General features: G+C 40.5%; 55 protein-coding genes and 1 rRNA gene (1 of these 56 running past the window's edge). 26 read left to right on the top strand and 30 right to left on the bottom strand.

Annotated features, from left to right (window positions below):
* From IEV39_RS16435 to wecB, 18 genes are all read right to left on the bottom strand, one after another.
* Positions 1-1,339, bottom strand: the 5' portion of a protein-coding gene (locus IEV39_RS16435) for a polysaccharide biosynthesis protein (protein WP_005281370.1). It extends 536 nt beyond the left edge of the window; the window shows 1,339 of its 1,875 coding nt (coding positions 1-1,339); it begins with the start codon at positions 1,337-1,339; the stop codon falls past the left edge of the window.
* A gap of 162 nt (positions 1,340-1,501) precedes the next feature.
* A complete protein-coding gene (locus IEV39_RS16430) occupies positions 1,502-2,029 on the bottom strand; it encodes a PglD-related sugar-binding protein (protein WP_005281372.1) in 528 nt (175 codons plus the stop codon).
* A complete protein-coding gene (locus IEV39_RS16425) occupies positions 2,022-3,029 on the bottom strand; it encodes an MraY family glycosyltransferase (protein ID WP_005281376.1) in 1,008 nt (335 codons plus the stop codon). Before IEV39_RS16425 ends, IEV39_RS16430 begins: the two co-directional genes overlap by 8 nt.
* 4 nt (positions 3,030-3,033) lie before the next feature.
* A complete protein-coding gene (locus IEV39_RS16420) occupies positions 3,034-3,981 on the bottom strand; it encodes an NAD-dependent epimerase/dehydratase family protein (protein ID WP_005281378.1) in 948 nt (315 codons plus the stop codon).
* A gap of 20 nt (positions 3,982-4,001) precedes the next feature.
* Positions 4,002-5,177 carry a glycosyltransferase family 4 protein gene (locus tag IEV39_RS16415; RefSeq protein WP_005281381.1) on the bottom strand — a complete coding sequence of 392 codons (1,176 nt, stop codon included), beginning with the start codon at positions 5,175-5,177 and terminating at the stop codon, positions 4,002-4,004.
* A 55-nt stretch (positions 5,178-5,232) separates the two neighbouring features.
* Positions 5,233-6,420 (bottom strand): lipopolysaccharide biosynthesis protein, encoded by a 1,188-nt coding sequence (locus tag IEV39_RS16410; protein WP_126687690.1) that lies wholly within the window; start codon positions 6,418-6,420, stop codon positions 5,233-5,235.
* Between the two features lie 37 nt (positions 6,421-6,457).
* Positions 6,458-6,946 carry an acyltransferase gene (locus IEV39_RS16405; protein WP_005281389.1) on the bottom strand — a complete coding sequence of 163 codons (489 nt, stop codon included), beginning with the start codon at positions 6,944-6,946 and terminating at the stop codon, positions 6,458-6,460.
* Positions 6,947-6,949: 3 nt separating this feature from the next.
* The gene (locus tag IEV39_RS16400) at positions 6,950-8,041 is read right to left on the bottom strand and encodes a hypothetical protein (protein ID WP_005281392.1); all 1,092 of its coding nucleotides are present in this window, start codon (positions 8,039-8,041) and stop codon (positions 6,950-6,952) included.
* 11 nt (positions 8,042-8,052) lie between these two features.
* A complete protein-coding gene (locus IEV39_RS16395; protein WP_005281395.1) occupies positions 8,053-8,943 on the bottom strand; it encodes a polysialyltransferase family glycosyltransferase in 891 nt (296 codons plus the stop codon).
* Positions 8,940-9,644: an acylneuraminate cytidylyltransferase family protein gene (locus IEV39_RS16390; protein WP_005281399.1), complete on the bottom strand. Its 705-nt coding sequence runs from the start codon at positions 9,642-9,644 to the stop codon at positions 8,940-8,942. The genes IEV39_RS16395 and IEV39_RS16390 overlap by 4 nt, the downstream gene beginning before the upstream one ends.
* The gene (locus tag IEV39_RS16385) at positions 9,644-10,705 is read right to left on the bottom strand and encodes a nucleotidyltransferase family protein (protein WP_005281403.1); all 1,062 of its coding nucleotides are present in this window, start codon (positions 10,703-10,705) and stop codon (positions 9,644-9,646) included. Before IEV39_RS16385 ends, IEV39_RS16390 begins: the two co-directional genes overlap by 1 nt.
* Positions 10,698-11,339, bottom strand: coding sequence for a PglD-related sugar-binding protein (locus IEV39_RS16380; protein WP_005281406.1), 642 nt, complete (start codon positions 11,337-11,339; stop codon positions 10,698-10,700). The genes IEV39_RS16385 and IEV39_RS16380 overlap by 8 nt, the downstream gene beginning before the upstream one ends.
* Positions 11,340-12,434 carry an N-acetylneuraminate synthase family protein gene (locus IEV39_RS16375; RefSeq protein WP_005281409.1) on the bottom strand — a complete coding sequence of 365 codons (1,095 nt, stop codon included), beginning with the start codon at positions 12,432-12,434 and terminating at the stop codon, positions 11,340-11,342.
* Positions 12,424-13,560 carry a UDP-N-acetylglucosamine 2-epimerase gene (gene neuC / locus IEV39_RS16370; protein ID WP_005281413.1) on the bottom strand — a complete coding sequence of 379 codons (1,137 nt, stop codon included), beginning with the start codon at positions 13,558-13,560 and terminating at the stop codon, positions 12,424-12,426. The genes IEV39_RS16375 and neuC overlap by 11 nt, the downstream gene beginning before the upstream one ends.
* A 5-nt stretch (positions 13,561-13,565) precedes the next feature.
* Complete coding sequence (locus IEV39_RS16365) at positions 13,566-14,714, bottom strand: LegC family aminotransferase (RefSeq protein WP_005281415.1); 1,149 nt, start codon at positions 14,712-14,714, stop codon at positions 13,566-13,568.
* The gene (locus tag IEV39_RS16360; RefSeq protein WP_005281418.1) at positions 14,714-15,904 is read right to left on the bottom strand and encodes a UDP-N-acetylglucosamine 4,6-dehydratase; all 1,191 of its coding nucleotides are present in this window, start codon (positions 15,902-15,904) and stop codon (positions 14,714-14,716) included. The genes IEV39_RS16365 and IEV39_RS16360 overlap by 1 nt, the downstream gene beginning before the upstream one ends.
* A gap of 15 nt (positions 15,905-15,919) precedes the next feature.
* Positions 15,920-17,176: a UDP-N-acetyl-D-mannosamine dehydrogenase gene (wecC, locus tag IEV39_RS16355; protein WP_005281421.1), complete on the bottom strand. Its 1,257-nt coding sequence runs from the start codon at positions 17,174-17,176 to the stop codon at positions 15,920-15,922.
* Positions 17,177-17,215: 39 nt separating this feature from the next.
* A complete protein-coding gene (wecB, locus tag IEV39_RS16350) occupies positions 17,216-18,340 on the bottom strand; it encodes a non-hydrolyzing UDP-N-acetylglucosamine 2-epimerase (protein ID WP_005281424.1) in 1,125 nt (374 codons plus the stop codon).
* A gap of 645 nt (positions 18,341-18,985) precedes the next feature.
* On the opposite strand from wecB, the gene IEV39_RS16345 reads away from it, so the two are divergent.
* The 5 genes from IEV39_RS16345 (at position 18,986) to bamJ (IEV39_RS16325) (ending at position 24,336) form a co-directional block, all read left to right on the top strand.
* Positions 18,986-20,086: a polysaccharide biosynthesis/export family protein gene (locus IEV39_RS16345; protein ID WP_005281428.1), complete on the top strand. Its 1,101-nt coding sequence runs from the start codon at positions 18,986-18,988 to the stop codon at positions 20,084-20,086.
* A 5-nt stretch (positions 20,087-20,091) separates the two neighbouring features.
* Positions 20,092-20,520 carry a low molecular weight protein-tyrosine-phosphatase gene (locus IEV39_RS16340; RefSeq protein ID WP_005281431.1) on the top strand — a complete coding sequence of 143 codons (429 nt, stop codon included), beginning with the start codon at positions 20,092-20,094 and terminating at the stop codon, positions 20,518-20,520.
* Positions 20,521-20,537: 17 nt separating this feature from the next.
* Positions 20,538-22,721 (top strand): polysaccharide biosynthesis tyrosine autokinase, encoded by a 2,184-nt coding sequence (locus IEV39_RS16335; RefSeq protein ID WP_005281435.1) that lies wholly within the window; start codon positions 20,538-20,540, stop codon positions 22,719-22,721.
* 176 nt (positions 22,722-22,897) lie between these two features.
* Positions 22,898-23,605, top strand: coding sequence for a BamJ family beta-barrel-assembly machinery protein (gene bamJ / locus IEV39_RS16330; RefSeq protein ID WP_005281438.1), 708 nt, complete (start codon positions 22,898-22,900; stop codon positions 23,603-23,605).
* Positions 23,606-23,652: 47 nt separating this feature from the next.
* The gene (bamJ, locus tag IEV39_RS16325; protein WP_005281440.1) at positions 23,653-24,336 is read left to right on the top strand and encodes a BamJ family beta-barrel-assembly machinery protein; all 684 of its coding nucleotides are present in this window, start codon (positions 23,653-23,655) and stop codon (positions 24,334-24,336) included.
* Positions 24,337-24,378: 42 nt separating this feature from the next.
* Here bamJ (IEV39_RS16325) and murJ read toward each other — a convergent pair whose 3' ends face one another.
* Both murJ and ampD read right to left on the bottom strand, forming a co-directional pair.
* The gene (murJ, locus tag IEV39_RS16320; protein WP_171062237.1) at positions 24,379-25,929 is read right to left on the bottom strand and encodes a murein biosynthesis integral membrane protein MurJ; all 1,551 of its coding nucleotides are present in this window, start codon (positions 25,927-25,929) and stop codon (positions 24,379-24,381) included.
* A 62-nt stretch (positions 25,930-25,991) separates the two neighbouring features.
* Positions 25,992-26,585 carry a 1,6-anhydro-N-acetylmuramyl-L-alanine amidase AmpD gene (gene ampD / locus IEV39_RS16315; RefSeq protein ID WP_005281445.1) on the bottom strand — a complete coding sequence of 198 codons (594 nt, stop codon included), beginning with the start codon at positions 26,583-26,585 and terminating at the stop codon, positions 25,992-25,994.
* A gap of 145 nt (positions 26,586-26,730) precedes the next feature.
* On the opposite strand from ampD, the gene nadC reads away from it, so the two are divergent.
* Complete coding sequence (nadC, locus tag IEV39_RS16310) at positions 26,731-27,576, top strand: carboxylating nicotinate-nucleotide diphosphorylase (RefSeq protein WP_005281447.1); 846 nt, start codon at positions 26,731-26,733, stop codon at positions 27,574-27,576.
* Here nadC and IEV39_RS16305 read toward each other — a convergent pair.
* The gene (locus tag IEV39_RS16305) at positions 27,573-27,761 is read right to left on the bottom strand and encodes an ABZJ_00068 family colistin stress protein (protein WP_004773394.1); all 189 of its coding nucleotides are present in this window, start codon (positions 27,759-27,761) and stop codon (positions 27,573-27,575) included. The two genes, nadC and IEV39_RS16305, sit on opposite strands and share 4 nt — an antisense overlap.
* A gap of 189 nt (positions 27,762-27,950) precedes the next feature.
* Between IEV39_RS16305 and IEV39_RS16300 the strand changes: the two genes are divergently transcribed.
* A complete protein-coding gene (locus IEV39_RS16300) occupies positions 27,951-28,190 on the top strand; it encodes a hypothetical protein (protein ID WP_005281450.1) in 240 nt (79 codons plus the stop codon).
* Positions 28,191-28,252: 62 nt separating this feature from the next.
* Here IEV39_RS16300 and IEV39_RS16295 read toward each other — a convergent pair whose 3' ends face one another.
* From IEV39_RS16295 to IEV39_RS16280, 4 genes are all read right to left on the bottom strand, one after another.
* Complete coding sequence (locus IEV39_RS16295) at positions 28,253-30,433, bottom strand: phosphocholine-specific phospholipase C (protein ID WP_005281454.1); 2,181 nt, start codon at positions 30,431-30,433, stop codon at positions 28,253-28,255.
* 315 nt (positions 30,434-30,748) lie between these two features.
* A complete protein-coding gene (rph, locus tag IEV39_RS16290) occupies positions 30,749-31,465 on the bottom strand; it encodes a ribonuclease PH (RefSeq protein WP_005228254.1) in 717 nt (238 codons plus the stop codon).
* A 97-nt stretch (positions 31,466-31,562) separates the two neighbouring features.
* Positions 31,563-32,705, bottom strand: coding sequence for a fatty acid desaturase family protein (locus IEV39_RS16285; RefSeq protein WP_171067866.1), 1,143 nt, complete (start codon positions 32,703-32,705; stop codon positions 31,563-31,565).
* A gap of 33 nt (positions 32,706-32,738) precedes the next feature.
* Positions 32,739-33,764: a flavin reductase family protein gene (locus IEV39_RS16280; protein ID WP_005281460.1), complete on the bottom strand. Its 1,026-nt coding sequence runs from the start codon at positions 33,762-33,764 to the stop codon at positions 32,739-32,741.
* Between the two features lie 312 nt (positions 33,765-34,076).
* Between IEV39_RS16280 and IEV39_RS16275 the strand changes: the two genes are divergently transcribed.
* Together IEV39_RS16275 and IEV39_RS16270 are read left to right on the top strand one after the other, a co-directional pair.
* Positions 34,077-34,727, top strand: a complete 651-nt coding sequence (locus IEV39_RS16275; RefSeq protein WP_005228248.1) for a TetR family transcriptional regulator — start codon at positions 34,077-34,079, stop codon at positions 34,725-34,727.
* Positions 34,728-34,834: 107 nt separating this feature from the next.
* Entirely contained in the window at positions 34,835-35,470 is a 636-nt protein-coding gene (locus tag IEV39_RS16270) for a TetR/AcrR family transcriptional regulator (protein ID WP_005228246.1), read from the top strand.
* A 53-nt stretch (positions 35,471-35,523) separates the two neighbouring features.
* Here IEV39_RS16270 and IEV39_RS16265 read toward each other — a convergent pair whose 3' ends face one another.
* Positions 35,524-36,144 carry a thiol:disulfide interchange protein DsbA/DsbL gene (locus tag IEV39_RS16265; RefSeq protein ID WP_005281463.1) on the bottom strand — a complete coding sequence of 207 codons (621 nt, stop codon included), beginning with the start codon at positions 36,142-36,144 and terminating at the stop codon, positions 35,524-35,526.
* A gap of 425 nt (positions 36,145-36,569) precedes the next feature.
* Between IEV39_RS16265 and ubiG the strand changes: the two genes are divergently transcribed.
* From ubiG to IEV39_RS16210, 11 genes are all read left to right on the top strand, one after another.
* The gene (gene ubiG / locus IEV39_RS16260) at positions 36,570-37,283 is read left to right on the top strand and encodes a bifunctional 2-polyprenyl-6-hydroxyphenol methylase/3-demethylubiquinol 3-O-methyltransferase UbiG (protein WP_005281465.1); all 714 of its coding nucleotides are present in this window, start codon (positions 36,570-36,572) and stop codon (positions 37,281-37,283) included.
* Positions 37,280-37,981, top strand: a complete 702-nt coding sequence (locus IEV39_RS16255) for an HAD family hydrolase (RefSeq protein ID WP_171067861.1) — start codon at positions 37,280-37,282, stop codon at positions 37,979-37,981. The genes ubiG and IEV39_RS16255 overlap by 4 nt, the downstream gene beginning before the upstream one ends.
* 30 nt (positions 37,982-38,011) lie before the next feature.
* Positions 38,012-38,758 carry a YciK family oxidoreductase gene (locus IEV39_RS16250; protein WP_005228239.1) on the top strand — a complete coding sequence of 249 codons (747 nt, stop codon included), beginning with the start codon at positions 38,012-38,014 and terminating at the stop codon, positions 38,756-38,758.
* Positions 38,759-38,938: 180 nt separating this feature from the next.
* The gene (locus IEV39_RS16245; protein WP_004773416.1) at positions 38,939-39,322 is read left to right on the top strand and encodes an RcnB family protein; all 384 of its coding nucleotides are present in this window, start codon (positions 38,939-38,941) and stop codon (positions 39,320-39,322) included.
* A gap of 112 nt (positions 39,323-39,434) precedes the next feature.
* Positions 39,435-40,790 (top strand): amino-acid N-acetyltransferase, encoded by a 1,356-nt coding sequence (gene argA, locus IEV39_RS16240; RefSeq protein WP_005281472.1) that lies wholly within the window; start codon positions 39,435-39,437, stop codon positions 40,788-40,790.
* Between the two features lie 312 nt (positions 40,791-41,102).
* Positions 41,103-42,095: a sulfonate ABC transporter substrate-binding protein gene (locus tag IEV39_RS16235; protein WP_005281474.1), complete on the top strand. Its 993-nt coding sequence runs from the start codon at positions 41,103-41,105 to the stop codon at positions 42,093-42,095.
* 12 nt (positions 42,096-42,107) lie between these two features.
* A complete protein-coding gene (locus IEV39_RS16230; RefSeq protein ID WP_005281477.1) occupies positions 42,108-43,094 on the top strand; it encodes an aliphatic sulfonate ABC transporter substrate-binding protein in 987 nt (328 codons plus the stop codon).
* 32 nt (positions 43,095-43,126) lie between these two features.
* The gene (gene ssuD / locus IEV39_RS16225; protein WP_005281480.1) at positions 43,127-44,302 is read left to right on the top strand and encodes an FMNH2-dependent alkanesulfonate monooxygenase; all 1,176 of its coding nucleotides are present in this window, start codon (positions 43,127-43,129) and stop codon (positions 44,300-44,302) included.
* Positions 44,299-45,102, top strand: coding sequence for an aliphatic sulfonate ABC transporter permease SsuC (ssuC, locus tag IEV39_RS16220; RefSeq protein ID WP_005281482.1), 804 nt, complete (start codon positions 44,299-44,301; stop codon positions 45,100-45,102). Before ssuD ends, ssuC begins: the two co-directional genes overlap by 4 nt.
* Positions 45,103-45,115: 13 nt before the next feature.
* Entirely contained in the window at positions 45,116-45,916 is an 801-nt protein-coding gene (locus IEV39_RS16215) for an ABC transporter ATP-binding protein (protein WP_005281485.1), read from the top strand.
* A gap of 242 nt (positions 45,917-46,158) precedes the next feature.
* Positions 46,159-46,770 carry a TetR/AcrR family transcriptional regulator gene (locus IEV39_RS16210; RefSeq protein ID WP_005228225.1) on the top strand — a complete coding sequence of 204 codons (612 nt, stop codon included), beginning with the start codon at positions 46,159-46,161 and terminating at the stop codon, positions 46,768-46,770.
* A gap of 139 nt (positions 46,771-46,909) precedes the next feature.
* Here IEV39_RS16210 and IEV39_RS16205 read toward each other — a convergent pair whose 3' ends face one another.
* The 3 genes from IEV39_RS16205 to IEV39_RS16195 form a co-directional block, all read right to left on the bottom strand.
* Positions 46,910-48,661: a hypothetical protein gene (locus IEV39_RS16205; RefSeq protein ID WP_005281488.1), complete on the bottom strand. Its 1,752-nt coding sequence runs from the start codon at positions 48,659-48,661 to the stop codon at positions 46,910-46,912.
* A gap of 211 nt (positions 48,662-48,872) precedes the next feature.
* Positions 48,873-49,439 (bottom strand): 5'-methylthioadenosine/S-adenosylhomocysteine nucleosidase family protein, encoded by a 567-nt coding sequence (locus IEV39_RS16200; protein WP_005281490.1) that lies wholly within the window; start codon positions 49,437-49,439, stop codon positions 48,873-48,875.
* 62 nt (positions 49,440-49,501) lie between these two features.
* Positions 49,502-50,635 (bottom strand): TDT family transporter, encoded by a 1,134-nt coding sequence (locus IEV39_RS16195; RefSeq protein ID WP_005281493.1) that lies wholly within the window; start codon positions 50,633-50,635, stop codon positions 49,502-49,504.
* A gap of 207 nt (positions 50,636-50,842) precedes the next feature.
* Here IEV39_RS16195 and ribF point away from each other — a divergent pair, with 207 nt between their 5' ends.
* From ribF to IEV39_RS16165, 6 genes are all read left to right on the top strand, one after another.
* Positions 50,843-51,844 (top strand): riboflavin biosynthesis protein RibF, encoded by a 1,002-nt coding sequence (gene ribF / locus IEV39_RS16190; protein WP_005281496.1) that lies wholly within the window; start codon positions 50,843-50,845, stop codon positions 51,842-51,844.
* Positions 51,845-51,906: 62 nt separating this feature from the next.
* Complete coding sequence (gene ileS, locus IEV39_RS16185) at positions 51,907-54,744, top strand: isoleucine--tRNA ligase (protein ID WP_005281499.1); 2,838 nt, start codon at positions 51,907-51,909, stop codon at positions 54,742-54,744.
* A 4-nt stretch (positions 54,745-54,748) separates the two neighbouring features.
* Positions 54,749-55,279 (top strand): signal peptidase II, encoded by a 531-nt coding sequence (gene lspA / locus IEV39_RS16180; RefSeq protein WP_126687689.1) that lies wholly within the window; start codon positions 54,749-54,751, stop codon positions 55,277-55,279.
* A gap of 1 nt (position 55,280) precedes the next feature.
* Positions 55,281-55,763 carry an FKBP-type peptidyl-prolyl cis-trans isomerase gene (locus IEV39_RS16175; protein ID WP_005228218.1) on the top strand — a complete coding sequence of 161 codons (483 nt, stop codon included), beginning with the start codon at positions 55,281-55,283 and terminating at the stop codon, positions 55,761-55,763.
* A gap of 104 nt (positions 55,764-55,867) precedes the next feature.
* Positions 55,868-56,410 carry an NADPH-dependent FMN reductase gene (locus IEV39_RS16170; protein ID WP_005228217.1) on the top strand — a complete coding sequence of 181 codons (543 nt, stop codon included), beginning with the start codon at positions 55,868-55,870 and terminating at the stop codon, positions 56,408-56,410.
* Positions 56,411-56,734: 324 nt separating this feature from the next.
* Positions 56,735-57,280, top strand: a complete 546-nt coding sequence (locus tag IEV39_RS16165) for a type 1 glutamine amidotransferase domain-containing protein (protein ID WP_005281506.1) — start codon at positions 56,735-56,737, stop codon at positions 57,278-57,280.
* A gap of 79 nt (positions 57,281-57,359) precedes the next feature.
* Here the strand turns inward: IEV39_RS16165 and rrf are convergent.
* Positions 57,360-57,474, bottom strand: a 5S ribosomal RNA gene (gene rrf / locus IEV39_RS16160).
* Positions 57,475-57,671 lie beyond the last annotated feature (197 nt).

Raw genomic sequence — 57,671 nt, 5'->3', positions numbered from 1 at the left:
CAAAACGAACAATACTGATTTGGGTAGCAGGTTTAGTTTCAGCCACGGCCTGACAATACAGCTCAGCCATACGCTTTGATGCCCCCATCACATTGGTCGGACGTACCGCTTTATCGGTTGAGATCAGCACAAAGGTTTCTACGCCTTTTTTCACGGCAGCATTTAAACTGTTTGCGGTACCAATGCTATTGTTCTTCAATCCCGCAATCGGGTTACATTCAACCAAAGGAACATGCTTATAGGCCGCAGCATGATAAACCGTCTGGATCTGGTATTGTTCAATAATCCGTTCAAGTTTTTGCTGGTCCTGTACCGTGCCCAAAATTGGAACAATTTCACAAGTGGCTGTTTGTCTTAACTCTTTATCAATGTCATATAACGCAAATTCTGTGAGCTCATATAGCACTAACATTTTAGGTTTATTTTTAATAATTTGACGGCATAGTTCAGAACCGATTGAACCACCCGCGCCTGTCACCATAACCACTTTATTCTGGATATTTTTGGCAATCAGATGTGAAATCGGTGGCACCGGATCACGCCCTAATAAATCGATAATATCCACTTCCTGGATATCTGAAACCTGAATTTCACCATCGACCAGACGGGTCAACCCAGGGAGTTCGGTAATTTTTAAACGCGCGCTTTCAAACTGATGGATTATTTCTGTTTTGCGTACCCGCCCTACTGAAGGCAACGCCAGTAAAATTTCATCGATACGGTCTTTCTTAAAGCGCTGTAAGGCTTTTTCAACCGAATAGACCTTTAAACCACCAACCGTCTGCCCTTGTAAAGAAGTATAATCATCAATAAAGAATACCGGTAAATGGTCATCTGAACGGTGCAATGCCGCAGCAATTTGCTGACCTGCATCACCGGCGCCATAAATCGCAATGCGTTTCCGCCCGATTTCGGAATAATAAGATGCCTTAATCATAAAGCGAATCACTGCACGGCTGAGCCATACCCAGGCAAACATCATAAAACCATACATAAATGGGATCGACATCGGGATATAGGCTGGCGTAATCACATTCAAGATGTACAAGGTAGCCATGGTTAAGGCAACGGCAATCGCCAGCTTAACAATAAAGACTTCGTTAAATGTCCGTACAATAAAATGATAAACGCCGGTGAGTGCCAAACTTAAGACCGTAATCAGACTGACCAGAATCATCCCGTGATCAATACCGGGAATAACATGGGCACCCAAATCAAATAAACGGATGACATAGCACAACCATAGAATCACGGGAAAAGCTAATGCATCCAGAAAAATCAGGAAAAATTGTTTATATAATCTTGGCGCTGAGGCAAATTGATGAATAATCTTTTTCACAGTGATCTTCTAATCATCCCACATTCAGTTCGATCTTTATACGCACTTCTAATGCAACTAGAAATAACTTTTACACATAAAGTACACAATGTTTAAAATACTAAGATACAGGTCACTTATCCTACTATTTTTTTGATTTAAATTTTAATATTAACAGTGCAGTTAATGAGCAAGGATTGAGCCAGCTTCTAAAAAAGTAAAAGGTTTTACCACTTTATTTCCAGTAATTTTAACTCCAACACTCAAGTGTGCAAACATGCCAATTTCGCTGTCATGATCAATTGCTGAACCTAGGTTAACAATTACACCATCTTCTATTTTGACATCTACACCAATGATGCATCCAGCCATGATACAAATACCCTCTCCTAATCTCGCAGTAGGGCTAATAATCGCAGATGGATGAATCACGGTAGCTAAAGGAATCTCTAAATTTTTTAATTTTTGGGACCAATCTTGCCTTAGCTGATTATTACCAACGGCAGGTATAGCTGCCGTAATCGTAGAAACGAGTGTTGAGACTCTCTCAATATTGGCTACGATAGGAAATCCTGCTACCTCGGTTTGTTGAGGCCAACTATCATCAGCAAATACAATTTTGCTCCATTGACCTGATAGTGATGCAGCCTCAGCGACAGATTTACCATGTCCACCAGCGCCCAGAATTAATAAAACATTTTGTTTAGCCATTTTCTGTTTTACCTGCACCAAAATACATAGCCAAAAGTACTAATGGAATATAGGCAATCAATATCAAGAGTTCAGGCATTAGAACGTGTTGAGATGCAAAGTATGCCATTGGAAAGAGCCATAAAACATTAATTGCCAGTACACTCAAGGTAACACGTGTATGGCTATTATATTTTCTAGATGCGTACTGATAGGCATGGCTTCGATGTGCATCATACATTTTGTGACCATTGATTACGCGACGAATCAGAGTAAAGGTGGCATCCACGATAAACACACCCAAACAGATTAACCATGCACAAAATAGGGCTACATCTTGTTTTAACGCAATTAAAGCAAGAATACCCAACACGAGTCCTAAGAAACCGCTACATGCATCTCCCATAAAAATACGAGCTTTGGGGAAGTTCCACAATAAAAAGCCAGCGGTACAAGCTGCCAGTAGAAAAAGTACCTGACTCGATAGATGAAAGCTAGATAAAAGATAAATACTACCAATACTTACAGTTGCTGTAATCGCTTCTATGCTAGCAATACCATTAATACCATCCATAAAATTATATAGATTTAATAACCAGACCAAGAAAAGTACAGCAATAATATTGGCAGCCCATCCCAACTGAAGCGTATTATTAAATAATTCAATTTCGGAGAATCCACCTAATGCGACTACTGCTCCAATTGCAACAATGAAATGGACTGCTAAACGGACTAAAGCATTAATATGTCCGTGATCATCCAAAAAACCCAATAATGCAATTGTAAAACTTGCTGCAATCAGAATTAAACCCGTCGATAGAGATAGATTTTCAAGATAAATAAGCAATGTCAGTCCTAAAAGGAAGCTAACAACAACTGCAACGCCTCCACCTCGTGGTGTTGGGATACTATGAGAGCTTCTCTCATTAGGATTATCAATAATATTTTTCTTGAGGGCATACATCCGCATGAGATAAGTCAGCACAAAAGAAAGAACAAAGAAAATTAACACATAGAACATAACTTTATCTCATTTCACTAAACATTTTAGCGAGGCTTTGCTCGGTCGAATAAGGAGCTTTCCAACCAAGGACTTGTGTGTTTTTGGATGTATTGACGACTAACTCGGAACATAAGCGAGATGCCATAGCAGAACGCCCCACAAGACTTGCCAATAAGAAAATTAAATTTTTAGGTACAGGTACTTTGATCAGTTTATTGTTTTGCAAAGATGCTAATTTCTCAAACAGCTGTTTCACGGAAATATCATCCTGATCACTAGCTAAAAAAGTGTGTCCAGAGGCATTCGGATGAGATAAACAAACTTCGATTAAATCAGCCAAATTATAAACACTGACCATACTACGTTTATTGTTTAAACATCCTACTGGCAAAGGGATCTTTTTGGATGCCAGAGAAATCATACTTTTAAAATTGGCTTTTACATTTGGTCCATAAATCAGCACGGGACGAATAATCACGACTTCTAAACCCGTTACCTGTGCTAACTGCTTTAGCGCTTGCTCTGCTTCATATTTGGATAAACCATAGGGATCATCTGTATTAATCGAGTCCTCGGCAGTAAATGGCTTCTGCTGAGTAGCCTCCTCACCGTTTACTTTAATACTGCTCAAATAAATAAACCGTCTTACACCACTTTGTACCGCTTTTTTAGCAAGATTTAATGTTCCTTCTACATTAATCTGGCGATATGCATCTAAAGGAGAAGCTGCCGTTTCATTCATCACATGTGCACGACCAGCACAATGTATAACGACCTGAACCCCTTCTAAATCCAATTCTTCCAAATTTTGATTTAAATCAAAATTAATATTTTCAATATTTGATTGGCTAAAAACTTGAGGTGTACGTGTATGCGCGATGACAGAATAATCTTTATTAGATAAATACTGACAAAGAAATTTACCGAGAAAACCATTACTACCAGTAATTAAAACTTTAGTTGATAACATAATTAACAGCCTTGTAAATATTAATTAATTTTATCCAATCTCACAATATCATTAGCCAAACTATCCATAATATTACTACGCGTATATTTATGGATAAACTTCTCACGTAAACTTACTGAATAGTCAATTTCACTAAACTTTTTAACTGCATCTTCTAGATCACATGGTCGAAACACATATGTGGAATCCAACTCTTCACCAATAAAGTCAACAACATATCCAGACAAACCACCCCAAATAGGTTTATTATAACAAGCATATTCAAATAATTTAGAGGGTATCACCTTTTTAAAAGCATCATAATCATTCAAATGAAGAAAAAGGATATCTGCATTGTCATAATACTGTAGTAACTCAGAACGATTCACAGGAGGAAGAATTTGTACGTTATTTACATTTAAATCATTCAATGTTTTTTCCAGCTCATTCTTCCGTCCACCATTACCAATTAACTGAAATACGGCTCGACCTTCAAGCTTCTTAGCTAACTGTGGAACAATTTTATGCAGACCTTGCCCATCACCAAAGTTACCAGCATAAACAATAACTACTGGATCATTAATTTTATACCCAATATTTTTATTACATTGATCCAAAAATATGGTATCAATTCCATTTGTAAAAAAACTATAGTTTTTATTTTTGTATTTACTTTCAAAATAGGGAAGAAATCCTTTTGAAACCATATTTACAATAGTGGCTTTATTAATCGTAAAATTTTCAATTACAGATAAAAATGGCAAAGCCAAGAAAGTCATTTTCTTGGGAAATACATCTTCTACAGTATCTATAAAAATATCTCGGATATCTAAATAGAGAGGCGCCTTTGTAAAAAAAGAAACCACAGCTCCTAGAAATGCTGTCATAAGGCGAGAAGATGTAGCATAAATAATATTATATTTTTTCCCTAAAATTACTTTCAAAGTAAAAATAAAGAATAGGAAAAAGCTTATAATTTGTCCTAATATTCCAGAAAACCTAGTGTTAACATCAGCTCTATATATAGTAATATTTCCATCGGATTCAATTTTTTTACAAGCTTCGGAATAATTACTATAACGATTTGGTAGCGTAGAAATTATATCTACTTTCGCATCTGGATAGTTTTTTTTTAAACTCTCAACTAATGCGGTTGTTCTAAAAGAACCTGCTGACAAATCAGGTTTGTAAAAAAAACTTATAACCAACAAGTTCACACTAGACTCCACTCAAGAATAAAATTTAAGATCCAACAAGGTTAAATAAAATTTTCTAACCTTCACTCAAAACCAAAGACTTTCTCAATAATAAAAAAATAAAAATAGCCATAATACTATATGTAACAAATGAAATAAAAGTAGCTATTGCTGCCCCATACCCTCCAACAACTGGAATAAGCAAGAAATTCAACAAAATACCTAACAGCATACTAATAAAAGATATTTTAGCAACCCAAGTAGTTTTATCATAAGCATTAATTAAAGGAGTTAAAATTTGGTAACCTATTCTAGAGATAAATGCAGAAACAATAATTAAACTGATAACAATCATCTGATTACTTATAAATTTAAATTCCAATTTAAAGTAAAAAGAAATATATGCTATACACAATACAATCAAACTAAAAATACATACACCTACTGAGCACAATATCAGCCTACTGGAAAAAACATTAATTAATTTCGTTCTATTTTTAATAACAAATGGCGTCCACAGAAGCATTAGACTATCAAGCAAAAGCCCCAAGGAAGAGCCAATTAAATAAGCTTTCCCATACAACCCAACCTCCTCGACTCCCATATAATGCTGTAAGATATATTTATCTGAAACATTATTAACTAAAGACATTATTTGCACAAAAAATAAAGGTGCAGTATAGATAATTATTATTTTAGTAGAAAAATAAACACTGCTTTCTTCTTCAATATTTTTATTAATTAGACTATCGTATTTCAAAATACATAAAAAAAATGATAAAAGACAAGAAAGCAACAAAGCAAACAAAAAAATAGAAACAATATCAAAATCCATATATATATATGCAATAGCCACAACAATCAAAAAAAATGGTCTAGTAAGCTCTGCCAGCATGTAAATATATAAATTATTATTTGCTCTTGAAAGCATAGAAACTATCAACAGCAACCCATTTATGTATCCAATAATAGGTAATAAAGAGAACCAAAAAAAACTACTATTTTCTAGAAATATAAATAAAAATATAAAAATAAAAATCGATAAAAAAAAGAGAAAGGTGATAATAGGCTTAATATGGCTAAAAATCTTTAACGTATTTTTCTCATAAAAATATCTAACAACGCCGCTAGAAAGGTTAAAACTTAGAAAGGTTATTGCCACAACGAGACTGGATTGAATTAAAGAAATATAACCAAACACTTCATTTGTTGCATGCATAGCTATAATATAGGTTGATAAAAGAGTTAAACTTTTAGATAACATCTGGACAGATGCATATCGAAAAACCTTATACCTTGCATTAATGAAACTTTTCACTTTTCTTTAATCCATAATAATGATTATGATCCCGTAGCTTAATTACATTTGCAGGATTCCCTCCAGCAATTGCCAAATCAGGGATATCTTTACTCACCACTGATCCAGCCTGAATAATGCAGCCTTCACCAATTTTTACGCCTGGCAAAATAATTACATTCATACCAACCCAGACATTATCACCAATTACAACTTTCTTCTTTATTACCGTATTATCATAAGGCAAGGCACTACCTTTCCAATTATGATTCTGAGTCAAGATAACCAACCCTTTTGCCGAATGAAAGTTATCTCCTATAACAATCCCCCCTTGACCTTGCAATTCAGCACCATTTAAGTGATTATTATTACCAAACTCTATTGATCCTATGAGTCTAACTCTCCCATTAATTTTGGGTTTATTTGTTTTTTTCAAAATATTTCTATAAGCTATATAATAAAACAAACAAACAAACTTCTTTAACGCCAGCATAGTTTAATCACCTTTAAAATTGAGCTTAATATAATTATATATTATTGCCGAAAAAATGATATCGTAGAATGACAATCCCCAAAGAAAACCATATTGAGACAAAGAAAAAAACAATATAGGAAGAACAATCAATAGCCCACGACCAAATAATACTAAAAATGCAATAAAAAAGAATAGTGTTATCAACAAGCCATTTGATGCGAGCAATTCCAAATAACTATTATGAGCATGCCAGATAGACCCTGAAGTATTCCACCAGAGTTTAGTACCAAAATTACCAAATAAAAGATTTTCGCTCCAAAAATTATAAAAGTAAGAAAATATTTGGTCCCTTCCTGAGAGATCTACAGTTCCTTTCCCTCTTGTTAATTGTTCATAAATTGACTCCCATTTATAAATTACTCCTCCAAATATTGGTATAGATATAAAGAAAAGTCTTCTAAGTGACATTCCAAATAGTATAAAAGCAGATATAATGATAGAAATAATTGCAGTCCTATTAAATGTGACAATTAGCCCCAGCAAAATAAATATTAAAAATAGCATTAGCTCTTTATTAATTTTTTTATTTAATTTAATTTGCATCATAGTTATTATTGCGAGATATACAACTTTAGCTGCCAAATTGCTTGAATTTGCACTAAAACCAAAAACACGCTTCTGATACAAAATATCAGTATCAGCCAACTCAGAAATAGGGGTTTTATTCATAAAGAAGGTTGGGACACCATGATAATACTCAAAACAACCAACAATAATCTCTATTAATATTAAATATTGTATTAACCTTAAGTCTTTTAAATTTAAAAACTTACCAATTATAAATGCAACTGGCAGCAATATAATATAGGGAATATTCCCCAAAATACTATTTTCCTGAACATTAGAAATTATAGCGCCGTAAAAGATATTTAAATAAACAACAACTATTGCAATAAAAAACATTGCGATATAAGCATAAACCTCTTTCTTATAAAAAACAATATTACTCTTATGAACAATAGTTTCCCTAATAAAAATAAATGGCACCAATAAAACTAATATCGCTATTGGGAAAAAAACAGTTGTTGAAAAGAATAAAATTAATGCCACCATGTTTAATAACCTTACAATTCGACCACACTAATATTATTCCTTAAAAAATATGCATACATGAAATCTATTTCATTTTTTATCATATATTTATTTTTTACAGCTGTTGCTTTTATCCCTAAAAACAAAACGGGTAAAGTAATCAATGCTGTGGAATAGCAAGAATAAATTTCTTTAGGAATAGAACCTTTATTTTCCAAAAAGTAAATTTCTATTGGAACTGTTGGTTTAACCACTTTAATATTAGGTATATTATTAATTAAATCTAAATTTTCAACCCTATGAGGTATATAGTAAAGAAATTCATTACTTTCACATCTACTTGCAATTTCACGAACACAACGCATATAATCTTCCAACGAGAAACCTTTCATAGCCGATACAGGTTGACCAATAAAATATTTCCCCTTATTAATATATTTTTTATTTTTTTCTTTAATTTTTTCGAAATTATGTTTTATCACATTTTGACCTCTCAAGGGTTCAATATTAAAAAAAGTAAACCAATTACAAACTTTTTTTTCTTTCATTGACATCTCTAATTGTGCTCTTAATGTAGCAGCACCATCATCAAGATATATAAGCTCTCGCCGCCTAATAAAATAACTTATAAAGTTTAATGCTGAAGAATAAAAACTTCCAAAATATACTTTCTCATAATATTTAAAATATAAAGAAGATAATAAAAATAAATTTCTTAACAAACCCACATATATACTTTCGGTATGTAAAACAAATATTTTATAATTTAATCCTAGTTTATTAGCACAGTTAATTAGATGCTTATCGTTCAACCCTCTTCCTGTTTGCCGTATAAGTAATTGATAAGGTGCATTTCTATTAACATGTATTGCTTCATATGCACAAAGTAATTGTAACGGTGACTCAACTATGTATAAATTCATTTTATTCTATCCTTAAAAATAGCCTCTGCAATTTTAAAATCTAAAGCTGTATCAATATCAACGGCTGTTTTTAAAGGTGTCTCAAACCCATACACACTTTCATCAAAAAATATTTTGGCTTGTTCTAACAAAGATAGAGTTTCATAAATATAGATTGAACCATTCAAACGGAAAAACTTAGGCAGGTCCTGACTTCTTTTCCCCTGTATCTCTGGACGAATAAAATTAGACATACAACCATTTTCTGGCAATGTATTTGTCCACATTGGACTGTGCTCAGTTTCAGAAACTGAAACTATCCCTTTAGCGCTTTTCGCAACAAAAAACTCTAATGCAGCATCTAATTCCGAAACCAAGCGCAAAGGAGATGTAGGCTGAAGCAAAACAATGAGTTCATTCGTCTGATCTAAGCCTAAGAAAACAATGGCATGCTTTATGACATCGAAGCTTGATGCATGATCATTTGACAAATGCTCTGGGCGTAAAAATGGCACTTCTGCACCATACTGCTCAGAAACCTGTTTAATCTCTTCATCATCGGTAGATACAACCACTCTATCTATATACTTAGATGCTTTAGCTGCCTCTATTGACCATGCAATTAAGGGTTTATCACCCAATAATTTTACATTTTTACGCGGCAAACGTTTACTGCCACCACGTGCAGGAATCAAAGCTGTAACTCGATACTGCCCTATCATTAGAATTTACCAAAATCTAAATTTATAATATCTCTCTGAGCACGGTTATAGTCTTCCATATGACCGATGTCGAGCCAATATTCATGTAAAGAATAGCTTATGACTTTATTTTTCTTTTCCATTTGCTGTTCTAAGATAGTTGGCATACCAATAAACTGTGCATTAACTTGAGCCAACAATTCAGGTGAAATGACATAAATACCTGTGTTAATATCAAAGAAATAACTTGGTTTTTCAGTCATGCTTTGTATTACGTTATCTTCGGAGTTTACTACGCCATAAGGAATTTGATATTGGAACTCTCGCACACACATCGTTGCAATAGCTTCACGCTTCTCATGAAAATCCAATAATTTTTCAAAATTCATATTTGTTAATACATCACCATTAATCACAATAAATGGTAATTTAATATCTGATGCTGGCAATAAACTCAATGCACCGCCAGTTCCAAGCGGATCAGTTTCATGTACATATTGTATCTGTACGTCAAACTTCTCGCCATTACCAAAATACTCATTAATCACTTCTGGTAAATAGTGGGTAGAAATATAAAATTTGTAAAAGCCTTGATTTTTAAAGCTTGAGATAATGGTTTCTAGTAAAGGCTTACCACCAACAGGTAACATTGGTTTTGGGCATGTATCTGTGAGTGGGCGTAAACGTGTACCAAAACCACCAGCCATAATAAAAACTGAATTTTCTTTACGTTTTTTACGAATCAAATCATCAAGCGTAATAATATTAACGAGTTGGTTATTTTTAATTACTGGTAATGCCAGATAACTTTTTTCACGCATGATCTCAAAAATCTGGCGGTTATTTAAGCTACCTTCTTCAATACTATAAGGATTAGTATGCATGATTGTTTCAACAGCTGCATGCACATCTTGGCCTTTTAAGAGACCTCTACGAATATCACCGTCTGTAATACTTCCGATCAATTGATTATGATCATCAACTACCAAAACAATTCTTAAAGCATATAAATCAAGTAGCTCTAATGCTTTCAAAATTGAATCATTTTTATGCAAAATTATTTTATTAACATCTCTAGTCACGACTTAATTCCTTAGCAGGTGATCCAATATAGACCTTATGCGGTTCCGTATGTTTCACAACCACAGCACCCGCACCTATAACAGAGTTTTCACCTAAATATTTCAATTGCTCGGGGCTTTTGCCCGGCAAAATAGTAGCATTTGTTCCAATGTAAGTGCCTTGCTTCAAATGAATACAACCAGACACATTAACACCTGGCATGACAGAAACGTAGTTTTCTAGAATACAGTCGTGCCCAATCGTGCTGTTAAAACTTACTATAATAAAATGACCAAAACGACATGAATTTGTAATTCGTGCTCCAGCCGCAATTACCACACCTTTACTATTTTCTAACAACTCTCGAATACCATACCCAAGTGATGATTGAGAATGAATCAAATTGGGATAAGGTAAATCGGGATAAGCTTCATATATTCTTTTACGAATCTTAGGATCAGCAACGCCGATCGCATATACCGTATCCGTTAATGTCGGTATTGCTGATTCAGGCAAAAAGGGGAAACCAAGTAAGGTGTCACCATCTTTGGCATTTCTTTCTAAAAAAAATATATGGCGGTAGCCTTGATCTATTGCTAAATCTACTAGCTCTTTTGCAAAGCCACCTGAACCGAAAATCGCTAGTTTTTTCATTTAAATTTCAATAAAGTCGTTCTTTTTAAAGCTATGTTTTGCTTTTGTACCAACAACATCCCAATACTTATTTGGTTCTAAACAAACGCGACCAGCTCGTTTTGTCGTGACATTGTCAGGGGTTAAAAGCTCCCCTTCCGCAATATCTGTTTTAGCCACAATACTACGACGTACTAAGTAATAGTTATCGCTCTCTTGCTCTAGCATAAATTTAATACCATCACCTAAAGCTGCATGTGTTTTATGCAAAATTTCGACATAATGTTTAAATTCATCAGGTTCCATTGATGCTGCGTGGTCTGGGCCAGCCATCGTTTTATCTAATGTAATATGCTTCTCAAAAATGCGAGCACCGAGACTTACCCCAATAACCGCTGCATATTCATCAAGCGTATGATCAGAAAATCCTGTTGCCAAATCAAATACATTTTTTAAAGTTGAAATAGCTTTAAGATTACTTTCTTCAAATAATGCCGGATATTGAGTCACACAGTGTAAAATAGAAACCTGTTCCTTCAACTGTTTACGTACTGAAATTTTAGAATACGCTTCTCTAAATAACTGCTGAGACGGACGAACATCTGTTCCCTTATCAATAACAAAAGCAAATACTGATAAGGCTTGTTCAATATCACCTAAACTCGCCGTTCCTGTAGATAAAATGACATGTTTTTTTGAACATGCAATTTCATAAAGAAATGGTAAGTTTGAAATATCAGCAGATGATACTTTTAAGTAAGGTACATCGATGTCATTTACTAAGAAATTTAAACTGTCAGAGTCAAACGGTGTTGAAATAAAAGTAATTTGATGTTCATTACAAAATTTCTGTATTTCTTCTGTCTGCTCATAAGTGAGCTCTAAACTTTTTACAAGCTCTAATTGGCTTTGACTAGAACCTGTATTTTCCTTTTGATATGCAGCCATTTCAGTTTGATCAGATAACAAACTATCTGCTTTAAAGGTTTGAAATTTAACAGCGTTCGCACCACAATCTTTGGCTTTTAAAATAAGCTCTTTTGCTAACTCTACAGAGCCATTATGATTTACACCAATTTCTGCAATAACATAAATTTCGTCTTGATTAAAGATCATAAAATGGCGCCTTCTTTCTAAAATCTGTCGTTTTAATAAGTTCAATTATTTTCTGAGAAGTGTTGCCAAGCCCTAAAGGTGGAACAACTTGACTCAATTGATCATCTGGGAAATTAATTGCTTTTTGCAAAGCTTCTAAAATTTCATTTTCGTCTAATTTAACATCAAGGATAGATTCACAACGCAAACGTCCTTTTTGACGATCACCAATATTTACTGTTGGAACCTGTAACGCTGGAGCTTCTGATAAGCCACTTGATGAGTTACCCACCATAGCTAAAGCATTTTTCAAAACACTTAAATAATTTTGAATACCAAAACTCTTTACAAGCAATACACGATCTGGCAACTGTGCTTTTAAATCAAGCATTGCTTTCACAATATTAGTATTACCATTGTCGGCATTTGGATAACTAAAGACAAAATTGACATCTTTTATTTGCTTAAGTGCATCAAATAAAGGTGAAACATTTTCTTCTAATAGATTAGTTTCGGGATGATAAGTAATGAGAAAATATGGTTTTGAAAAATCAAAATCATATAATTCGCTCAATTCTGCAATATTTTTAAATGTTGTACGCTGGATATGATCTAAGCCTAGTGCGCCGACATTAAATACTTTTTCTGGTTGCTCGCCTAACTGAATAATTCGTTTTTTATATTCCTCTGCCGCGGCAAAATGAATATTAGACATTTTAGTGATCGCATGACGAATTGATTCGTCATATGCACCTTCAGTGATTTCACCACCGTGCAAATGTGCAACAGGTACCTGCATGATTAAAGCAGCTTGAGTCACTGCCAAAGCTTCGAAACGATCACCCAAAACAACTAATAAATTAGGTTGCATTCGTTTCAATGCGTCTGCAAATCCAAGTAAACCAACACCCATTGATTTCACAACAGCGGACGACGTATCAGATGATAGTAGCATTTCAACCGATTCGGTAATTTCGAAACCATCTTGAACAATAGTTTTCCAAGTTTCGCCGTGCTCAGGTGAGTAATGCATAGCCGTAGCTAGAATTTGTAACTCTAGCTCTGGATCTTGCTGAATATCTTTCATTAACCAATACAGCAAACCATATTCAGCTCGAGTTCCTGTAAAAACGGCTATTTTCTTCATTTTCATTACTCCAGAGGAACTGAACTTGGAATATTTACAACTCTTTCTTCCAACCATAATGAGTTAGTTAAATCACCTTGTAATGCATTTTGGTACATCGGTAATCGGGTCATTAAAGACCAGATTGGGCGAGTCATAACTTTATTTGAATTGGTTTCATCCAAAATCAAATCTCGTTGAGCCTTATCTTTGCAAACAATGGCATTTAACCAATAGTTAGATCGGCAGTCTTCAGGTTCCACAACAAATGAAATATCACTATCTTTAAAGAAATCTTGATATTGCTGAGCTAAATCACGCTTTTTAGCAAGGAAACCTTCCAAGCCTTCCATTTGTGCACAACCTAAAGCAGCATTCAAATTAGGTAAACGGTAGTTAAAACCATTTTCATCATGATAAAACTCATAAGGATGCGGTATTTTTGCAGTTGTCGTAATGTGCTTCGCTCTTATGCCAAGTTCTTCATCTTGACACAAGACCATACCGCCACCACCTGTAGTGATGACTTTATTTCCATTAAAGCTAAGTGCTGAAACTAAACCAAAAGTTCCAGTATGTTTACCTTTGTAGTAAGAACCTAAACTTTCAGCAGCGTCTTCAACTAATGCAATATTCCACCTGGTTACGACCTGTTGAAGCTCATCAATTTCAACAGGATGGCCAAATGTATGCATTGGAACGATTGCAGAAATACGTTTATTAGTTGCTTTGTGTTTGCATACACCTTGATCATCAATAAAAGCATTTTCTTGCAAATAAGCGTCTAATGCCTTTGGACATAAACCAAGTGTCTTTAATGAAACATCAATAAATAATGGTTCCGCACCGATATAAGACAACGCATTACAAGTTGCGACAAAAGTCAAAGCCTGCGTAATTACGATATCGTCGCGCTTTACACCAGCTAGTAAAAGAGCAATATGTAATGCAGCTGTTCCATTAACAGTCGCAATAGCTTTAGCACAGCCTGTAAATTGTTGAACCTTGGCTTCAAAGTCATTTACATAAGCACCAACACTAGAGACAAAAGTGCTATCAATAGTATCTAATACATATTTCTTTTCATTACCAAGAAAACGAGGTTCATGTAATGGAATAAAATTATTGGTACGATAAACATCTCGTAGAAATTGATTAAATTTAGAAGTATCCATTACATTTTCCCATCTAAATATAAACCTGTTTCTTTGTGTCCAAAGTTAGGCATCATATAGTTAAATAGATCAACAATTTCTTCTTTATTCCACTGCTTATTTGAAAGCATTGCATGAATTTTTTCTTCAAATACATGCAACTTGTCTTCTTCAACATTTAGTTCGTTTTTAATAACACCTAAATTATTAAAACGTTGCATATCTAAAGTTTCATTATCGGTAAAGAACTCTTCAAAATCTTTCTCACCCGTAGTTGTGCTTCCAGCAAATAAACAAGGCCATTTTCCTTGTTTTGGCAAGGTCTGAATTAAGCTACGCGCTTCATCTTCAGACTCACATAAATACGGCTCATACCCAAGGTTATTAAGGTATTTGACTGCAATATTAGCAAAAGTAATAAGGTGTAAATGCTCGCTAAGTTTAGGGAAGAAAATATCTCTATTTTCACCTAGTAAGCAAGACATCAGGCACAACTCACCAGATTCTTTCGGAATAACAAAATAACGGCGAATATCATTTGGCGCAGCAATTGGCTGATTTTTCTGAATACGTTGATTAAAACCATGTAGTAAAGAACCATCTGAAAATGCAACATTCGCAAAACGAGCCGTGGAAATATCAATATGCTGACTTTGGCGCATAAGGAACATTTCCATAATACGCTTTGAGCCACCCATCATATTTACAGGGTTAGCAGCTTTATCTGTCGAAACGCAAAAATACTTTTTCACGCCTTTTTCAATAGACTGTTGAATCGTTTTTTCAGTATTTAAAATATTGACATGAATCATTCGCATTAACGTAAACGGATCTTTTTCACTACGCACATGCTTTAAAGCGGAAAGATTTAAAACATAGTCAAAATCACCATCATTCTGAATATATGCATCATATTCAGGAGAGCCGATGTCCAATGCAAATGTTTGGAAGTCACCATCAATATAACCAAATGAACTACGGATATCACGAACAACTTCTGTTAAATTATTTTCAGAAATATCTACTACATGAAGTTTTTTAGGGTTGCGTTTAAAAATTTCTTTGACAACCGCTTGACCAATAGAACCGGCTCCACCTAAAACTAAAAATTTTGATGCAGAAACAATTTCTATTAACTTATCATTCCAATATTGAATATCTTCAACAAAAAGCTCTTGTGTTCTGCCAATTAACTCTAAGTAATTACTCATATTATTTTCTCGACCTCAACCCCAAATACCTTTTGTATCAACAATTAAGGTTTCCAAAGGTTTGTTTAACTTGAATTCTTTATGGTCAACTAAAACAACATGAATATCCGCAATATCACGTTCTTTTAAATCAACCAATTGAATGTTACTTGGTAAGTTTTGAGGTAGTTTTTCAATATTAGGTTCAATCGCCAAAATATTTAAACCTTGCTCTGCTAATTTCTTAGTAATTTCTAGCGCAGGGCTTTCACGTAGGTCATCAATATCCGGTTTAAATGCCAAACCGTAGCATGCTACCGTAACATCTTGAATTGTTTTAGTAGTATTCACCTGTAAAAACTCTGCAATTTTTATTTTAACTTGATCAATTACCCATTCAGGTTTTGCATCATTCACTTCTCGTGCAGTCTGGATTAAACGTGCTTGCTCAGGGGTCTTAGCAACGATAAACCACGGATCAACTGCGATACAATGCCCGCCTACACCTGGACCTGGTTGTAAAATATTGACGCGCGGATGACGATTCGCCAATGAAATCAACTCCCACACATTGATATCTAGCTTGTCACAAATAACTGAAAGCTCATTTGCAAAAGCAATATTGACATCACGGAATGAGTTCTCTGTCAATTTACACATTTCTGCGGTACGAGCATTGGTTTCAATACAGGCGCCTTTTACAAAGATTTTGTATAAATCACATGCCGCTTTTGAACAACGTGGTGTCATTCCACCAATAATACGGTCATTACTAATCAATTCTTGTAAAACTTTACCAGGTAACACACGTTCTGGGCAGTGCGCGACTAAAATATCAGCCTCTTCACCCTTTTGTTGCGGGAAGCTTAAATCTGGACGCGCTTCGCTCAACCAAGCTGACATTTGCTCAGTTGCCTCTACAGGCGATGTCGATTCTAAAATAACCAAATTACCTGGCTTTAAAAAAGGAGCCAAAGCTTTAGCAGCAGATTCAATATATTTTAAATCTGGCTGATAATCATCTTTAAAAGGTGTCGGAACCGCAACAATATAAGCATCTGCCTCAGTCGGTGCCAATTGAGCAGACAATTTACCCTGAGCAACGACGTCACGGACCAAAGCATCTAAATCAGGTTCAACAATATGAACTTTACCTTGATTAATCATATCTACTGCATGTTGATTCACATCAACACCAGTAACTTTTACCCCATGTGCAGCAAATGTCGCAGCTGTTGGTAAACCAATATAACCTAACCCTATAACGCAGATATGCTTGAATGAATTGCTCATACTCTATACTTTTAAATCAAAATAAATGGAAATTTCGGCTTAGTTCGCTTTAAGAAAATCAATAATTTGCTGACATGAATCACCATCTCCGTACGGATTATGGGCTTCTGCCATCTCAGCATAAATATTTGGCTTTTCAAGTAACTCTATGACTGAACTCTCAATAGTTTCTGTATCTGTACCAACTAAACGTACCGTTCCAGCACGAACCGCTTCAGGTCTTTCAGTGGTATCTCGCATCACTAGAACTGGCTTACCCAATGACGGTGCTTCTTCTTGAATACCACCAGAATCGGTCAGAATCAGATAACTACGATTCATCAAATACACAAAAGGCAAATAATCTTGCGGAGCGATTAAGTGAATATTGGCGACATCCGCCAATAACTCATTAACAGGTTGTTGTACATTCGGATTTAAATGCACAGGATAAACAATTTGTATATCGGTGTATTTTTTAGCCAAATTCGCCAATGCCTTGCAAATATTTAAAAAACCTTGACCAAAATTCTCACGACGATGTCCTGTAACCAAGATGAGTTTTTTATCTGTATCAAGGAATGAGAATTCTTGCTGAAATTGAGTTACCAATGCTTGGTCTTGTTCAACTTTTTGTTTGACTTGTAGCAAAGCATCAATCACGGTGTTTCCTGTCACCACAATATTTGCAGGATTCACATTTTCTTTAATTAAATTATCATACGATGATTCTGTCGGTGCAAAATGATAATTGGCAAGTACACCTGTTAATTTTCGGTTAGCTTCTTCTGGCCAAGGTGAATAGAGATCACCTGTGCGCAGCCCCGCTTCAACATGCCCTACTTTTATTTTGTGATAATACGCAGCTAAAGATGCTGCAAACGTAGTCGCGGTATCACCATGCACCAGAACTACATCAGGAGTCCATGTCTCGAACACCTGTTCCAGACCTTTAAGTACCCCAGAGGTCACATCAGACAGTGTTTGTCCTGGTCTCATCAGATTTAAATCAAAATCTGGAGTCAATTCAAATAAACTCAGCACCTGATCTAACATTTGACGATGTTGGCCCGTTACACAAACTTTAGTTTCAAAATGCTTATTATCTGCTTGTAATTTTAATGCTAGAGGTGCCATTTTAATTGCTTCTGGTCGTGTACCAAATACTAATAAAACCTTTTTCACCCAATTCACCCTTTTATGTATGACTTTCTGTTTATGGTTTAACCATTTAAACCATAAAATTTTTCATTTTGATTGCCCAATTTATATCAAGTTATTTTTAAACAACGACGATGTAAAAATTGAGTTTCAATCAATAAATCTATTTGCATAAAGATTTAAGACAGATAACTGGCTATATTTGATCACTAGCCTGTATGGATAAAACCTTATTTTCTGCCGTTTAATTTCTATCACTTCAATGTGCCAAAGCAAAATTCTTTAACTTTTCTAATACATTGTAGTGAATCGATTTTTAATCTTTATGTTTCGAATGTCTCATTTCCTAACCATTTTGATCACCATCATCACTCTAATGGAAGCAAGGCTATTCCTCTAATTCGGCGAAACGGGCGTACTATAGCAGATTTTTAATTTTGCCCCCATTTGAATTGTATGATTGTTTTTAACAACCTATTTGACCCTATGCTTAAAGGTTTAAGTGTAGACCTTTCACGCTTTCTTTCAATATTTTTCAGATAAACTAAACATACAAACCGAAATGTTTCTGCTATGCTTTTTTAAATTTTTTAAGCTAGAATGAGCCCAATTCTAAGTCCAAAGATATGTTGTTGTTTGACAACAGATATAACTATTCAAGGGTCGAGTGTGAAGCATTATCAACTTTTTTCCATTCTTGCGATTAGTCTGAGTGCTACAGCTTGTGCTGTTACATCTGGCTTACAAACCTATGATATTCCTAATGAAGGTGTTTATACGACAGATCAGGGAACCAATGTCAATGTAATCCGAATTACGCAGGATAATTTACCAGCAATTCAACCAGCTCAAACCAATTATCGAAATAATTATTCCATTCTTTTTAATCAACAAGAACGCACCTATCGCTTGAGCTCTGGTGATGTACTTTCAATTCAGCTTTGGGCTTATCCAGAGATTACCCCTCCAACCACTAATATTTCAAGCGATCAAGCTATACAAGCCAATGGATATCCAATTGATTCCAATGGTTATGTACAGGTTCCACTGGTTGGACGCTATAAAGCTGCTGGAAAAACGCTGGCACAACTCAATACTGACTTACGTAATCGGTTTGCACAATATTTAAAAAATCCTGATGTGATCGTACGTGTACTGTCTTATCAAGGACAACGTTATTCAGTGCAAGGTAGTGTGATCAGAGGTGGTCAATTTTTTCTCAATGATCAACCGATTAGTATCTATACAGCTTTAGGTATGGCAGGTGGAGTTACTGATAAAGGTGATAATACCTTTATTCAACTGATTCGTAATGGTCAGACTTATGATCTAAATACCATCGCGATGGAAAAAGCAGGTTATTCGTTGCATAAACTGCTGGTTCAACCCAATGATACGATTTATGTCAGTAGCCGTGAAAACCAGAAAATTTATGTGATGGGTGAGTCTGGTAAAAACCAGGCCCTACCCATGCGTGATCAAGGTATGACCCTCAGCGATGCCTTAGGTGAAAGTTTAGGCATCAACCCTCTTTCTGCCAGTGCCAGCCGTATTTATGTGCTTCGTACCAATCCGCAAGATCGACATACTGAACTGTATCATTTAAATTTAATAAGCCTGGGTGACTTCGGTCTGGCCAATCAATTTAGACTACGTAGTAATGATATTGTCTATGTGGATGCCACTGGTCTGACGCGCTGGCAACGTGTTGTCAACCAGATTATCCCTTTCTCAAGCGCCTTATATAATATAGATCGTTTGGGACAATAATTAATATGGAGATTAAAAGCATTTTGGTTGTCTGTGTGGGCAATATCTGTCGTAGCCCCATGGCAGAATATCTACTCAAACAGCAACACCCTAACCTGCAGATTGAATCTGCAGGTATCTCTGGATTGATTGGGCATTCGGCCGATGACAAAGCCCAATTATGTATGCAACGTTTAAATATTGATATGGGCGCACATATTGCCAAAAAACTAAATGCAGAGCAGCTAAAACAGGCAGATCTGATTTTAGTGATGAGCCATAACCAGCAAAAGCATATCGAGCAAATGTGGCCGTTTGCGAAAGGGAAAGTGTTTCGCTTGGGACACTGGCAAAATAAAAATGTACCTGACCCGTATCAACACGATCAAGCATTTTTTGATAATACCTGTCAGTTGATTCAGCAGTGCGTTACGGACTGGAAAAATTATATTTAACTTTTTAGATTAAGATTATGAGCCAAAATACCAATACTGAAGATACAATTGACCTGAAAGAGCTATTCTTTGCTCTGATCGCACAATGGAAGCTCATTGCACTGTGTATTATTCTAAGCTTGGTGCTTGCTTTACTTTACTTACGTGCAACACCAGATACATATTCAGTCGATGCCTTAGTCCAAGTAGAAGACAGTAAAGGTGCATCTGCGGCTTTACTGGGTGATCTCTCACAAATGATTGAGCAAAAATCTCCTGCTCAATCTGAAATCGAAATTCTAAAGTCACGTCTGGTACTAGGTTCGGTCATAGAAGCCCTCCATCTTAATCTTGATATTTCAAGTCCAGAAGATACTTTTTCGCATCGTTTATTTAACAAATCCGATTATGCGACTGAATATGGTCCCAAAGCAGTTACTTTTCATGATGAACAGAAATCCTTTGATATCCGTCAATTTGATGTGCCTAATTACTATCTGGATAAAAAACTGAACTTAAGTTTTAAAGGTCAAAATTTTAGTTTAACCGATCCTAAAACTGATGAAGTCATCTTAACTGCACCACTGAATCAACTCAATCAACTTAGTACCCGCTATGGTGTCTGGAAGATTGCAATCTTTAGCAAAGATACTTTTGATACACATTATTTTATACAAAAGAGTTCACTACCCGCCGCCACGCAAGCGATTAATGCCAACTATTCTGTAGCAGAAAAAGGAAAATTGACTGGAATTTTAGGACTAAATTATCAAGGCCAAGATAAAGAACACATCACTAAGGTCTTGAATGCAATTTTAGCCGCTTATAGCGCACAAAATGTGGAACGCCGTTCTGCAGAAACCGCACAAACCTTAAAATTCCTGGATGAACAATTACCGGATCTGAAAAAACAACTGGATGATGCAGAACGAGAATTTAACAAGTTCCGTCAAGAATATAATACCGTTGATGTCACTAAAGAGTCTGAACTGTATTTAACCCAGAGTATCACCTTAGAAACTAAAAAGATTGAGCTACAACAGCAACAGGCCGATCTGGCAGCCAAATATACGGCTGAGCATCCAGCCATGCGTGAAATCAATGCACAAATTGGCTCATTAAATAAACAGATAGCAGAACTCAATAGTACCTTAAAACAGTTACCAGATATTCAACGTCAATATTTACAACTGTATCGTGAAGTAGAAGTTAAAACCCAGCTTTACACTGCCCTCTTAAATTCGTATCAACAACTACGTATCGCTAAAGCAGGTGAAATTGGTAATGTGCGGATCGTGGATACGGCAGTAGAGCCAGTAGAACCAATTAAACCGAAAAAGCTACAGATCCTGATACTCTCAATCTTCCTCGGTGGATTCCTGGGAACTCTGATTGCCTTATTGCGTAATATGTTACGTACCGGTGTGAAAGATTCAGCACAAATTGAAAACGATTTCGATTTACCCGTGTATGCGACTGTACCGCGTTCGCCTGTTCAAGAAACCCGTATGAGTATCTTGAAGAAAAAGAAATCGATCCCACTTTTAGCAGTCAAGCATAATGACGATATTGCAGTAGAAAGCTTACGTAGTATCCGAACCGCAATTCACTTTGCTTTAGCGAATGCTAAAAATAATATCATCATGATTGCTGGGCCATCACCCGAAGTTGGAAAATCTTTTATTTCCACTAACTTGGCTACCATTTTTGCTCAAAGTAATAAAAAGGTATTGCTAATTGATGCCGATATGCGTCGTGGCTATATGCATAAATACTTTAATCTTGATGTTAAACCGGGCCTTTCAGAATATTTAAGTAATTTAGCTGACTTGAGCCAGGTAATTCATCAAACCGATGTAGCTGGACTTAATGTGATTGCACGTGGTAAAAATCCGGCGAATCCGTCTGAAATGTTGAGTTCAGAAAAATTTAAAGCTTTGATGGAGCAGTTGAGCCAGCAATACGACCATATCATTATTGATACGCCACCAATCCTGGCAGTAACCGATGGTATTATTATTTCGCAATATGCGGGTGTGAATTTACTGGTTGCACGTTATGCCAAATCACAAATGAAAGAACTTGAACTGAGCCTGAACCGTTTTGAACAGGCCAATGTGAAAGTGAATGGCTTTATCCTGAATGACATTCAACGTTCTAGTGCGGGTTACGGTTATGGTTATAACTATTCTTATGCTTATAAAGCCAATAAAGATGACTAAGCAAACTTTAAATTGATTGTTAAAAAACCAGATCCCGTGATCTGGTTTTTTATGCTTAAACACATAAATCTTATAAAAAACCCACGCATTTTTGCGCTTAATTATTCAATGCCTCAGCTTAGACATGCTAAGATCATTGCCATATTTTTTATTCCAATCTCACTTTGGGACATCTCATGAGTAAAGCTTTACCTTTCGTTGTCGCAGCCGTATTAGGCGGTGCAGCACTCGTTCCTGTCTATTATGCAACTCAACACCCAGCGACTGAACTTGGGGCAAAAGCTGATAAAAATGCAGCACCTGTCGCAAAAATCAGTTATGCACTCGGCTACGAAGTGGCTAAGCAAACACCACCAGAATTAGAAACCAGCGCATTTATTACAGGTTTCCGTGATGCCCATGCACAAAAACCTGCTGCATATACAGAAGAAGAGTTACAGGCAGCCTATGTAGAATTCCAGAAGCAGCTGCAACAAAAGCAAATGGATGAAAGCAAAAAAGTTGAAGCAACCAATAGCAGCTTCCTGGCAGAAAATGCCAAGAAAGAAGGCGTGAAAACCACCGCTTCTGGCCTGCAATATAAAATCACCAAAGAAGGTACAGGCAAGCAACCGACTGCAAGCTCTACCGTGAAAGTTCACTACAAAGGTCAGCTTCCAGACGGTAAAGTATTTGATAGCTCTTATGACCGTGGCGAGCCAATTGAATTCCCACTGAACCAGGTTATTCCTGGTTGGACTGAAGGCTTACAGTTGATGAAAGAAGGCGGTAAGGCAACGCTTTATATTCCTGCCAACCTCGGTTACGGTGAGCAAGGTGTTCCTGGCTCAATTCCACCAAATAGCCCATTGGTATTTGACGTAGAGTTAATCGCTGTAAAATAAATGATTTAAGGAGGGCTGGTGCCCTCCTTTATTTTTTGGAAGATAGAATGAAAAGATTAGGCCTGATTTTAATTGCCTCAACCATCGGAACGGTTCAAGCAGCATCCATTTCAACAAAGAGCCCACAAAAAGATCAGCTTGGCTATAGCTACGGCTATCTGATGGGTCGAGGAAATGCCGAAACACTCAAAGATTTAAATATCGAGACCTTTGTACAAGGCTTACAGGAAGCCATGCAAGGTAAAGCGGCCTCTTTAACCGATGAAGAAATGGCCAATGTGCTGAATCAATATAAAAAGCGTCTGGAAGCCAAGCAACTGGTTGAGTTTCAGGAACAGGCCCAAAAAAATGATCAGTCCGGCAAAGCGTTTTTAGCGGAAAACGGCAAAAAAGCCGATATCGTAACCACCAAGTCAGGTTTACAATATCAAGTGCTCCAAGCTGGTAAGGGGAAATCTCCCAAAGCCACCTCTACCGTTAAAGTGAATTATGAAGGCCGTTTGCTGGATGGTACCGTATTTGACAGTTCGATCGCCCGTAATCATCCTGTAGAGTTCAAACTGAACCAAGTGATTGCAGGCTGGACGGAAGGTGTGCAAACCATGAAAGAAGGTGGTAAGAGTCGCTTCTTTATTCCAGCTAATCTTGCTTATGGCGACGTCGGTTCAGGTGATGCGATCGGGCCGAACAGTACTCTAATTTTTGATATTGAATTACTGGAAGTGAAATAATAAAAAACCCTCCATGTTGGAGGGTTTAATTTTTCAAATGACCTATGCCTTTAAATGTCTCGGTCTAAATCCTGTCACCAGCAGACCAATGAGGTAAGCAACTACCCCCACTACGCATAAACCGATCACTTCTGCAATACGCAGCCATTGTGAGACTTCTCCCTGATACCAAGTTAAGCCATACCACAATGCCGCAATCATCGCGATATTGGCCACTGCATATTGAAACGCCAGTTTTTTCCAATGCGCGCCAAAACGGAAGATATTACGTTTATGCAGATAGAAATACAGCATGCCCGCATTCACCAAAGCAGAGCCAGAAGAGGCTAAAGCCAAAGCCATATGTTCTGCCTGCCAGTCGATCAGCTTAAAGAAGCCAATAAACACCACGTTAAGAATGGCATTGGCAGCAACCGCCATTAAACCCACCCGAACAGGCGTCTTGGTATCTTGCTGCGCATAGAAGCCTGGGGCAAACACTTTGATCAGCATAAACGAGATCACCCCTGCACTCATACATTGCAGTGCCAGAGCGGTCATCTTGGTGTCTTCCCAAGTGAATTCACCACGTTGGAATAGCGCTTGAATGATCGGTGTCGACAGCATAAATAAGGCAATACTGGCAGGGATTCCCACCAGCATAATTACCTTGGCGGCCCAATCAATCATACTTCTAAATTTAGTTTGATCCTGTTCAGCATGGCGCGCAGACAATGACGGTAAAATCACGGTACCAATCGCGACACCAATCAGTCCCAAGGGTAACTCGGTCATCCGCTCGGCACTGTATAACCATGAGACCGAACCGTCCTGCATAAAGGAAGCCCAAATGGTATTCAGCAACAGGTTAATCTGGGTGACCGATACACCAAATAAAGCAGGTAACATCAGCTTTAGGATGCGATCCACACCTTCGTGTTTGAAATCCACTTTAGGTGGAATCAACAGATTCTTTTTCCATAATTCCGGAATCTGAATTGCTAGTTGCAGAACCCCTGCGGCAACCACCGCCCAACCCAATGCCATAATCGGCTCAGCCATATACGGCGTCAACCACCACGCCCCAGCAATCATTGCCACATTGAGCAAGACCGGAGAAAATGCAGGTGAAGCAAAAGAACCATAACTGTTGAGAATACTGCTGGCAAAGGCCGTCAAGGACATAAACATCAGATAAGGAATGGTCAGGCGGAACATATCGACCGCAAGCTCAAACTTCTCTGGATCGTTATGGAAACCCGGCGCATAGAGATAAATAATTGCAGGTGCAGCCACCATCGCCACAAAGGTCAGTAAGGACATGGCCGTGAGCAAACAGCCAAATACCCGACTAATGAGAATCTGCACTTCAGCATGAGCGCGGCTGGTTTTATATTCAGTTAAAACCGGAATAAAGGCTTGAGAAAAAGCCCCTTCTGCGAATAAGCGCCTAAAAAAGTTGGGAATACGAAAGGCAACAACGAAGGTATCGAAGTCCTTACCCGCACCAAATACATTGAGCAGTACCACATCACGTACCAACCCCAACACCCGGGATAACATTGTCATTGCACTGACAATTACAGTCGATCGCCACAATGCCATTGCACTCACCTACGGCTTATCTTTTAAAAAGCGTTATTGTAATGAAAGTCCTGATGGATTTCGTTGTGAAATTATAAATCTATCGATGTTTTTTCGGCTAACTTGTGTTGAGCAAGCAAATTCCGGAACAATGGCCAATCAAAATATTCACCTGGATCGGTTTTACGTTTGGGTGCAATGTCAGAATGCCCTGCAAGATGATTCTGAATTTTTGGGTAAGCCTGCTGTAAGGTGCTGACCACTTCAACCAGAGACTGGTATTGTTCGGGCTCAAAGGGTAAATCATCACTCCCCTCCAGTTCGATCCCGATCGAATAATCATTACATTCTTTCTGCGCAAGATAGCTTGAACGACCTGCATGCCAGGAACGCTCATTAAAGTTCACAAACTGAATCACTTCACCTGTGCGCAAAATCAGCAGGTGTGCCGAGACCTGCATTCCTTGAATAGTCTGAAAATAAGGATGGAGCGACCAGTCCAGCTGGTTCTGAAAAAATTGCTGAATATAGCCCCCACCAAACTGGGAAGGTGGCAAACTGATATTGTGAATAACGATCAGTTGAATATCGGTTCCGGCAGGCCGTGCATTAAAATTAGGCGAGGCAATCTGGGTCGCCCCCACCAATACACCCTCTTGTACTTGAGCAAATCTAGCGTGTTGCATTGTGACTCGAATCAGCAATTTAATCTGTATAGGTATCATTCTGCCATGCTTTCTCCAGAATAATCGAGATGAAATACTTATTTTTTACAGGGAGGATGTTAATATATGACACACGTTTTTTAGTCAAACATACACTGGAACTGGTATGAGTATTCCTCAATCTTTGCTTGAACAATCTATTCAAATCAATATTCAACAAGCATTACAGGAAGATATTGGGGATGGCGATATTACCGCCATGCTTACACCAGTCGATGAGCAGGCCACTGCGACCATTATTAGCCGTGAAGAGATGGTCTTGGCTGGTCAGCCTTGGGTGAATGCCTTGATTCAAGCCTATGACAACAGCGTGCAAGTGACTTGGTTAAAGCAAGAAGGTGACGTTGTTGCGGCAAATGAAGCGTTCCTAAAACTTGCTGGTTCAGCGCGCAGCTTACTCACAGTAGAACGTCCAGCTTTAAACTTTATCCAGACCATGTCTGCGGTTGCGACTAAAACTGCAAATTACGTTAAACAGCTCGATGGTTTACATACCAAACTGCTGGATACCCGTAAAACATTGCCAGGCCTGCGTATCGCACAAAAATATGCCGTAGCAATCGGTGGTGGTCAAAATCACCGCTTAGGTTTATTTGACGCTTTCCTGATTAAAGAAAATCATATTATGGCTGCTGGCGGTATTGCCCAAGCCATCACCAAAGCACACCAAATCGCGCCAGGAAAACCTGTCGAAGTTGAAGTTGAAACTTGGGATGAATTAAATCAGGCACTTGAAGCTGGTGCTGATATCGTAATGCTGGATAACTTTAGTCAGCAACAAATGATTGATGCGGTTAGACATGTTGCAGGTCGCTGTAAGCTAGAAGCATCGGGCAATATTACCATCGAAAATTTACGTGAAGTGGCGACCACAGGGGTCGACTACATCTCAATGGGTGTATTGACCAAAGATGTAAGAGCGGTTGATTTATCCATGCGTTTTAACGCTTAAGCCTGATCTGTCTCTTTGTCTTGAGACTCATGCTTTTGTGAAGCTAAAAGTTCTGTTTTCTTAGAAACTTCAGTTGTTTCAACTTGCCACGCTGATTTGGCTTCGGTCGAATCAGTTGGTCGTGGATCTGCCGCCATTAAAACAAAAGTTACTGCGGTGAGTAACACCAAAAATACCTGTAACATGCTTTCCCTTCAATGTGTTTGTTTCAATTTGCCTCAATCTAGCAAATTTAAATGAGTCAAATCAGTGGGCTGTGTTACAGGCATGTAAACTCTCGGTAATGTTGTGTTGACCATGCTGGCTTTATGTCTGCTTTCCTTTCTGGCTGTGTAAGCCGACAATGCTCAGCACCATGACTGATTAAAATAATAATGATGGACAGCATATTTGAGGCTTTATTCCAGTTACTGTTTAAGTTGTTCCGCTTTGTATTTATGAATGTGATCTTTGAGATTCTGTTTGAAGGATTGATCCGTAGTATCGGTTATGCGGTCGTCCGCTGTTATCGTTGCGGGCAGCGGGTGGATTTTGACAGTACTGAAGTATGTGTAGCGGGTTTTCTTAGTGTGTTGCTGCTGATCGCACTCTGTCTTTACTTTTTATTACGCTAATCGAATCTAAAAAGCAGCCCAAGTGCTCACTTAGACTGCTTTTTCTGATCTCATCCAATAATTTATAACTCCATAAAGCCCATATACGGATCAGAAATCGAGTCTTCATTGGTTTCAATACGCCCAGCAAAGCGACGGCGATAGCTCGGATCATTTTCAATGGTGACGGTAAAATCATACCAGCCGCCGAACTCGCTCATATCCCAGCTCAGTTCCTGTTCAGCCGCAGCCGTTTCAATGTGCCAAGTCTTATTCGGCAAATAGGCATTGGCTTTGACCAGCAATTTTGCAGTCTGCCCCGCATCATTACGTACTTTCAGGAACAGTTTGGGATCACACTCCTCCATACAAACCCGGATTTCTGGCAATGTCTGAATTTGTGCGAGCTGTGTCAAGTCACCGCCGAAGCTACGATGAAAACCATTGGGTCCCAATACCCACAAATCATACTGATTGTCCTTGCTCAGCCAAATATCATCCAGTTGCTTGCCCGCCTCCACCATATAACGGCGCGGTATCGCATCCAGATTCAATTTATCATAGACATGAAATACGGCTGCATGTGTCCCAGTATTAGAGAACATTAGTTTGACTGTTTTCGCGCTGCTATCCACTTTGGCACTGGTGTGCAAAATATATGGCAAGGCACGCGATGGTCGGATACCCAGTTCCTGAACAGGATAAGTCTGGCTGTCTGGGCGGCTGACTTGCGCTAATTGCTCCTGTGCTTTGCGAATTGCATCCGCATCGGCTTTACTCTTCTTACCTGCCAGATCTGGCATTGGCAGTAAATTCGGAGTCTTAAAGTTAAAGGCCGAGGTTAGATCACCACATACGGCACGACGATAAGGACTGATATTCGGCTCTTGTACCCCAAAGCACTGTTCCAGGAAACGAATTACGGAGGAGTGGTCAAACACCTGTGAGTTGACCCAGCCGCCACGGCTCCACGGTGAAATGATATACATCGGCACACGGATTCCTGGCCCATAGACCCCGACCCCATTACTGACCTCTGGATTGGTAAAATTCGGTTGGCCACTGGATGCCTTGGCATGTGTTGCATACTCATAGGACATTTGTTCCTTACTTAAGGTCGATTTGCCATAGACTTCACCTGATATATCCATCGAAGGTGCACTTGGTGAAGGTACATGGTCAAAGAAGCCATCATTTTCATCGAAGTTAATCAGGAAAACTGTCTGGCTCCAGAGTTCCGGATGCTCTGTGAGCGCATTGAGGACTTCCTGAATATACCAGGCACCTTGTACAGGGCTTGAAGGACCCGGATGTTCACTATAGGTTGCAGGAGCCACCAGCCAGCTCACCTGCGGTAACTGCCCTTTGGCAATATCCTCTTTAAATGAACCAAGGAAACCGCCATCTGGCATGGTATTGGCAATTCCTTTATACAAGGGTTGTCTGGCATCAATGGCTGGGTCATAAGCTGGGCAAATGGTACTGTTATTCACCGGTTTACCTGATAATTCATTGGCACGGCGGTACTTTTTAAAACCTGCCAAGGGGTTATCGGTAAAGTTATCCGGCATGTTTTGATAGACTTTCCAGCTGACGTCTGCTTGCTGTAGGCGTTCAGGATAAGTGGTCCAGTCATAACCGGTGAGAGATGACCCAATCGAGTCCAGATCATTGACCACGCTGGCAACATTGGCCCCGGTTGGACCATTGGTTCCCGTCCAGATAAACATACGGTTAGAGTTGGTTCCGGTGTGCATGGCGCAGTGATATGCATCACACAAGGTAAACGCATTGGCTAAGGCAAACTGGAACTCCACTTCCTGTTGTTTGTAATAGCCCATCGATTGTGGTTGCTTGTATTGCACCCATTTCCCCATCCGGCCATGATCCCAGGCATATTGACCATCGGTCCATGAATGCGGTGTGCCACTGACCCGCTGCGCATTACCGCGACTGCTGTCCAGGTGATACGGATAGACCTTGTTCTTTTTGGCATCGTACTGTTCCCAGACTTTACGACCTTCACTTAAAGGAATGGTGAAACGGTCACCGAATCCACGTACCCCTTTCAAGGTGCCAAAATAATTATCAAAAGAGCGATTTTCCTGAGTCAGGATCACCACGTGTTTCACATCTTTGATGGTGCCGGTTTCGACCTTGGCATCAATCGCCAGTGCTTTTTGAATACTCATTGGAAAACTGGTCAGCGCTGCAGTCCCAAATAGTGCCTTAGTCGAATTTAATAAAAAGTCACGACGATTCATTTTATCCATTTCCTTATTGTTATTCTTTAAGGGGCGCAATGCATCTTGCAGCTTGAGGTAGGTGGCTTCGGCTCTGGTTGAGCATTATTGTTATCGCCACTATCGCTATCGTTACAGGCACTGAGTAACAGGCAGCTCCCAGCAAATAAGGCTAAAAAGAAATTTCGCATTTGACGATCCGTTCAATATCAGTGCAGATAGTCAATACAATCTAAATGACAGTTCGATGATGATTTGATCGCAGTTTGATGACAAAAAACAGATAAAAAAAAGGCGGTCTAAACATACCAGACCGCCCGCACTATCAACTGGAACTTACCAACCGAGTGCCTGCTGTTGCTTCTGAATCAACTCCATGATTCCTTTTTCTGCAAGCTCTAACATGGCATTGCACTGCTGGCGAGTAAACGGCTTGTCTTCTGCCGTGCCCTGAATTTCAATAAATTCACCCGCCTGTGTCATCACCACATTCAAATCGGTTTGGCAATTTGAATCTTCTTCGTAGCATAGATCAAGGAGGACTTCGTCCTGATACATGCCCACTGAAATTGCTGCCACCAGACCTTTTAATGGGTCCTGTTTAATTTTCTTGTTGCTGAGCAATACATTCATGGCATCTACCAAAGCCACTGCTGCACCCGTAATAGCTGCAGTACGGGTACCGCCATCGGCCTGAATTACATCACAGTCGATGGTAATGGTGTTCTCACCCAACTTCTTCAAGTCCACCATGGCACGTAAACTACGGCCAATCAGACGCTGGATTTCCTGAGTACGACCGGTTTGTTTACCACGCGCCGCTTCACGATCACTACGGGTATGGGTTGAGCGTGGCAACATGCCATATTCAGCAGTTACCCAGCCTTGACCCTGACCTTTCAGGAAGCGTGGTACCGAGTTATCAATACTCGCCGTACACAACACTTTAGTATGACCAAACTCAACCAAAACTGAGCCTTCTGCGTAACGGGTATAGTTACGGGTAATTTTTACCTCACGTAATTGGTCTAATGCTCTTTGGTCAATACGCATAACGATTCCTTAAAACTATGGCTCAAATATCATTGCGCCATAGTATAGCTCAATTACACGTGCTTTCAGTTTTACTTATTCGTTACAATTCACCCAATTAAGCAAACTTAAACTTTGACTTGAGGTTGCTCCAACCTTGTGCCAGTTGCGCAGAGAAGTCATTTGGCAATGAACATTTGGCCAAACGCACCCACACGGTCCAGAACTGCTTCATAAAATTGGCTTCGTTATAATTCACGCCATATTCGGCACATAAGGCCCTGATTTGTGGTGCCACCTGTTCATAACGATTGGCAGGCATATCCGGAAATAAATGATGCTCGATCTGATGGCTCAAATTACCACTCATGAAGTGCATCCACTTCCCGCCGGTGAAATTACTCGAGCCACGAATCTGGCGCAGGTACCACTGTGCCTTGGTCTCGTTCTCGGTATTGTCCGCTTCGAAGGTCTCGGCATCTTCAGTAAAGTGACCATTAAAAATCACTGCTGATGACCACAGGTTACGGATAATATTGGCGACGGCATTACCCGCCAGCACGGGAAGAAAATTCACTGTGGCAATGGCCGGGAAGAACACATAATCTTTCAGCACCTGGCGTCTGGCTTTTTTACGGAACTCCGCCGCATCTGCCCAAACCTGTTTCCAGGTTTTGGTTTTATACACCAGTGCATCTTCCAGATGCAGGTTTTGTACCCCTACATACCACTGGAAAAAGAACATCAACTGTAAGGCCAACGGAATATTGGCCAAATGACGTACTTCCCATTTCTGGTCTTCAGTGACACGTAAAATGCCATAACCCACATCATGATCTTTACCGACAATATTGGTATAGGTATGGTGCATATAGTTATGGGTATAGCGCCAGTCATTGCCTGAACAGGTATTGTCCCAGTCGTAATCTTCACCACGTAAACTTGGATCATTGAGCCAGTCAAACTGACCATGCATCACATTATGGCCCAGCTCCATATTCTCGACGATCTTAGACACACCCAACATGGCGGTTCCCAGTAACCAGACCGGTGGAATCCAGCCACCAAACATCAGCATGCCACGCGATGCGATTTCGGTATAACGCACGAAATTACGCACTTTATAAATATATTTTGAATCCTGCTCACCAAGGTTTTGCATCACTTCCAGCCGGATTTGCTCGACACGGCGACCAAACTCTTCAACCTGTTCAGGGGTTAAATGCGCTGACTTGGATGCGTTTTTAAATTCTAATGCCATATTCATTGTGCTGATCCTCAAATATCTTTGTTTTTATAGGTCAATGGTAACTGGGCTCAGTGCCTGGCTCACACATAACTTGATTGGACGATTCGGTTGATCATCAATTTCACCCGTGAGCAGGTTCTGGGTCACGCCGCTAACTTTGGTGCAGCTACAACGGTTACACACACCCATGCGGCAACCATGTTGTGGTCGTAAGCCCGCTTGCTCTGCACTGCTCAGCAGATTGGTCGTTGCAATAAAATTCTGTTGTGCACGACGGAAGCTAACCGGTTGTGCTTCACTGGAGTGCTCGACTTGTACAGGTTGGAAAAATTCTTGATGAAAGTTTTCCGCTGCCGCATGCTCGGTATAAATCTGTTGCGCCTGTTTCATCATGCTGTGGTGACCACAGGCATAGGCTTGCATCTGTTTAAAATTCGGGACTAACTTTTCTAACAATGCCGCATCTAAATGCTGTTTTTGCTGTGCCGTATTAAAGAAATGATAGTGTAACTGTGGATATTGCTCAGCCAAGGCCAAGATGTCCTGATGCAATACTTCAGCACGGTTAAAATACAGCACATGCACGTGTTCAAGCTGCTGTTGCAACGCTTGTTTTAATAAAGCATAAATCGCGGTAATACCTGAACCTGAAGCAATCAGTAATGCAGGCTGCTGATCTTGATGTAAGACGAAATCACCTTGTGGCTGAGAGATCTCGAAACTGTCTCCAACACGTAATTGTTGTGCTGCTTTAGACACCACACCTTGCACTTTAATGCCTAGACGGATTTCGCCTTGCGGCGTGACCTCAATAATCGAATAACTACGTTGCTGATAGACCCCGTTAATCATCAGGGTAATTAAAATGCTTTGGCCGGCTTTCACCTGGCGAACATCAAAATGATGATTGGGCTTTAAGCTGAGGGAGACCATATCTTCGCTCAGCGGCTGCACAGCAGTGACTTGCGCAAGAATGCGTTTCCAGGCGAAGGTTGGTTTGATCTTTTGCAAGATAAAATCAACGAAATCTTCTCGAATCCAATGTGGCTGATAACTTAACTCTGCGTTCATACGTTCCTCGTTTTGTATCTGGCTATTTATTTTGAGTGAACAAATGTTCATATAGTGAACATGTGTACACTATATTTATTTGTGTTCACTGAGTCAACACTTGTTCACTAATTTTTTGAATATTTTTTGTACTTGTTATAAGCCACTCAAAATACGGGGAAAATAAAGCGCTTTTTTCAGATACGGCGGGTAATTTGCATATCTATTGCATCCATAAAGATCAAAAACATCTGTATTTAGCAATGTACGAAGACTAAAAAGTTTCCGTTTTTTTTGCTAGACTCTTTGGTATGGTTTTAATGGATCTTATTCATGTCGATTAGAGATGAACGAAAACAACAGAGTCGACAGGCTTTACTGGATGCAGCCCTCCACCTCAGCACTGCTGGGCGCTCATTCAGTAGTATTAGCTTGCGTGAAGTTGCACGTGAAGTTGGTTTGGTTCCAACGGCATTTTATCGTCATTTTCAGGACATGGATGCGCTCGGACAAGAGCTGGTTGATCAGGTTTCCTTGCATTTAAAAAGCCTGATTCATCAATTGGGGCAAAGCTACTTGTTACACAGTGGTTCAGCCAAAACCCGGACCAGCATTGAATTATTTGTACAGGCGGTTAATCACAGCCCGCAACAATGGCAATTTATGATTGCGGAGCGTTGGGGCGGATCTGAAACGGTACGTATCGCCATCGCACGTGAAATTGAATTTCTGATCGAAGATCTGGCGATTGACCTGTGCAAGCTCGAAACCTTCAAACACATCAAGGAAGCCAAGCATTTGCAGGTGCTTTCGACCATCCTGATTAATATGTCATTTACCTGGGCCATGACCTGGATCAATCTGCCAAAACAATACACGATCGATCATTTACTCGAACAGCAAAACCTGTTTATTGACAATGCCGCGACCCAAGTGCGCTTATTATTCAGTGGGATTTCCAACTGGGAACCCCAAAACGCTTGATCATATCCAAACCAAAGTTTGATATATAAAAGCATTGCTTCGCGTTATGATGCCTTGGACACTAATGCAAATGCAGTGTAGAACACTATGAGGAGCTTATAAGCATCATGAATCCAGATCGTCATACTCAGTTCTTAATTCGTAAAGAAAAAATCTTGCAGGTTGCAGAAAAGCTGTTATTAGAAAACAACCAAGAAATGACCCTCGATGAACTGGTTGCTGAACTGGATATTGCCAAAGGCACCCTATATAAACATTTCCGTAGTAAAAATGAGTTACTGCTGGAACTGATTATCCAGAATGAAAAAGAAATCTTAAAAATTTCAGATAAATACAATACGGATGTCAAAGAGTATGCACCACGATACATGCTCTATCACCTTACTTCACCAAGCCGTACCATTCTGCTGCATCAGTTAGAAGAACATCTGACCATGACTGAATCCAAGTTAAAGCATCTGTTTGATGAGCTTTACTCGATCCGTCAACAACGTATTGTGTCGTTAAAAGATATGACTGAAAAATATTTAAAATCACAGAATTACGATATGTCGATCCGTGATTACCTGTCTTATATCTGGTCACTGACCTATGGCGCGGCCTTATTGTTGAACTCAAGCTACTACCAGCGTTCGATCGGTTCACGTGAGAAATTGATTAATCTGTATGTCAATCAGGCCTTGTCTCTGCCCACCCAGAAAGTCCAGATTGATTTAAAAGACTTTCAGCTGGAACAAGACTAAATAAAAAAAGGACTGTCGCGGCAGTCCTTTTTTTATATATGTAAATGCATTAATTATTTGGCTTTACGTTCTTTTTCTAACAGGTAATTGACTACTTGAGTGACTTTACCATCTTCACCCTGAACGACATACTTACCATTTACCACCACGGCAGGAACACCCGTCAACTGGTACTGCTGTGCCAGTTTATTTGATTCGGCAATTTTTGCAGAGATCGGGAAAGAGTTAAACATGCTATTAAACTTCTGCTCAGGTACACCGTAACGGGCAAAGAATTTTGCCTGAGAAGCCTGGTCAAAGATCTGCTGGCCACCTTCATGAATTGCATGGAACAGTGGAATATGGGTTTTCTTACGCACACCCAGTGCTTCAGAAACATAATAACCACGCGCACCTTGTTCCCATACCTTATTCATTGCCGCCGGTGTACGAAGGAAATAGACGTCTTTTGGAATTTGTTTTAACCACGCCTGCATATGCGGTTCAAGCTTGAAGCAGTGCGGGCAACCATACCAGAAGAATTCACGCACTTCGAGCTGGCCGGCTGGTGCAACCGTTTTGCCTGGATTTGCAATCACGGTATAGTCCTTACCAGCCACAAAATCAGCTGCCACGGCATTCATTGAAAATGCTAATGCAGCCACACTCAAACCACTTAATACTAACTTTTTCATTGACTTTGCTTTTCCTCTAAGCATTTTTCGTAAGTTTATATGCTAAATATAAAACAAACACGAGCAATTCGTTTTGCTTCTGTGAAGTTTTTTATTGGATTTATCGCTTTTTTTGCCAGAATCGCTACACTAAGCTAAATTCAGACTCAAAACATTCTCTGAAATTAGATACTCGACAACGTCATCTGCAACCTGCGAGGTATCTACAATATATTGTTTTTGCAATAAATTAGATAAATGCAAGAAATGAACAGGTTTTGCAGATGACAATGGTTTTGCCTACTTTTCCCGAAAGAAAAGTAGGTCGAACCGAAGGTCTATCCTGAAATAAGATGAAAACTCGGCAAGACTCTGCTTGGTTTAATGTTTTAACTAAGGATTTGATCATCATTACAACTCCATAAAATATTGATAGAGGCTCTTCCATGTCGCAATTGAATGTTGACCCGCAAGAAATCGCAAAATTTGAAGCATTGGCTGCCAAATGGTGGGATCAACATTCTGAATTCCGCCCGCTCCATCAAATCAACCCTTTACGTCTAAACTGGGTGGATGAACGCGTGGGCGGCCTGGCAGGCAAGAAAGTCCTTGATGTCGGCTGTGGTGGCGGGATTCTGGCAGAAAGCATGGCACGTCGTGGTGCCGATGTTGTGGGCATTGATATGGGCGAAGCGCCGCTTGCCGTGGCGCGTTTGCATGCCCAGCAGGACAATGTTGAAAATATTGAATACCGTCAGATTCCAGTCGAGCAACTGGCGCAGGAACAGGCCGGTCAATATGATGTAGTAACCTGTATGGAAATGATGGAACATGTACCAGACCCTGCTTCAATCGTGAAAGCCTGCCAGGCTTTGGTTAAGCCAGACGGTCATGTGTTCTTCTCGACCATTAACCGTAATCCGAAATCATATTTATTTGCCATTATCGGTGCGGAATACGTGCTTCGTTTACTGCCAAAAGGCACACATGACTATCATAAATTCATTCGCCCGTCCGAAATGGCACATGATATCCGCAATGCAGGTCTCACCCTCAAAGAAATGACCGGTTTACATTACAACCCGATCACCAAACATTACTGGTTAGCGCCAAATGTTGACGTGAATTATATGGTTCATACCACAAATACAGGTGCGTGATGAAAGCTGTTTTATTTGATCTTGATGGTACGCTGATCGATACTGCTGCCGACTTTATCCGTATCATTCAACAAATGTGCCGTGATGAGCAGCGACCTATGGTGGATGCCGCAACCATTCGCACGCAGGTGTCTGAAGGCGCACGTGCCATGGTAAAACTGGTCTATCCCGAATTAGAGATTACCGATCCTGTATTTTTAGGACATCGCCAGCGCTTTTTAGATGTCTATGGTGACAATATTGTAGTCGACACCAACCTGTTTGAAGGCATGTATCCTTTACTGGAAGAACTGGAAGCCCACGATATCCCGTGGGGTATTGTGACCAATAAGCCTCGTGGCTTAAGCGAGCTTTTACTCGCGGCCTTAAACCTGACCGATCGTTGCGCTGTGCTGGTTTGCCCGGAAGATGTCAGCCATACCAAACCCGATCCGGAACCGATGTATCTGGCGGCCAAAAAGCTTAATCTTGATGCCAAAGACATCATTTATGTCGGCGATCATCCACGTGATATTGATGCAGGCCGTAATGCAGACATGTATACCATTCTGGCGGCCTATGGTTATTTGCCTGTAGAAACACGTGATGATCTGGCGGCCTGGCAGGCCGATGCCATTATTCACACCATCCCCGAATTACACCAGCTGCTCAAACAGAAAATCACTGTTTTGTCAGAAAATCAGGGTATGATGGGTTAATTATTAACGATAAAAACAGGAGGCATAACAATGAAATATTCAGAATATCAACCTCGTCCAGATTTGCTGAAAGACCGTATTATCCTGATCACCGGTGCCGGTGATGGTATTGGACGTGCTGCTGCGATGAGTTATGCCCTTCATGGTGCAACCGTTGTATTACACGGCCGTACCCTGAATAAACTTGAAGTGATCTATGACGAAATTGAAGGTTTAGGTGCGCCTCAACCTGCAATCTTACCTTTGCAGCTTTCCACTGCTTCAACGCATGACTACGAGCTTCTGGTCAATACGCTGGAACAGCAATTCGGCCGCCTTGATGGTATCTTGCATAACGCAGGCATGCTCGGTGACCGTGTTGAACTGGCAGAGTATCCGGTCGATGTCTGGGATGATGTCATGGCAGTCAATTTACGTGCGCCTTTTGCCCTTACCCAAGCTTTATTGCCGTTGCTACAGAAATCTGAACACGCCTCTGTGGTATTTACCAGCTCCAGTGTGGGCCGTGAAGCCCGTGCCTTATGGGGTGCCTATTCGGTCTCTAAAGTAGCCACTGAAGCCATGAGCAAGATCTTTGCCGCTGAAAATACCTATCCGAATATCCGATTTAACTGCATCAATCCAGGGGGTACACGTACCGCGATGCGTGCCAAGGCCTATCCCGAAGAAGATCCAAAAGTTCTTCCAACACCAGATAGCATTATGCCAGCCTACCTGTACCTGATGGGTGACGATAGTCTGGACATGAACGGGCAAAGTATTGACGCCCAAGCTTAATTTCATCCTTACAATAATTCTAAATAACATTGGACCCTGAGGTTAAAACTGTTTTTTCAGAGAAATGAGTGAAAACTCTTCATTGTTTTAAAACAATAATGAATTGATCTTCACAGTTTCTCTGCATTTTTAACGTACAGTAGTTCACATGAGAGACATCCGAAGTCAATAAGGTGCATCATGAAAAAATTTTTCATTATCTTGGTTTTAGGTTCAACCACCCTGTTCAGTAGCATGGGGAGTTTTGCAGGTCCGCACGATCGTGATGAGGATTCGCGCGGTGGCGGCTGGCAAAATGGTCGTGGCTTTGATCGTCCAGATGGTGAAAATCGTCAACGTGAGCGCCGTATGCGTGAAGAACGTGGTGTCGAGCGCTTAAAGCAACATCGCTGGCAGGCAGGTTATGTCATGCCACAGCACTATCGTGGCAACGGTTATAAAGTCGATTATAAAGATAATAATCTTCCTCGACCTAGCCGTAACGAGCAATGGTACAAAATCAACAACGACTATATTTTGGTCAATTCGGAAGATAACAGCATTATCCGTATTATGGGTTTCTAGGCGCAGCCCCAATCGCTTGACCGCTAAAAGTTGGGTTGTTGGTTTAGGAAGTGATTTATCTTTTCTTTTTTTTCGTTAAAATCAGATCAATTGGTACATCTCTGAGATTCACATGGCGACCCAAATGACTGAAACGTTACATAGTACAACCCAAGATTATGTACACTGGTTTCGCCATTCCGCACCGTATATTAACGCCCATCGTGATAAAACCTTTATCCTGATGTTTGCCGGTGAAGCAGTTCAGCACGAAAATTTTCAGCATATTATTCATGATATTGCCCTGTTGCACTCTCTGGGCATCCGACTGATTCTGGTTTACGGCGCACGCCCGCAAATCAACCAGAATCTGCTTGATCGCAATATTGACACGCCATTTCACCAGAACCATCGCATTACCACCCGCGAATCATTACGTGGCGTCATGAATGCGGTGGGTTCAATCCGTTTGGAAATTGAAGCCCTACTCTCGATGGGTCTGGCCAATTCACCAATGTACGGCGCTCGCATTGATGTGGTGTCTGGTAATTTTGTCACCGCCAAACCTTACGGGATTCGTGATGGTATCGACTTCCAGCTTACGGGTGAAGTCCGTTCGGTGGATACTGATGCCATTCAGCGTCATCTGGATAACCATAATATTGTCCTGCTAGGGCCAACCGGCTATTCAACCACAGGGGAAGTCTTTAATTTACTGGCAGAAGAAGTGGCGACCAAGACCGCGATTGCATTAAAAGCCGATAAACTGATTTTCCTGGGTGAAAGACAAGGTTTAATGGATACGCAGCACCAGTTATTGCGTGAGTTAAATCCGCATCAGCTGGAACCCTATATTCAACAGAACCAGCAACAATATCCAGAATTCGCGCTCCATCTCAAACAGGCGCAACAGGCCTCTTTATCGGGAGTGCATCGTGTGCATCTGATTTCATATGCCTATGATGGTGCCCTGATTGAAGAGCTATTCACCCGTGATGGTGTCGGTACCCTGATTACTGATGCACACTATGAAGAAGTCCGCATTGCCAATATCAATGACGTCGGCGGTTTAATTAACCTGTTACGTCCACTGGAGCAGGAAGGTATTCTGGTATATCGCTCGCGCGAACGTCTGGAAAGTGAAATTGAACAGTTTGCGGTGATTGAACGGGACGGTATGATCCTGGCCTGTGCAGCCCTATACCCGATTCCGGCCGGATCAGATGAAATCCGTTCTGCTGAAATTGCCTGCGTGGCTGTGGATTCAAGCTATCGTAAATCCAATCGCGGTAGCCAGATTTTACAATTTCTGGAAAGCAAAGCCAAACAACAAGGTATTCAACAGCTCTTCGTACTCACCACCCGAACCGCGCACTGGTTTCTAGAACAGGGCTTTGTCCCTGCCAGCGTCGATGATTTACCGAATGCGCGTCAGGAGTTATATAACTATCAACGTAATTCTCTGGTATTTAAAAAGAGACTGCACTAAGCATTCAGCATGGTGAAGAGATATGTTTATTTTTGATAAAGATCTCTCTTCATCATCATTATCTCTGCTTAAGTCTGTATGAAGAATAAATTCACCAACCGATAAAATAATAAAAATTCAATTAAAAACAAAAACTTAATATATTTCATTTTTTAATTCTTATTCCATTTATGGATAAGGTTATGCAATCTTGTATTTTGCACTTTTCCTCATAAACAAAGCCCGATTTGTTATTTTTTATGCAATAAAAAAAGTTTTAGCTTAGTTGCTCATCTATTTAAATCTTTTGATTTTTCGGGGAGCACAACCATCATGGCTATTTCAAACCATCGCTCATGGACAACATATACCCTCATCGCGGCAAGTCTTGCCAGTTTGATGGGTGTTGCAGGCTGTGCCAAAAAACCTGAGCAGCAAAGCACCAAAAAACAAGAAACCACCACATTAAATATCGGCTTTCAAAAGTATGGCATCTTGCCGATTGTCAAAGCAAAAGGTGAATTAGAAAAAACGCTTGCTGCTCAGGGTGTACAGGTGAAATGGGTTGAATTCCCAGCCGGACCCCAGTTATTGGAAGGTTTAAACGTCGGAAGTGTGGTCTTGGGTGAGGCCGGTGAAGCACCACCGATCTTTGCCCAGGCTGCCAATCCCAATCTGGTCTATGTGGCCAATCAGCCCGCTGCCCCATCTGCAGAAGCCTTGATTGTGCAAAAAGATTCGCCAATTCAATCGATTCAGGATTTAAAAGGCAAACGTATTGCATTGAATAAAGGTTCCAACGTGCATTACCTATTACTTAAATTGCTGGAAGAAAATAATCTGACCTTAAGTGATATCCAGCCCGTTTACCTTCCGCCTTCAGATGCACGTGCTGCCTTTGAAAAAGGTGCTGTCGATGCATGGGTGATCTGGGATCCATTCCTTGCTGCAGCTGAACATCAGATTCATGCACGTGTCATTGCCAATGGCGAACATCTGGTCAGTAACCATCAATTCTATCTATCTGATCGCCAATTCGCACAAAATCATCCGCAAGTGCTAAATACCGTAGTCACCACGCTTAATCAAACCACGGACTGGGTCAAAACGCATCCAGACGATGCTGCAAAACTGTTAGAAAAACCCACCGCACTTGAATTCGATATTTTAAAAACATCAATTTCGCGTATGGGCTTTGGAGTTCAGCCTATTTCCGAAAAGGTTGCCAAAGAACAGCAATATGTAGCCGATGCATTTTTTGCCCAGAAACTGATTCCAAAGCAGCTTGTGATCCAAGATGCCTTATTGAAGAACGAAGTTAAATAATTGAGGATCATCATGAAGTTGTTATCTAAAGTTTCTGTTCTGGGTGTGCTGATCTCTACATTTTCGCTGAGTGGTTGCCAGAAACCCGAACAGCATACGGAGAAAGCACCTTCAACAACTGAAAATACAGCGGTAAAAACACTCTCGATCGGTTTCCAGAAATCTTCTCTCAGTTTGTTGGTTGCAAAACAACAAAAGCTATTTGAGCAAGAATTTCCGAATGCCAAAATTGAATGGCGTGAATTCCCTGCTGGCCCACAGATGCTTGAAGCACTTGCAGTCGGGGCAGTTGATTTTGGTTATGTCGGCAATACGCCACCGATCTTTGCTCAGGCCGCGGCTAAACCATTGAGCTATGTGGCTTATGAAGTGGTTGCGCCGACGGGACAGGCTGTTTTAGTACATGCCAACGATAAAATCAGCACCCTGCAAGACTTAAAAGGCAAACGTGTCGCAGTTCAAAAAGGTTCCAGTGCACACGAACTTTTGGCAAAAACCTTGCAGAAAGCGGGTCTATCTTGGCAAGACATTCAACCGATCTGGTTACCTCCTGCCGATGCACGCGCAGCTTTTGACAAACAGGCCGTTGATGCGTGGGCAATTTGGGAACCCTACTTAGGTACAGCAGAACTGCAAGGCCATACCAAAACCTTGGTCGATGGCTCTGCTTTTCCAACCACTTATTCTTTTTATATTGGTAATCCTGATTTTATTCAAAAGCATCCTGATTCTGCGCCAAAGCTGATTAAGAGCATCAACATTGCAGATCAGTGGATTGTGCAGCACCAAGATCAGGCACTACAGATTTATGCACAAAGTACGGGGCTGAGCCTTCCTGTGGCGCAACGTGTTTTAGACAAACGACCAAAACCATCGCCTGTGCACATCCTCACAGCAGAGGTCATAAAGAGTCAGCAACAAATTGCCGATTTATTTAAACAAGAGCAACTCATTCCTGTGCAGATTGATATTCAGCACAGTGTCTGGTCTGCCCAATAAACATTGATTTCATTTTCATAAGGAACATCGACATGAATATTTTCTGGTTTATTCCCACTCATGGTGACAGTCGTTATCTTGGCACCAGCAAGGGCGCTCGTCAGGTCGATCATGCTTATATGAAACAGATTGCCGTAGCGGTAGACAATCTCGGTTATGCCGGTGTCCTGATTCCGACTGGTCGCTCTTGTGAAGATCCGTGGATCACCGCTGCCAGCCTGATTGATGCCACCAACCAGCTGAAATTCCTGGTGGCGCTACGTCCTGGCATTACCACCCCGGCACTTGCTGCACGGATGGCTGCCACCTTCGACCGTCTTTCCAATGGCCGTATTCTGCTTAATCTGGTGACGGGCGGTGACGAGCAAGAACTCAAGGGTGATGGTCTCTATGAAGATCACAGTACCCGTTATCAGACTGCCTCTGAATATGTCAAAATCTGGCGTGAAATCCTGACCCGCTCACATACCGGCGAATCGTTTACCTTTCACGGCGAACGCCTCAGTGTCGATGACGCCAAACTGCTCTACCCGCCTGTACAGCAACCTTATCCTCCACTGTGGTTTGGCGGTTCATCAGAAGCGGCAACCGAATTGGCGGCGGAACAGGTCGATACTTATTTAACCTGGGGTGAACCTCCTGCTGCAGTGAAAGAAAAGGTCGAATATTTGCGTGCCAAAGCAGCGGCCAAAGGGCGTACCCTGAATTATGGGATCCGCTTACATGTGATTGTGCGTGAGACCAATGAACAGGCCTGGGCAGCAGCAGATGAGCTGATTCAATATCTAGATGATGCCACCATTGCCGCAGCACAGAAAAAATTTGCGCAAATGGATTCTGTTGGCCAGCAGCGTATGGCTGCCCTTCACGGCGGACGTAAAGACCAACTTGAAGTTTCACCGAACCTCTGGGCAGGCATTGGGCTGGTCCGTGGCGGCGCAGGAACCGCTTTGGTCGGTGATCCTGAAACGGTCGCGGCACGTATTCAGGAATATGCCGATTTAGGTATCGATACCTTTATTTTCTCGGGCTATCCACATCTGGAAGAATCGATCCGTTTTGCTGAACTGGTGTTCCCATTATTACCCCTTAAAACCCGCGAGAAACTGGCACAGCCACATTTAACCGGACCATTTGGTGAAATTATTGCCAATAACTACGTGCCGGAGGTCAAGGAAGCTAAGCCCTTAGCCAAGGAGACTGCATGAATAGCAAAGTTTCCGTCAATAATGTTTCACGTGGAACACAAAAAATAGGCAGCAGTTTATTGCCTTGGCTATTTCCAGTGTTACTGGTGCTGGTTTGGCAAGCTGCTTCGAGTTCGGGCCTGTTACAAAGCCGAGTATTACCCGCTCCAAGTGCTGTGATAAGTGCGTTCTGGCACTTACTGCTCAGTGGTGAACTTTGGCAGCATGTTAAAGTCAGTGCGGGTCGCGCTTTGCTGGGTTTACTGATTGGCGGTGGCTTGGGGCTGATTTTAGGGCTACTTAACGGCTCATCGCGTATTGCTTCAACCTTGCTTGATACCACTTTACAAATGATCCGTAACATTCCGGCATTGGCGCTGATTCCATTAGTAATTTTATGGTTCGGAATTGATGAAACGGCCAAACTGTTTCTGGTTGCGGTAGGCGTATTTTTCCCGATCTACATCAATACCTATCACGGCATCCGTTCCGTCGATCCCCAGCTGATCGAGATGGGTAAAAGTTATGGGCTAAGCCGCTGGCAGTTGTATAAAGACATCATTTTACCTGGTGCCATGCCTTCCATACTGGTCGGTCTGCGTTTCTCTTTAGGACTGGTCTGGGTCCTTTTGATTGTGGCCGAAACAATTTCTGCACAATCAGGAATCGGCTATATGACCATGAATGCACGGGAATTTTTACAGACTGATATTGTTCTGGTCGGTATTTTACTCTACGCACTGCTGGGCAAATTGGCCGATGTCTTGGCTCAAGGTTTAGAACGTTATTTATTACGCTGGCATGCAGGCTACCAGAAATAAAAGGGAGATAAAGATGAGTAATTTAAATCTAAATTTCTATGACAACAATCTGGTGCAACCTGTGACTGAACCAGAAACAGCTCAGGCACCTGCCAATGGCGCAGATATTTTGATTGAGCAACTATATAAGTTTTATGGTAAGGTCAAGGTTCTGGAAGATCTTGATTTGCATATTCAGGCAGGTGAATTTGTTGCGGTCGTCGGACGTAGTGGCTGTGGTAAAAGTACCCTGCTTCGTCTGATTGCCCAACTCGAAAAAGCCAGTTATGGTGAAATTAAATTCCAGTCCGCCCGTCATTTTCGTGAAGGTATCACCAATGCAGACATTCGGGTGATGTTTCAGGACCCTCGCCTGCTGCCATGGAAAAGCGTGCTGCAAAATGTGCAACTGGGACTACCTAAAGAACAGCACCAACTCGCAGCAACCTTACTGGAAAAAGTCGGCTTAAAAGAGAAAGCCTCGCAATGGCCTGCACAACTCTCAGGGGGGCAACGTCAACGTGCCGCACTGGCACGTGCGCTCTCGCATTCTCCTCGTATCTTGCTTCTGGATGAACCTTTAGGCGCCTTAGATGCCCTGACCCGTTTGGAAATGCAAAACCTGATTGAACGTCTCTGGAAGGAACAAGGTTTTACCGCCATTCTGGTGACACATGATGTAAGTGAAGCTGTCCAGCTAGCAGATCGAATTATCCTTCTGGATCAGGGCCATATTGCGCATAATTTTCAGGTGAATCTGCCACGTCCACGTAAAAAGAGTATTGCTTTTGCACAACTTGAACAACAAGTTCTTGATGCGGTTTTAGCCACCTAAAACCGTTTCACTTTTTCTAAAAAATGCGTCAAATCATCAAAAATAAGGATTCCAATTGATGACCAACAGATGAATTATTTACAAAATATGTATGACCTTTTTTAGATTTCAATAATTATCAAACACATCCCTAATTTTGGCCCAAAAAGTATAATTTTTTCGATAAAAAAATTCTGTGACTGTGCACAAATCCGGCAATTTATCTTACAATGTCAATGACATTTTTTGAATCAAGCTCGCAGATGGAACAGAAAAAAAGTACACAAAAGCGCAATCAACTGCTGAATGCTGCCCTGGATGTTTTTTCCGTCTATGGGTTTAGTGGCGCAAGTCTGGATGAGATTGCACAGCTCGCAAATATGCATAAATCTAATATTTTCTACTACTATGAAAATAAAGAGTCACTGTATGTGGAAGTGCTGACCACGGTTCTGCAAAAATGGCTGGCGCCTTTACAGACTTTGGAGTCAGAACTTGAACCGACAGAAGCACTGACGCATTATTTAATTCAAAAAATCGAAAGTTCACGTGACCAGCCAAAGGCTTCACGTTTATTTGCACTCGAGATTATTCAAGGTGCACCTCATATTTTGCCGATCTTGAAAGGTCCGTTAAAAAAACTGTTTAAGCGTAAAGCTAAAGTCATTCAAACTTGGCAAGAACAAGGTAAATTGTCGGCAGAGATTGATCCAGAACTGTTGATTCTGAATATCTGGGCCATTACACAGAATTACGCGGATTTCTCGACCCAGATTGAAATGGTAACAGGAAAAACCTTGCGTAATCGTAGTATGTTTCAACGCAGCATCGAGCATACTGTGCATGTGATGTTATACGGCGTGTTGCCACGTTAAATTTTCTTCACAAGCCTTGTTTTAGCGATTGAAATAAACGAAAAAAGCGACGGTGTTAGTCGCTTTTTTTCTTGCCAAATGGTTAAGGTGATTATTCAAAAGTATTCTACTTTTTTAAATTGGGGAAAATGTAGGATTTTTATTCATCAAATAACTTTCTAATTATGAAATATATAGATTTAGCAAGATTATCAATAAGCTGCTGACCTTGTCTAAGATATGATTGATCATCATCAACTTCAGCTAATTTAATGGCATCACTAATTTTAGATCCTGCTATATGTGCATCTCCATTCCTCATATCGTATATACCAGCAATTATGCCAAACATTTGACGAGCTTTATCCTCACCTACTTTATCCGCCAAAATACTTTCAAAAAGTTTATTTGAGCCTAGATCATTTTTTAATTTATGATTGGAAAGCTGTTTGAGAGCTTTTTTATTTAAACGTTCTGAAAAAAAGCGAGCTAGCTCTTTTGCTAATCGCAATAAGGATGGTTCATCTTTACTAGCAAATCGAGAAATATTCTTAAAGAAGGTATCTGCATCAACTTTATGTAAAAAAATTTCTAACTTATATTTTTCATAAAAATTTTGCTCTAATACCTTTGCCAGTTCAAATAATTTTATTTCTGGAGCATGGGTTTTAGCTGGATTAGCTTCTACTTGAGACAACATTAACTCAGCTGATACTTTACCATCAGGCACTACATTATGACTTAACCAAACATGTTGTTCCCAAGGTTTTAGTCGAGCAATATCATAAGCATATACTGTTATATAATCGGCTACATTTAAACCAAAATGTGTTCTATAACCTGAGGAAGAATTTATAGCCCCTGTTTCCTGTGTATACCAATTTAAAGAAAAACCTCTATACGTAAGTAGTTCATTAATTACAGAAGATCTAAACCAAAGCCAACGTCCAATAGATTCATCATTTAATTTATCAGAGGTTATTCTTCGTCCATCTGTTTCAATAATAAAGCTAGGTAAATTGTCATCTTGGTCATTTCTTATTCTGATACTTTTCCCGTTATGCTTTATCCATTCATCTTTGAAAAATTCTCCCTCGACTCTTACACCTGAATATCCTCCTGTATAGCCCCCTCTTTGTTCATATGCTGTATTTTCATCATTCTCTTCTCCCATTACAGGAGCATCTTCTTCATTATCAATATCAGTTCTCCACACTCGCATGGACGCCCATGTACCGCCATAAACACTTTCAAGATCGCGGATTAAAAGTTCGAATCTACCGCCTTCAATCTCTTCATTTTTATCTTCAAGATCCTTATAAGGGCTGGTTTCTAGACTTTCTACATTCTCAACTCTTTGTCGGTAATATGAAATTCGCAGGTTTAGATTTCTAGCAGCAAGATAGTCTATTAAAAATTCTTTTTTAATTTCGATAAGTACATGATCATTATTTTCATCAAATATCTCCTTAATTACGGGAGTAAAATTTTCCAACGGACTTACCCAAATATTTCCCTCCTTCACTAGCTGTAGTGCCATGATTAAATCAGGGTTAATTATCCATTCACGCTTGTGTGTTAAAGGATGTGTATAGCTAAATACTAAATGAGTCCCTATAGGTTGTTTATCATTGTATTGATACTCTTCAACCGTTTTATAATATCCATCATCATAGGCATATGGAGTTGTCTCACAACCTATTCCTATGTCACTCCAACTTAAGCTGTCAGCTAAACTCATATGCTTTTCAGGAAAAGCAACTGTACCGCACCCGAAGTAATCTTCAATGTATCCGATATTTCTAATATCCCCATGAGTACTATTCTGTGATGCTCTTAATGGTATCCAAGTTGCATTATTAAAAGACCTACGAATTTCTTTAGTCTGTAATATCCAATCTTTCTTACTCATCCTATTTCCCTTATAAATACGATTAAATTTTAAGATATCTTTGAATAAAAGCTAAACTTTCTTATTTTTTAGATCACTTTCTCATTCACTCTTCATTTAACATAAATCTCTTATGCGTAACCAGCTTGCAAACTAAAGTAATTTTTAATTTCAACAATCTACCGATAAACAAAAGCCCACCCATACATACTACGGCATTAAACCTTTGTACTTAAAAATGCGCCTGATACAACGCCAATAATTTTTGTGCGCCTAGTAACAGGTTTTCTTCCCACTCTAAATGAGCCGTATCATTGGCACCATCAGTAATATATTTAACGGAAATCAAACGTACCCCCAGTTTCTGACAGACTTTAGCTAAGGCATAGCCTTCCATATCAACCAGATTACAGCTGACTTTCGGTAAGCCTGTTTCAAACGAATCACCCGTGCCACAAATTCCTTTTGGTAAAGACTCAAAATGCGGCTGGGCATGGATGTCAGCAGGAATCTCGTCATCCATTGGCGTGACACCAACTGCAAAACCGAGTGGGGAGACATCCATATCACGCTGCACGAACGTGGTGACTTCAACTAGACTATGTGCATCAAAGTACGAACTTCCGGCACTGCCTAAATTAATCAATGTTTTGCACCCTGTCTTTTGAATCACCTCAAAGGCTTTGAATGCCGCATTAATTTTGCCAATTCCACTGTAATGGACTTCTATGCCTGCCTGCTCAAACAAACCTTTGGACTCGCTCGGCAAAGCCATAATCAGAGCAACATCAGCATTCATAAAAAGACTCGTTCAAATCAAAATAGAGACACAAAAAAGGTGTGCTTTAGCACACCTCGATATTATTGCATCTTCTGCTGTAAGGCGACCAAACAGGGAGAGAAAAATAACTGACCACTATAGGCACCTGCCAGCGTTTTCTTCATCACCAAGGCCCATAATCCGACCAGCAGCAGACTGAGAACCACGGCAACATACTGTAAAAAATCAATATGTAACTGATGCGCTAAATTAAAGATCGCCAAAATAAATACACCGAACGGGAACGTGAGGCCCCACCAGCCTAGGTTAAATGGAATGCCAGTGCGCATATGGCGTAATGTAGTCAAAATCGCGATACCAAACCACCATAAACCGAAGCCTAATAACACCAGACTCGCTACGATGCCTAAAGCAGGTAATAACGTTGCCAAACCTTCAAAGCCCATCGCTTGCATGATCCGTGGCGCCTGCTCGCCGAGTAATAGTAATGCTAACGCCCCTGTCCCGATCGGACCTAAACATAACCAGCTAGAAATCGCCACTTCTTTCTCAGGCAACTGATGCAATGCCAGACGTAACATCAGGATAGTTAAAATTGCAAATGCAGGTAACACAGAAATGCCCCATAATACATAGCCTGTGATCAAGATGGTCAAGGCATGCTGATCGGCTGCTAAATGTTGCAATAACAAGCCCGCAGAGCTGGCAGCAACTTCACATGCCACAATCGGCAACAGCCAGACGGCGGTCATGCGTTGCAGTTGATGGTCCTGACAACTAAACATACAGAATGGCACCAACCAAGCAATTACTACAGCAAGAACAACATCGATATACCAAAGGTAAGTTGCAATTTGTATGGCGATATCACCATATAAATGGGTACCGAAACTGAGAAAACCATTGGCAATCGTGGCTAAACCCATGGGTATCGCACCCAAAAACAGACTCATATTGGGATGGCTAAAAATCTGCTTGGCTTCAGTCGGAAATAAGATCCAGCGTAAGCCATACAACACAGTAAAAGTAGTAAATAACAGAATGTTGAATTGCCACAATTTCGTCGCAAGCATAAACAAAAGAGATGAAGCAAAAGGCAGCTGTGTTAAAATCATCGCCACAACCCCTGTGCCCATGGTGGCAGTAAACCAGTTCGGGGTAAAATGGCGTATTACATCGGTGCTCTGCTCTAGCTGATAAAACGGCTTTCTCATCTCTATCTCGATATCAAGCGACTATGCAGCTATTTTAGTTTAATCATTAAATAAGAAAAATTGATTTATTTTTATTTAATGAATCAATTTAACTGATATAAAACCTCTAAATATTGAAAATTTTCTGTGTAAAAACACAACAACAAGACGAAACGCTGAGAATATGGCAATATATAGCCTTTGCAAAAATCACTGTATTTAACGCCCATGAAGTTGCTTCGTCTCAACGCATTATCGCCAGATTTTCAGTTACCGCCGACTGCGGTAACCATTGGCAATTTTGATGGTGTCCATCTCGGCCATCAAGCGATGATTGCTCAACTCAAAACGTTGGCTTCTGCGCAAGGCTTAAAAACATTAGTGATGATTTTTGAGCCGCAACCGCTTGAATTTTTTAAAGGTTATGATGCTCCGCCACGCATTAGCTCATTACGTGAAAAAGTAGAATATTTAACCGAGCTGGGCGTAGACTACATTGCAGTTGCGAAATTTAACCAATATTTTAGAAGTCTAAATGCCACAGAATTTGCAGACCTACTCAAATTAAAACTGAATGCGCAAAGCCTTGTACTGGGAGATGACTTCCATTTTGGTAAAGACCGCCAAGGCAACAGCGAATTTCTACGCAACTATGGCTTTGATGTCACCAATTTAAATACCATTGCCTTAAACGGTGAACGGGTCAGTTCAACCCGTATTCGTCAGGTCCTACAAGCAGGTGATCTGGCTTTAGCGGCAAAATTACTGGGACGTCCATATAGCATCACTGGCCGTGTCCAGTATGGTGACCAGATTGGTCGCACCCTTGATTTCCCAACGATTAATGTGCGTTTAAACCGTCATAAACCGTGCTTAAACGGGATTTATGCGGTCGATGTGGTGTGTGAAGATGCCTCTCTTACAGCAAAAATAAAACATGCAGATCCTGCCCTTAATGGCATCTCTGGCTATCAAGCTGATAGTTTGTTTGGTGCAGGTCATGTGGGAACACGCCCAGCCATCAAACAAGACCAGCCAGAATGGCGATTAGAGGTACATTTCCCTGATGTTTCTGCTAATCTGTATGGCTTATTGATGCGGGTAACCTTCCTTCACTATTTACATGGTGAGCTGAATTACCCTTCGCTTGAAGCCCTCAAAACCGGAATTAATGATGATGTGCAAAAGTTGCGAGATTATCGTAGCAGCACAGCAGAATTTCCTTTTTAAATTTAATTTTCATTTGTAATACATGTCAGTTTACAAACTGATCAAACTGGAAGAAAACTTGCATGAGCGATAAGCAAACTCCTGAAAATGCAGTGGATTATAAAGCCACACTCAATTTGCCAGCGACTGAATTTGCCATGAAGGCAAACTTGGCTGTGCGTGAAGCCAAATGGTTAGAAGAGTGGTATGCCGACAACATTTATCAGCAGATTCGTGCATCGCGTATTGGCAAGAAAAAATATGTCCTTCATGACGGCCCTCCCTATGCCAATGGTCAAATTCATTTAGGCCATGCAGTCAATAAAGTCTTAAAAGATATCATTATCAAAAGCCGTATTTTAGATGGCTTTGACGCACCTTATGTGCCAGGTTGGGACTGTCACGGTCTGCCAATCGAACTGAAAGTAGAAGAAAAAGTTGGTAAGGTCGGCGTCAAGGTTGATGCATCAACCTTCCGTAAAGCTTGCCGTGAATATGCATACACTCAAGTCGAATTACAGAAAAAAGACTTTGTGCGTATGGGCGTGTTTGGTGACTGGGACAATCCATACCTCACCATGAACTTCAAACAAGAAGCAGATATCGTACGTGCGCTTGGTGCAATTGCCAAGGCAGGTCATATTGAGCCGGGTTTAAAACCAGTGAACTGGTGTATGGACTGTGGTTCTTCGCTGGCTGAAGCTGAAGTTGAATACGAAGATAAAAAATCAGATGCCATTGATGTCGGCTTTACCGTGGTTGATCTGAACGATCTCAGCACGCGTTTGAATGTCGAGGTGAAAGATGCGACTGATATCGTGATCTGGACCACAACGCCATGGACCTTGCCTGCCAACCAAGCAGTCGCGCTACACGCGGATATCGACTATCAATTGGTACAGGTGACCACTGACCGGGGTACGCAAAACTTTATTCTGGCCAAAGATCTGGTCGAATCGGCAATCGAGCGCTATAAGCTTGAAAACCCAGTTGTACTCGCTGATTTCAAAGGCGCGGCAATCGAAAATCTTTTATTGCAACATCCGCTGTTAACTGATCGCCAAGTGCCTGTGATTTTAGGCGAACACGTGATTGCAACCAGTGGTACAGGTGCAGTCCATACCGCACCGGGCCACGGTGTAGACGATTACAAAGTCGGCTTGCTCTATCAATTGAAAGTTGAAAATCCTGTAGGCGGCAATGGTGTATATTTACCTACTGCGCCAATTTTTGCAGGCGAACACATCTATAAAGCCAATCCTCAAATTATTGAAGCATTGGGTGCAGTCGGTCGTTTATGGGCGCATCAGCCAATCAAGCATAGCTATCCGCATTGCTGGCGTCACAAAACACCAATTATCTTCCGTGCGACACCACAATGGTTTATCAGCATGGATGCCAATGGTCTACGCCAAAATGCATTAAACGCGATTGAAAATGACATTGAGTTTGTGCCTGATTGGGGTCAAAGCCGTATCCAATCCATGATTGAAGGTCGTCCTGACTGGTGTATCTCACGTCAACGGACCTGGGGTGTGCCAATCCCGTTCTTCGTTCATAAAGATACCAATGAATTGCATCCGCGCACGCCTGAACTGATTGAAGAAGTGGCTAAGCTGATCGAACAGGAAGGGATTGACGGCTGGTATAACCGTGAAGCAAGTGACTTCATTGGTGCAGATGCCGAAAACTACAATGCAATCCGTGACACACTGGATGTCTGGTTCGACTCTGGCACAACCCACTATGCGGTGCTACGTGAACGTGAAGACCTGCAAGATCCTGCTGACTTGTATCTTGAAGGTTCAGATCAACACCGTGGCTGGTTCCAGTCTTCATTGCTGACCTCAATTGCCATCAATGAACGCGCGCCATATAAAGGCTTGCTCACCCACGGTTTTGTGGTCGATGAGAAAGGCCGTAAAATGTCTAAATCATTAGGTAATATCATTACCCCACAAGACATTATTAAAGATATGGGTGCAGATGGCTTACGCTTCTGGATCGCTTCTGCAGACTACCGTTATGAAATGACGGCCGGTAAAGAAATCTTTAGCCGTGCTTCAGATGGTTACCGTCGTATCCGTAACACCTTACGTTTCTTGCTGGCGAACCTGAATGGCTTCAAGCCATCTACGGATGCGCTGCCAGTGGACCAGTTGATTGCATTAGACCAATACATCCTGCAACGTGCTGCTGAGGTTCAAAAAACCATTCAGCAAGCCTATGAAGAGATGAATTTCCATATTGTGACCAATGCCCTCACCAACTTCTGTATCAACGATTTGGGTGGGTTCTATCTCGACATCATCAAAGATCGTCAATACACCACCAAGGCAGATTCACAAGCACGTCATTCTGCCCAAACCGCGCTGTACCATATCGTTCAGGCCTTTGTTCGCTGGATGGCACCAATTCTCAGCTTTACCGCACAAGAAGCATGGCCTTTAATCCCAGAACAAACTGAAAAATATGTGTTTACCGCTGAATGGTATGACATTCCAACCGCATCAACAGCAAACTTACTGTCTGAAGCAGATTGGCAAACATTGATTAGCGTAAAATCAGCAGTAAATAAACAGATTGAAGCAGCACGTAACGCTAAACTGATTGGCAGTAACTTATCTGCAAAAGTTGAACTTTGGGCAGATGAAGCATTACAGAAATTGTTGAACCAATTGGCTGATGAATTACGCTTTGTCTTGATCACCTCTCAAGTCATTGTGCATCCGTATGCTGAACAAGGTGAAAGCACTGACCTTGCCGGGTTACGTGTTCAGGTTTCAGCGGCGGATGGTGAAAAATGTGTACGCTGCTGGCATGTGCTGCCAGATGTAAATACACACGTTGGTCATGCTGGTTTATGCGCTCGTTGTATTATCAATGTCACTGGCAGTGGCGAAGTGAGAAAATATGCATAATTCTGTGCAAACAAGCCCCGCAAAAAAAGGCTTATTCCAGTTTTACCCGCACAACTTCATGTGGCTTGGACTTTCTGTTCTTGCCATTGTGCTGGATCAATGGACCAAATGGATTGCAAGTTCGCATTTAAATTATGCTGATCCTGTTCCGGTTCTGCCTTTTTTAAACTGGACATTACTTCACAATCATGGCGCAGCATTTAGCTTTCTATCTGATGCGGGTGGCTGGCAACGTTATCTGTTTACCTCTCTTGCGGGCATTGTGTCGATTATTTTTGTGTTCTGGCTAATGCGCATGCCAAAGAAAATGATCATTTTGCCTATGGCAATTGCGTTGATTCTCGGTGGAGCCATTGGCAACCTGATTGACCGTGTCAGTCTGGGCTATGTGGTCGATTTTATCCATGTCTATTACCAGAACAGCCATTTCCCGGCATTTAACCTTGCAGATAGTGCCATTACTTTGGGAACGATTTTACTGCTAATCGATACCTTCTTCCTCGAGAAGAAACGCAACCAAAATGCGGATAGATAAGATGAACGAAATTATTCACCCAAACGAAGAAATTCGTATTCAGGACGGTTCAAAAGTTGACTTGCACTTTTCGGTTTCAATCGAAAATGGTGTTGAGATCGACAATACCCGTAGCCGTGAAGAACCTGTCAGTCTGGTGATTGGCGACGGTAACCTGTTACCTGGCTTTGAAAAAGCTTTATTTGGTTTACGTGCAGGCGATCGTCGTACTGTACATTTACCACCTGAAGATGCTTTTGGCCCCTGGAATGCTGAAAATATCCAGATCTTCGATACCGTTAAGTTTGAACAGCGTCCAATCGTTGGTCATATGATTGAATTTGAAGATAAGGCCAAAGCCACCTTATTTGGAATTGTAAAATCGGTCAATGATGACACCACTGAAATCGATTTTAATCATCCACTGGCAGGCAAAAATATTACCTTTGAAGTGGAAATCTTTAAGGTCACCCCTGCTGGACAGCAAGGCATTAAATTGATGTAACATAAAAGCTCTCAAATGAGAGCTTTTTTTAACCCTGAATAAAAGTATAAGATCATTAAAAGACATTTATTTTCGATTCAAAGCAATAACACAGGAAGATCAATATGCTCATTTACATTATCGTCGGTAGCATCCGCGAAGGTCGCACAGCCATTAAAATCGCCAATTGGGTCGATCAGGCCATCAATGAACTTTCATTAAATGATATTCAGACCGAGATTATCGATCTGAAAGAATGGGCCTTACCTATCTTTGCAGGCGCACATCCTCCGGCGACAGGTGTTTATGACCAACCTAAACAACAACAATGGGCCGATAAAATTGCCGCAGCTGATGCATTTATCTTGATTAGCCCTGAATATAATCATGGCTACAGTCCAGCACTCAAAAATGCATTGGATTACGTGGCTAAGGAATGGCAAGGTAAACCTGCAGCTTATGTGGGCTATGGTGCAACCAATGGCTCTCGCTCGATTGATCAACTCCGTCAGGTCGCGACCTATATCGGCTTGGTGGACAGCAATGCGGTTCTTGAAATCCGTGATATTTTTAAACGTAACAAAGAAGAAACGTTTGAAGCCAATGAGTTTGAAGTGAAAGGCTTGTCAGCGTTAATGAGTAAACTACAGAAGTATCATATCGCTTAATTGTACGCCTAAGCGTACGTTGATCAGGTAGATTTACGTCTATATCCAACCCAGCTTAATCGTTAATATATGAAGCATAGAGAAACAGGAAGTCTCATTGAGAATAATAAAACACACAGGACGTGGTCGTTAATAGGATATCAACGACATAAGCGGAATACGAAGAAGCCCCGTCAGGATGATGGGGCTTCTTTTTATCTATGTGAAGCATGTAACAGAAATTGACATCGTATCCCGCAAGATACAATCTGCCCCAGAAAGCCCTACATTTTTCATGTTTTTAGCTTGTTACCCTAAAATAAAAATGATTTTGAGGTCGTAACCATGGGTAAAAAAGCATTAATCATCACATCTAACGCAGGCGTTGAACATGATGAGCTGATTCAGCCACTCGAATTTTTAAAAGGCAAAGGTATTGAAGTCATCCATGCTGCAGAAAGCTTTGATGCTGTGCAGACAGTAAAAGGTGATAAGGCACTTGGTCCAAGTTATACACCACAAGCCTCATTGGATCAGGTTTCTGTAGAAGATTACGATATTTTGATTATTCCTGGCGGTACCGTCAATGCCGATACCTTACGGCTCAATGAAAAAGCCCATGCCATCATTCAATATTTTACCGATCAAAACAAGCCGATTGCCGCAATCTGTCATGCGCCTTGGACACTCATCAATGCAGAACGGATTAAGGATAAAAATCTAACGTCCTATAAAAGCATTCGTCTGGACCTAGAAAATGCAGGCGCACACTGGGTGGATGAAGCGGTACATCGTTGTAATACCAATGACTGGCCTCTTATCACCTCACGCTGCCCAGATGATATTCCACAGTTCAATGAAGCTATCTTGAAAGAATTGAGTCAAGAATAAGCTCTTAGACAGCATTATTTTTCTCTACGCCAATAAAAAACACCCCCAACCGTTAGGTTAGGGGTGTTTCTAATTTAAAAGCTGGCGATGACTTACTCTCACATGGCAAGTGCCACACTACCATCAGCGCTAAGAGGTTTCACTTCTGAGTTCGGGAAGGGATCAGGTGGTTCACTCTTGCTATTGTCGCCAGCAAACTGTTTTGGTTTTGGGTGGTCTTACGTTTTTTGCCACTTAGTACCGAAAGAGTTATTAACGGATTAGTTTAATTGAGTCGTATTGTAACCAGTTTCTACACTAAATCAAGTTATGTATTGAATTTATCTTGAATACAACAACTGTTTGGGTGTTGTATAGTCAAGCCTCACGAGCAATTAGTATTGGTCAGCTT

Source organism: Acinetobacter courvalinii, assembly GCF_014635545.1.
GTDB classification, from domain to species: Bacteria; Pseudomonadota; Gammaproteobacteria; order Pseudomonadales; family Moraxellaceae; genus Acinetobacter; species Acinetobacter courvalinii.
This window is presented reverse-complemented; position numbering and strand designations above follow the sequence as displayed.

Excerpts from the sequence above, each read along its gene's own strand:
- IEV39_RS16430 (WP_005281372.1), bottom strand. The coding sequence starts at position 2,029 with ATGGCTAAACAAAATGTTTTATTAATTCTGGGCGCTGGTGGACATGGT.
- IEV39_RS16425 (WP_005281376.1), bottom strand. The coding sequence starts at position 3,029 with ATGTTCTATGTGTTAATTTTCTTTGTTCTTTCTTTTGTGCTGACTTAT.
- IEV39_RS16420 (WP_005281378.1), bottom strand. The coding sequence starts at position 3,981 with ATGTTATCAACTAAAGTTTTAATTACTGGTAGTAATGGTTTTCTCGGT.
- IEV39_RS16410 (WP_126687690.1), bottom strand. The coding sequence starts at position 6,420 with ATGTTATCTAAAAGTTTAACTCTTTTATCAACCTATATTATAGCTATG.
- IEV39_RS16405 (WP_005281389.1), bottom strand. The coding sequence starts at position 6,946 with ATGCTGGCGTTAAAGAAGTTTGTTTGTTTGTTTTATTATATAGCTTAT.
- IEV39_RS16400 (WP_005281392.1), bottom strand. The coding sequence starts at position 8,041 with ATGGTGGCATTAATTTTATTCTTTTCAACAACTGTTTTTTTCCCAATA.
- IEV39_RS16395 (WP_005281395.1), bottom strand. The coding sequence starts at position 8,943 with ATGAATTTATACATAGTTGAGTCACCGTTACAATTACTTTGTGCATAT.
- IEV39_RS16390 (WP_005281399.1), bottom strand. The coding sequence starts at position 9,644 with ATGATAGGGCAGTATCGAGTTACAGCTTTGATTCCTGCACGTGGTGGC.
- IEV39_RS16380 (WP_005281406.1), bottom strand. The coding sequence starts at position 11,339 with ATGAAAAAACTAGCGATTTTCGGTTCAGGTGGCTTTGCAAAAGAGCTA.
- IEV39_RS16375 (WP_005281409.1), bottom strand. The coding sequence starts at position 12,434 with ATGATCTTTAATCAAGACGAAATTTATGTTATTGCAGAAATTGGTGTA.
- neuC (WP_005281413.1), bottom strand. The coding sequence starts at position 13,560 with ATGAAGAAAATAGCCGTTTTTACAGGAACTCGAGCTGAATATGGTTTG.
- IEV39_RS16365 (WP_005281415.1), bottom strand. The coding sequence starts at position 14,714 with ATGGATACTTCTAAATTTAATCAATTTCTACGAGATGTTTATCGTACC.
- IEV39_RS16360 (WP_005281418.1), bottom strand. The coding sequence starts at position 15,904 with ATGAGTAATTACTTAGAGTTAATTGGCAGAACACAAGAGCTTTTTGTT.
- wecC (WP_005281421.1), bottom strand. The coding sequence starts at position 17,176 with ATGAGCAATTCATTCAAGCATATCTGCGTTATAGGGTTAGGTTATATT.
- IEV39_RS16340 (WP_005281431.1), top strand. The coding sequence starts at position 20,092 with ATGGAGATTAAAAGCATTTTGGTTGTCTGTGTGGGCAATATCTGTCGT.
- IEV39_RS16335 (WP_005281435.1), top strand. The coding sequence starts at position 20,538 with ATGAGCCAAAATACCAATACTGAAGATACAATTGACCTGAAAGAGCTA.
- bamJ (WP_005281438.1), top strand. The coding sequence starts at position 22,898 with ATGAGTAAAGCTTTACCTTTCGTTGTCGCAGCCGTATTAGGCGGTGCA.
- bamJ (WP_005281440.1), top strand. The coding sequence starts at position 23,653 with ATGAAAAGATTAGGCCTGATTTTAATTGCCTCAACCATCGGAACGGTT.
- ampD (WP_005281445.1), bottom strand. The coding sequence starts at position 26,585 with ATGCAACACGCTAGATTTGCTCAAGTACAAGAGGGTGTATTGGTGGGG.
- nadC (WP_005281447.1), top strand. The coding sequence starts at position 26,731 with ATGAGTATTCCTCAATCTTTGCTTGAACAATCTATTCAAATCAATATT.
- IEV39_RS16305 (WP_004773394.1), bottom strand. The coding sequence starts at position 27,761 with ATGTTACAGGTATTTTTGGTGTTACTCACCGCAGTAACTTTTGTTTTA.
- IEV39_RS16300 (WP_005281450.1), top strand. The coding sequence starts at position 27,951 with ATGATGGACAGCATATTTGAGGCTTTATTCCAGTTACTGTTTAAGTTG.
- IEV39_RS16295 (WP_005281454.1), bottom strand. The coding sequence starts at position 30,433 with ATGAATCGTCGTGACTTTTTATTAAATTCGACTAAGGCACTATTTGGG.
- rph (WP_005228254.1), bottom strand. The coding sequence starts at position 31,465 with ATGCGTATTGACCAAAGAGCATTAGACCAATTACGTGAGGTAAAAATT.
- IEV39_RS16285 (WP_171067866.1), bottom strand. The coding sequence starts at position 32,705 with ATGGCATTAGAATTTAAAAACGCATCCAAGTCAGCGCATTTAACCCCT.
- IEV39_RS16280 (WP_005281460.1), bottom strand. The coding sequence starts at position 33,764 with ATGAACGCAGAGTTAAGTTATCAGCCACATTGGATTCGAGAAGATTTC.
- IEV39_RS16275 (WP_005228248.1), top strand. The coding sequence starts at position 34,077 with ATGTCGATTAGAGATGAACGAAAACAACAGAGTCGACAGGCTTTACTG.
- IEV39_RS16270 (WP_005228246.1), top strand. The coding sequence starts at position 34,835 with ATGAATCCAGATCGTCATACTCAGTTCTTAATTCGTAAAGAAAAAATC.
- IEV39_RS16265 (WP_005281463.1), bottom strand. The coding sequence starts at position 36,144 with ATGAAAAAGTTAGTATTAAGTGGTTTGAGTGTGGCTGCATTAGCATTT.
- ubiG (WP_005281465.1), top strand. The coding sequence starts at position 36,570 with ATGTCGCAATTGAATGTTGACCCGCAAGAAATCGCAAAATTTGAAGCA.
- IEV39_RS16250 (WP_005228239.1), top strand. The coding sequence starts at position 38,012 with ATGAAATATTCAGAATATCAACCTCGTCCAGATTTGCTGAAAGACCGT.
- IEV39_RS16245 (WP_004773416.1), top strand. The coding sequence starts at position 38,939 with ATGAAAAAATTTTTCATTATCTTGGTTTTAGGTTCAACCACCCTGTTC.
- argA (WP_005281472.1), top strand. The coding sequence starts at position 39,435 with ATGGCGACCCAAATGACTGAAACGTTACATAGTACAACCCAAGATTAT.
- IEV39_RS16235 (WP_005281474.1), top strand. The coding sequence starts at position 41,103 with ATGGCTATTTCAAACCATCGCTCATGGACAACATATACCCTCATCGCG.
- IEV39_RS16230 (WP_005281477.1), top strand. The coding sequence starts at position 42,108 with ATGAAGTTGTTATCTAAAGTTTCTGTTCTGGGTGTGCTGATCTCTACA.
- ssuD (WP_005281480.1), top strand. The coding sequence starts at position 43,127 with ATGAATATTTTCTGGTTTATTCCCACTCATGGTGACAGTCGTTATCTT.
- ssuC (WP_005281482.1), top strand. The coding sequence starts at position 44,299 with ATGAATAGCAAAGTTTCCGTCAATAATGTTTCACGTGGAACACAAAAA.
- IEV39_RS16215 (WP_005281485.1), top strand. The coding sequence starts at position 45,116 with ATGAGTAATTTAAATCTAAATTTCTATGACAACAATCTGGTGCAACCT.
- IEV39_RS16210 (WP_005228225.1), top strand. The coding sequence starts at position 46,159 with ATGGAACAGAAAAAAAGTACACAAAAGCGCAATCAACTGCTGAATGCT.
- IEV39_RS16205 (WP_005281488.1), bottom strand. The coding sequence starts at position 48,661 with ATGAGTAAGAAAGATTGGATATTACAGACTAAAGAAATTCGTAGGTCT.
- IEV39_RS16200 (WP_005281490.1), bottom strand. The coding sequence starts at position 49,439 with ATGAATGCTGATGTTGCTCTGATTATGGCTTTGCCGAGCGAGTCCAAA.
- IEV39_RS16195 (WP_005281493.1), bottom strand. The coding sequence starts at position 50,635 with ATGAGAAAGCCGTTTTATCAGCTAGAGCAGAGCACCGATGTAATACGC.
- ribF (WP_005281496.1), top strand. The coding sequence starts at position 50,843 with ATGAAGTTGCTTCGTCTCAACGCATTATCGCCAGATTTTCAGTTACCG.
- ileS (WP_005281499.1), top strand. The coding sequence starts at position 51,907 with ATGAGCGATAAGCAAACTCCTGAAAATGCAGTGGATTATAAAGCCACA.
- IEV39_RS16175 (WP_005228218.1), top strand. The coding sequence starts at position 55,281 with ATGAACGAAATTATTCACCCAAACGAAGAAATTCGTATTCAGGACGGT.
- IEV39_RS16170 (WP_005228217.1), top strand. The coding sequence starts at position 55,868 with ATGCTCATTTACATTATCGTCGGTAGCATCCGCGAAGGTCGCACAGCC.
- IEV39_RS16165 (WP_005281506.1), top strand. The coding sequence starts at position 56,735 with ATGGGTAAAAAAGCATTAATCATCACATCTAACGCAGGCGTTGAACAT.